The 57,671-nt window shown below is 50.6% G+C and carries 48 protein-coding genes and 3 tRNA genes (1 of these 51 running past the window's edge); 32 read left to right on the top strand and 19 right to left on the bottom strand.

Annotated elements, in window-relative coordinates; translation table 11 throughout:
* From AC2215_RS18835 to AC2215_RS18825, 3 genes are all read right to left on the bottom strand, one after another.
* Positions 1 to 2,497 carry the 5' portion of a CHAT domain-containing protein gene (locus AC2215_RS18835; protein WP_486811541.1) on the bottom strand. Its footprint begins 98 nt before the window's first position, so only the first 2,497 of its 2,595 coding nucleotides appear in the window; its start codon is at positions 2,495 to 2,497; the stop codon falls past the left edge of the window.
* Positions 2,498 to 2,891: 394 nt separating this feature from the next.
* Positions 2,892 to 3,992: a heat-inducible transcriptional repressor HrcA gene (hrcA, locus tag AC2215_RS18830; RefSeq protein WP_486811540.1), complete on the bottom strand. Its 1,101-nt coding sequence runs from the start codon at positions 3,990 to 3,992 to the stop codon at positions 2,892 to 2,894.
* A 381-nt stretch (positions 3,993 to 4,373) separates the two neighbouring features.
* A complete protein-coding gene (locus tag AC2215_RS18825) occupies positions 4,374 to 4,529 on the bottom strand; it encodes a hypothetical protein (protein ID WP_486811539.1) in 156 nt (51 codons plus the stop codon).
* A gap of 42 nt (positions 4,530 to 4,571) precedes the next feature.
* Between AC2215_RS18825 and AC2215_RS18820 the strand changes: the two genes are divergently transcribed.
* The 4 genes from AC2215_RS18820 to AC2215_RS18805 all read left to right on the top strand — a co-directional run bounded on the left by AC2215_RS18820 (position 4,572) and on the right by AC2215_RS18805 (position 9,923).
* The gene (locus AC2215_RS18820; RefSeq protein WP_486811538.1) at positions 4,572 to 5,771 is read left to right on the top strand and encodes a glycosyltransferase; all 1,200 of its coding nucleotides are present in this window, start codon (positions 4,572 to 4,574) and stop codon (positions 5,769 to 5,771) included.
* 78 nt (positions 5,772 to 5,849) lie between these two features.
* Positions 5,850 to 6,584 carry an undecaprenyl-phosphate galactose phosphotransferase family protein gene (locus AC2215_RS18815; protein ID WP_486811537.1) on the top strand — a complete coding sequence of 245 codons (735 nt, stop codon included), beginning with the start codon at positions 5,850 to 5,852 and terminating at the stop codon, positions 6,582 to 6,584.
* A 1,201-nt stretch (positions 6,585 to 7,785) separates the two neighbouring features.
* Entirely contained in the window at positions 7,786 to 8,856 is a 1,071-nt protein-coding gene (gmd, locus tag AC2215_RS18810; protein WP_486811536.1) for a GDP-mannose 4,6-dehydratase, read from the top strand.
* A 125-nt stretch (positions 8,857 to 8,981) separates the two neighbouring features.
* On the top strand, positions 8,982 to 9,923 hold the full coding sequence (locus AC2215_RS18805; RefSeq protein WP_486811535.1) for a GDP-L-fucose synthase family protein: 942 nt from the start codon (positions 8,982 to 8,984) through the stop codon (positions 9,921 to 9,923).
* Positions 9,924 to 10,026: 103 nt separating this feature from the next.
* Here AC2215_RS18805 and AC2215_RS18800 read toward each other — a convergent pair whose 3' ends face one another.
* The 7 genes from AC2215_RS18800 to AC2215_RS18770 form a co-directional block, all read right to left on the bottom strand.
* The gene (locus AC2215_RS18800) at positions 10,027 to 10,659 is read right to left on the bottom strand and encodes a YqiA/YcfP family alpha/beta fold hydrolase (RefSeq protein WP_486811534.1); all 633 of its coding nucleotides are present in this window, start codon (positions 10,657 to 10,659) and stop codon (positions 10,027 to 10,029) included.
* 365 nt (positions 10,660 to 11,024) lie between these two features.
* Positions 11,025 to 12,179 carry a pyridoxal-phosphate-dependent aminotransferase family protein gene (locus tag AC2215_RS18795; RefSeq protein ID WP_486811585.1) on the bottom strand — a complete coding sequence of 385 codons (1,155 nt, stop codon included), beginning with the start codon at positions 12,177 to 12,179 and terminating at the stop codon, positions 11,025 to 11,027.
* Between the two features lie 143 nt (positions 12,180 to 12,322).
* Complete coding sequence (locus AC2215_RS18790) at positions 12,323 to 12,601, bottom strand: DUF5340 domain-containing protein (RefSeq protein ID WP_486811533.1); 279 nt, start codon at positions 12,599 to 12,601, stop codon at positions 12,323 to 12,325.
* 438 nt (positions 12,602 to 13,039) lie between these two features.
* Positions 13,040 to 13,945 carry an indole-3-glycerol phosphate synthase TrpC gene (trpC, locus tag AC2215_RS18785; protein WP_486811532.1) on the bottom strand — a complete coding sequence of 302 codons (906 nt, stop codon included), beginning with the start codon at positions 13,943 to 13,945 and terminating at the stop codon, positions 13,040 to 13,042.
* Positions 13,946 to 14,115: 170 nt separating this feature from the next.
* Positions 14,116 to 14,200, bottom strand: a tRNA-Ser gene (locus AC2215_RS18780).
* A gap of 131 nt (positions 14,201 to 14,331) precedes the next feature.
* Positions 14,332 to 15,237: a TIGR04168 family protein gene (locus AC2215_RS18775; RefSeq protein ID WP_486811531.1), complete on the bottom strand. Its 906-nt coding sequence runs from the start codon at positions 15,235 to 15,237 to the stop codon at positions 14,332 to 14,334.
* Between the two features lie 74 nt (positions 15,238 to 15,311).
* Complete coding sequence (locus AC2215_RS18770) at positions 15,312 to 15,827, bottom strand: hypothetical protein (protein ID WP_486811530.1); 516 nt, start codon at positions 15,825 to 15,827, stop codon at positions 15,312 to 15,314.
* A gap of 206 nt (positions 15,828 to 16,033) precedes the next feature.
* Between AC2215_RS18770 and pirA the strand changes: the two genes are divergently transcribed.
* From pirA to AC2215_RS18755, 3 genes are all read left to right on the top strand, one after another.
* Positions 16,034 to 16,189 carry an arginine synthesis PII-interacting regulator PirA gene (gene pirA, locus AC2215_RS18765; RefSeq protein WP_486811529.1) on the top strand — a complete coding sequence of 52 codons (156 nt, stop codon included), beginning with the start codon at positions 16,034 to 16,036 and terminating at the stop codon, positions 16,187 to 16,189.
* A gap of 293 nt (positions 16,190 to 16,482) precedes the next feature.
* Positions 16,483 to 17,655, top strand: coding sequence for a pyridoxal phosphate-dependent aminotransferase (locus AC2215_RS18760; protein WP_486811528.1), 1,173 nt, complete (start codon positions 16,483 to 16,485; stop codon positions 17,653 to 17,655).
* A 113-nt stretch (positions 17,656 to 17,768) separates the two neighbouring features.
* Positions 17,769 to 18,773 carry a hypothetical protein gene (locus AC2215_RS18755; protein WP_486811527.1) on the top strand — a complete coding sequence of 335 codons (1,005 nt, stop codon included), beginning with the start codon at positions 17,769 to 17,771 and terminating at the stop codon, positions 18,771 to 18,773.
* Positions 18,774 to 19,002: 229 nt separating this feature from the next.
* On the opposite strand, the gene AC2215_RS18750 is transcribed toward AC2215_RS18755, so the two are convergent.
* A complete protein-coding gene (locus tag AC2215_RS18750) occupies positions 19,003 to 20,235 on the bottom strand; it encodes a methionine gamma-lyase family protein (RefSeq protein ID WP_486811526.1) in 1,233 nt (410 codons plus the stop codon).
* 188 nt (positions 20,236 to 20,423) lie between these two features.
* Here AC2215_RS18750 and AC2215_RS18745 point away from each other — a divergent pair, with 188 nt between their 5' ends.
* A complete protein-coding gene (locus tag AC2215_RS18745; protein WP_486811525.1) occupies positions 20,424 to 21,263 on the top strand; it encodes an acyl-CoA desaturase in 840 nt (279 codons plus the stop codon).
* A gap of 261 nt (positions 21,264 to 21,524) precedes the next feature.
* On the opposite strand, the gene AC2215_RS18740 is transcribed toward AC2215_RS18745, so the two are convergent.
* Both AC2215_RS18740 and AC2215_RS18735 read right to left on the bottom strand, forming a co-directional pair.
* Positions 21,525 to 22,790, bottom strand: coding sequence for a glutamate-5-semialdehyde dehydrogenase (locus tag AC2215_RS18740; protein ID WP_486811524.1), 1,266 nt, complete (start codon positions 22,788 to 22,790; stop codon positions 21,525 to 21,527).
* A gap of 4 nt (positions 22,791 to 22,794) precedes the next feature.
* Complete coding sequence (locus tag AC2215_RS18735; RefSeq protein WP_486811523.1) at positions 22,795 to 23,187, bottom strand: hypothetical protein; 393 nt, start codon at positions 23,185 to 23,187, stop codon at positions 22,795 to 22,797.
* A gap of 200 nt (positions 23,188 to 23,387) precedes the next feature.
* Between AC2215_RS18735 and AC2215_RS18730 the strand changes: the two genes are divergently transcribed.
* From AC2215_RS18730 to AC2215_RS18675, 12 genes are all read left to right on the top strand, one after another.
* Positions 23,388 to 24,236, top strand: coding sequence for an SH3 domain-containing protein (locus AC2215_RS18730; protein ID WP_486811522.1), 849 nt, complete (start codon positions 23,388 to 23,390; stop codon positions 24,234 to 24,236).
* Between the two features lie 189 nt (positions 24,237 to 24,425).
* Entirely contained in the window at positions 24,426 to 24,788 is a 363-nt protein-coding gene (gene rplS / locus AC2215_RS18725; RefSeq protein ID WP_486811521.1) for a 50S ribosomal protein L19, read from the top strand.
* A 187-nt stretch (positions 24,789 to 24,975) separates the two neighbouring features.
* Positions 24,976 to 25,048 (top strand) — tRNA-Trp (locus tag AC2215_RS18720).
* Between the two features lie 452 nt (positions 25,049 to 25,500).
* Positions 25,501 to 25,725 carry a preprotein translocase subunit SecE gene (gene secE, locus AC2215_RS18715; RefSeq protein WP_486811520.1) on the top strand — a complete coding sequence of 75 codons (225 nt, stop codon included), beginning with the start codon at positions 25,501 to 25,503 and terminating at the stop codon, positions 25,723 to 25,725.
* A 27-nt stretch (positions 25,726 to 25,752) separates the two neighbouring features.
* Positions 25,753 to 26,379, top strand: a complete 627-nt coding sequence (gene nusG / locus AC2215_RS18710) for a transcription termination/antitermination protein NusG (protein WP_486811519.1) — start codon at positions 25,753 to 25,755, stop codon at positions 26,377 to 26,379.
* Between the two features lie 758 nt (positions 26,380 to 27,137).
* Entirely contained in the window at positions 27,138 to 27,563 is a 426-nt protein-coding gene (gene rplK / locus AC2215_RS18705) for a 50S ribosomal protein L11 (protein WP_486811518.1), read from the top strand.
* A 75-nt stretch (positions 27,564 to 27,638) separates the two neighbouring features.
* Positions 27,639 to 28,355, top strand: a complete 717-nt coding sequence (gene rplA, locus AC2215_RS18700; protein WP_486811517.1) for a 50S ribosomal protein L1 — start codon at positions 27,639 to 27,641, stop codon at positions 28,353 to 28,355.
* 386 nt (positions 28,356 to 28,741) lie between these two features.
* Positions 28,742 to 29,305: a 50S ribosomal protein L10 gene (rplJ, locus tag AC2215_RS18695; RefSeq protein WP_486811516.1), complete on the top strand. Its 564-nt coding sequence runs from the start codon at positions 28,742 to 28,744 to the stop codon at positions 29,303 to 29,305.
* 66 nt (positions 29,306 to 29,371) lie between these two features.
* A complete protein-coding gene (gene rplL, locus AC2215_RS18690) occupies positions 29,372 to 29,779 on the top strand; it encodes a 50S ribosomal protein L7/L12 (protein WP_486811515.1) in 408 nt (135 codons plus the stop codon).
* Between the two features lie 571 nt (positions 29,780 to 30,350).
* Entirely contained in the window at positions 30,351 to 32,252 is a 1,902-nt protein-coding gene (locus AC2215_RS18685; RefSeq protein WP_486811514.1) for a protein kinase domain-containing protein, read from the top strand.
* Positions 32,253 to 32,310: 58 nt separating this feature from the next.
* A complete protein-coding gene (locus AC2215_RS18680; RefSeq protein ID WP_486811513.1) occupies positions 32,311 to 33,186 on the top strand; it encodes an alpha/beta fold hydrolase in 876 nt (291 codons plus the stop codon).
* Positions 33,164 to 33,736, top strand: coding sequence for a hypothetical protein (locus AC2215_RS18675; RefSeq protein ID WP_486811512.1), 573 nt, complete (start codon positions 33,164 to 33,166; stop codon positions 33,734 to 33,736). Before AC2215_RS18680 ends, AC2215_RS18675 begins: the two co-directional genes overlap by 23 nt.
* 200 nt (positions 33,737 to 33,936) lie before the next feature.
* Here AC2215_RS18675 and AC2215_RS18670 read toward each other — a convergent pair whose 3' ends face one another.
* On the bottom strand, positions 33,937 to 34,329 hold the full coding sequence (locus tag AC2215_RS18670) for a hypothetical protein (RefSeq protein ID WP_486811511.1): 393 nt from the start codon (positions 34,327 to 34,329) through the stop codon (positions 33,937 to 33,939).
* Between the two features lie 1,146 nt (positions 34,330 to 35,475).
* Between AC2215_RS18670 and AC2215_RS18665 the strand changes: the two genes are divergently transcribed.
* The 5 genes from AC2215_RS18665 (at position 35,476) to AC2215_RS18645 (ending at position 43,549) form a co-directional block, all read left to right on the top strand.
* Entirely contained in the window at positions 35,476 to 35,964 is a 489-nt protein-coding gene (locus AC2215_RS18665) for a tRNA (cytidine(34)-2'-O)-methyltransferase (RefSeq protein WP_486811510.1), read from the top strand.
* Positions 35,965 to 36,621: 657 nt separating this feature from the next.
* On the top strand, positions 36,622 to 38,814 hold the full coding sequence (locus AC2215_RS18660) for a peptidoglycan DD-metalloendopeptidase family protein (RefSeq protein WP_486811509.1): 2,193 nt from the start codon (positions 36,622 to 36,624) through the stop codon (positions 38,812 to 38,814).
* A 491-nt stretch (positions 38,815 to 39,305) separates the two neighbouring features.
* Positions 39,306 to 40,280, top strand: coding sequence for an ABC transporter ATP-binding protein (locus tag AC2215_RS18655; protein ID WP_486811508.1), 975 nt, complete (start codon positions 39,306 to 39,308; stop codon positions 40,278 to 40,280).
* A 293-nt stretch (positions 40,281 to 40,573) separates the two neighbouring features.
* On the top strand, positions 40,574 to 42,169 hold the full coding sequence (locus tag AC2215_RS18650) for an NAD(P)H-quinone oxidoreductase subunit N (RefSeq protein ID WP_486811507.1): 1,596 nt from the start codon (positions 40,574 to 40,576) through the stop codon (positions 42,167 to 42,169).
* Positions 42,170 to 42,382: 213 nt separating this feature from the next.
* Positions 42,383 to 43,549: a tetratricopeptide repeat protein gene (locus AC2215_RS18645; RefSeq protein WP_486811506.1), complete on the top strand. Its 1,167-nt coding sequence runs from the start codon at positions 42,383 to 42,385 to the stop codon at positions 43,547 to 43,549.
* Positions 43,550 to 43,750: 201 nt separating this feature from the next.
* Here the strand turns inward: AC2215_RS18645 and AC2215_RS18640 are convergent, their stop codons facing one another.
* Positions 43,751 to 44,731, bottom strand: coding sequence for a heme o synthase (locus tag AC2215_RS18640; protein WP_486811505.1), 981 nt, complete (start codon positions 44,729 to 44,731; stop codon positions 43,751 to 43,753).
* Positions 44,732 to 44,952: 221 nt separating this feature from the next.
* Positions 44,953 to 45,891, bottom strand: coding sequence for a COX15/CtaA family protein (locus AC2215_RS18635; RefSeq protein ID WP_486811504.1), 939 nt, complete (start codon positions 45,889 to 45,891; stop codon positions 44,953 to 44,955).
* Between the two features lie 690 nt (positions 45,892 to 46,581).
* Here AC2215_RS18635 and AC2215_RS18630 point away from each other — a divergent pair.
* The 5 genes from AC2215_RS18630 (at position 46,582) to AC2215_RS18610 (ending at position 51,821) form a co-directional block, all read left to right on the top strand.
* Positions 46,582 to 47,568, top strand: a complete 987-nt coding sequence (locus AC2215_RS18630; protein ID WP_486811503.1) for a cytochrome c oxidase subunit II — start codon at positions 46,582 to 46,584, stop codon at positions 47,566 to 47,568.
* Positions 47,569 to 47,602: 34 nt separating this feature from the next.
* The gene (gene ctaD / locus AC2215_RS18625) at positions 47,603 to 49,282 is read left to right on the top strand and encodes a cytochrome c oxidase subunit I (RefSeq protein WP_486811502.1); all 1,680 of its coding nucleotides are present in this window, start codon (positions 47,603 to 47,605) and stop codon (positions 49,280 to 49,282) included.
* A 93-nt stretch (positions 49,283 to 49,375) separates the two neighbouring features.
* Positions 49,376 to 49,999 carry a cytochrome c oxidase subunit 3 gene (locus AC2215_RS18620; protein ID WP_486811501.1) on the top strand — a complete coding sequence of 208 codons (624 nt, stop codon included), beginning with the start codon at positions 49,376 to 49,378 and terminating at the stop codon, positions 49,997 to 49,999.
* Between the two features lie 180 nt (positions 50,000 to 50,179).
* Positions 50,180 to 51,076 (top strand): hypothetical protein, encoded by an 897-nt coding sequence (locus AC2215_RS18615; protein WP_486811500.1) that lies wholly within the window; start codon positions 50,180 to 50,182, stop codon positions 51,074 to 51,076.
* 49 nt (positions 51,077 to 51,125) lie between these two features.
* A complete protein-coding gene (locus tag AC2215_RS18610; RefSeq protein WP_486811499.1) occupies positions 51,126 to 51,821 on the top strand; it encodes a tetratricopeptide repeat protein in 696 nt (231 codons plus the stop codon).
* A gap of 388 nt (positions 51,822 to 52,209) precedes the next feature.
* Here the strand turns inward: AC2215_RS18610 and AC2215_RS18605 are convergent.
* A tRNA-His gene (locus AC2215_RS18605) sits at positions 52,210 to 52,282 on the bottom strand.
* Positions 52,283 to 52,404: 122 nt separating this feature from the next.
* Here AC2215_RS18605 and AC2215_RS18600 point away from each other — a divergent pair.
* Both AC2215_RS18600 and AC2215_RS18595 read left to right on the top strand, forming a co-directional pair.
* Positions 52,405 to 53,850 (top strand): PP2C family protein-serine/threonine phosphatase, encoded by a 1,446-nt coding sequence (locus tag AC2215_RS18600; protein WP_486811498.1) that lies wholly within the window; start codon positions 52,405 to 52,407, stop codon positions 53,848 to 53,850.
* Between the two features lie 228 nt (positions 53,851 to 54,078).
* Complete coding sequence (locus AC2215_RS18595; protein WP_486811497.1) at positions 54,079 to 55,701, top strand: B12-binding domain-containing radical SAM protein; 1,623 nt, start codon at positions 54,079 to 54,081, stop codon at positions 55,699 to 55,701.
* On the opposite strand, the gene AC2215_RS18590 is transcribed toward AC2215_RS18595, so the two are convergent.
* Together AC2215_RS18590 and tnpC are read right to left on the bottom strand one after the other, a co-directional pair.
* Positions 55,698 to 56,030 (bottom strand): hypothetical protein, encoded by a 333-nt coding sequence (locus AC2215_RS18590; protein ID WP_486811496.1) that lies wholly within the window; start codon positions 56,028 to 56,030, stop codon positions 55,698 to 55,700. The genes AC2215_RS18595 and AC2215_RS18590 overlap by 4 nt on opposite strands.
* 12 nt (positions 56,031 to 56,042) lie before the next feature.
* The gene (gene tnpC / locus AC2215_RS18585) at positions 56,043 to 57,497 is read right to left on the bottom strand and encodes an IS66 family transposase (protein WP_486811495.1); all 1,455 of its coding nucleotides are present in this window, start codon (positions 57,495 to 57,497) and stop codon (positions 56,043 to 56,045) included.
* Positions 57,498 to 57,671 lie beyond the last annotated feature (174 nt).

The following is a 57,671-nucleotide window of genomic DNA, read 5'->3' as shown; positions in this document are numbered from 1 at the left end:
CAGCTTTTCCCAGATCGGGATTTTGGACGAGTTGGCGGTAAAACTCCACCATAAACTCTGCGGTGGAGCTATCTTGAACCGACCACAGGGTTGCCAGGGTGCTGCGTGCCCCAGAACGAACGGCAAATCCCGCTAATCCCAAAGCGGCTCGTTTGTCTCCAGTTGCCGTTTGACAGGCGCTCAAAACCAGGAGTTCGATGGGCGATCGAACCGCACGTTCCCCAAGCAGTCGATTTAAAGCTTTGACGTTAATCGGTCCATCCCAAGCAATGAGAAAAGTTTCCTCGGCATTGGAGCTAAACTGACCGTGGGTGGCTAAGTGAACGATGGGAAATAGGTTGGTGCTGATTTGTTCTTGCAAAGCCGCATAGGTAAAATCGCGATCGAGCAAGACTTCAGTTTTCAAGTAGGTGGAAATTTGAGCGACTTCCCGCGCCACTCCCGGCAGAGGATCGTAACCTCCGCGCGCCTCCGTCAATCCAGCGACAATCGCTTTGTTCGAAACCCCATCATTTTCTCCCAGGGTCAAGTTTTCCGTCTCCAGGAGTTGCAATCCAGGGGCGAGAGCCATTTGATATCGTTCCACCAAATACCCTTCGCCATCGTGGAGTGCGGCCATGGATAAATTCCGCAGGGTGCCATCGAGTACGAACACCAAAGTTTCGATTTCGCTGGCGGCTAAAGCCTCCCCGGCCGGTCGAATGAGCCAGTCGTAAAGTTGCTGGGAGTACTGCAAGCGAGTTCGATCGGGCAAAATCGGGTTGAGGTGCAAAATGAGTTTATCGATGGTGGATTCGATTTCTGCTTGGGGAAGAGCGGTTTCGTAGTGAATCAGAGGTCGATCGGGTCTCGATAAGATGACCGCAAGGCGATCGGGGAGAATAATCGGATAGATAACGGCAGCCGTGGGATCGAGCTCGTCGATTTGCACGGGTTGGGTATCCAAACAGACTTCCTGGAAGAAGTTATCGAGTTGAGCCACTTGTAGCGCTTCGATCGCCTTGCGAGCTTGCTTGAGGTTCTTTTGGGGAATCGCATCTCCCGATTGCACGGGCTGTAGTAATAAACTCACGAGTTCCCGGTAAACGGGTTCGACGCTCTCGCGGAAGGAAAACTGAATATCGCGATCGATCGCCACGAGATCCGCTCGCAGGGATTGAAGCGTTTTTACCGCTTCTGCATACACGTCAATCGCCGCTTGGTTTTGCCCTCGGGCTTTTAGAATCCGGCCGAGTTGCCACTGCCACCGGGCGGAAATCTCGCCAGCATCAATGCTTTTGGCAATGAGTAAAGCATCTCGGGTCAGATCTTCGGCTGATTGCCATTGCTCCGTACGCTCGTAGAGATGACCCAAAAGCCCAAGAGCATAAGCCTCCGCGCGAGCATCTCTTAAGCTCCGCGCCAGCTCCACCGCCCCACTTGCCAGCCGCGCGATCTCTGCAAAACTCAAGGGAAAGTCTCTTTGGGCGTACAGCTCGATCGAACTAGCAGCCAAATTGACACGCGCGTAGACGGCCATCCGAGAGGGGGGGAGAAGATGGAGACTTTCTTGAATTCGCCCGACTAATTCTGGAATCCGATCGCCTCCACCCTCCCATTCCTGGGATTTTTGCGCCCACAAGCTCAGTTGGTTGAGTTGAGCCTCAATGCGATCGACGGGATTTCTGGCAGTTTCGCTCCCCTGTCGGTAAAAATCGAGAGCCACTTCCTCATCTCCAGCAATTCTGGCGGTATTGCCCAAACTTGTGAGAATACCACTCAGATCGAGATCGAGGTGTCGGGCAAGTGACAAACTCTCGGTGAGTAGGAGCTGCGATCGCTCCAAGTTCCCGACCCCTTGCAGGGCGATTCCCAAATTATGGAGTCCGACAGCTTTAACGGGGGTGTCGGGTAATGCCGCTAATTGAGTGTTGGAGGCTTCTAAAAGAGCGTTCGAGCGACGATAGAGCCCCAAAGCTTGTAGGGCCTGGGCTTGATTAATTTGAGCCCCTAAGATTCCCTGCTGGTCTCCGATGCGATCGTAAGTGGCCCCGGCCGCTTGCCAGGTTTCGTAGGCAGCTTCGGGTTGCCCTAGAGCCAGTTGCAATTTGCCTCGGGCGTTTAACGTCTTCGCCCGAATAGAGAGCGCTCGCTCGGTGGTGGATGTGGCCGTTAGCTCTAAACTTTGGGAGATCGCCTCTCGGGCAAGTTCCCACTGCCCCAAATCTTGATAGGCCAGAGAAAGATAGCTCTGGGCCAGGGCCCGATCGAGATCTTCTCTCCCAGAGGCGATCGCCTGCTGCCAAAGAGCAATTGCATCGGCAGTGCGTCCCCCTTGGTAAAGCACTCGACCCCGTTCGATCGGTTGTAAGGATTCTAGGGCGACAGATTCCGAGAGCTGCGATCTCGATTCTTCCTCCAGTGAACTGGCTTCGCCGGGAACAAGCTCCAACAACCACAGCAGCCAAAATAACCCACTCAAACTGAGGCAACAGATAATCAAACGAATTACTTTCATGGAATCTTGCTTGAGGAGTCGGCCCAAACTAAAGTATGGACTCGATCGTCTCCAACTTGAAATGTCTTTCGTTGAGAAGTATGACAACTGCCGCACCTGTGAGAGATCCGTTGAGGTGTAGCAGCCAGAGCAAAGAAGGTCGCCTCAAAAAGATGCTAGTTTGTTGCTGGGTGGTCTTAACCACATTCGCGACGACGATGGATGCAATACTCGTTAAACTACGAATAAATCAGCTTTAAGCATACTACTAGTGCTTGAGGTCTGTCATCCGTCAGGCCGACATCTGCGAAGGGTGATTCATCATCCCTCTGGTGTCATTCTCCGAACAGCTTTATATTTTTTCCACGTGACGTTAAGAACGAAGTCCGTTGCTGTGGGCGCAGGGTGACGGGTTTCAGTTATTTTGACTCAACGTATCCGATAAATAATCGGCCGTGGCTTCTACTAAGGCGATCGCATCCTCGTACATCATGCGCGTCGGACCCAAAACCCCAACGCTACCAACGGGAACGGTATCGCGTTGGTAGGTCGTCGAGATCAGGGTACAGGTGCGCATGGGTTCGAGGGGGTTTTCCGCTCCGATGCGCACGTTGACCCGCTTCCCCGATACAGACGCTCCTCCAGGAGGAGCGAACATTAGCGGACCTAGGCGATCTCGTTCTTCTTCGAGTAAAGCCACCAGAGTTTGAACTTGGCTGAGTTCGGCAAATTCCGGTTGTCGCAACACTTCCGCAATTCCGCTCACCATCACCCGATTGGAGGCGGGTTCTTGCAAGCCATCGGTCAAATCGGTCAGCCAGGAGGCGATCGAATCGGCGTAGCGACTAAATTCGCGATCGAGTTCGCTCCAGTCCAATTCCGAAACTTCGGCGATCGAGCGCCCTCGCAAGCGATCGTTTAAGAAGTTCGATAGAATTTGCAATTCCCGATCGATAATTTCTGCCTCGACCGCCGGGTCCGTGGTATCTCCCCCAAGGGGCGATAAATCCATCAAAGTCGAGTGGGTTTCGTAGCCATCGGTAACGACCACCAGCATCACTCGTTTGGGATCGACCTGAACTAATTGCAAGTGCCGCACTCGAGCGGTGTGGGTTTGAGGCAACGTAATCAGGGTAATATATCCACTCAAATTCGAGAGTAACTGAGCCGCACCTCGCAACAAAGCTTCTAGGCTCCAACTTTGCCAATTCAAGCGATCGGAAAGCAAACCGGCGACCTGTTGGGGCAACGTCGCAGAAGGAGTCATCAGCTCGTCAACATACAACCGATACCCGAAATCAGATGGGATGCGTCCGGCAGAGGTATGGGGTTGATAGAGTAGCCCTACTTTTTCGAGAACGCCCATTCCCGAGCGAATCGTGGCCGAGCTCACGCTGAGATTGTATTCATCGACGAGGGCTTTGGAACCCACCGGTTCGGCGGTGGCAACGTAATGTCGAACAGTGGCCCAAAGAATATGTTGTTGCCGATGGGTTAAATCGATTGGCTCAGACATTTTGTCTCAAACAAAGGCTCGGTCAAGTATAAGGATTTCGATCGATGGAGCGCGATGGGCGCCAAAAACAGAAATTAAATAGCTTATCCGATCGAAGTTAGCGAGAACGATCGCTTGAATTTAGAGGGTCGATCGGCGAGGACGTTACACTCTAAAATTGCACCCGAAAAAACGATCCGATTGCCCATCGCTCGATGTCATCGAACGAACGATCTCCTTGCCAGTACGAGAATTTCAGGATACACCAAAGATTTTCAAACATCGGTTCGGAGCGAACTGAAATTGATTTGTGAGTTGATACGATAATTTTTCATTGATTCCCGGTTTTGTTCCGAAAGCGCCTGAAAGAAAACAACACAACCTTAACGACAACAGCCCGATCTAGGCGTAGTGTAGCAGATGTTTCCAGAGCGCGATCGGACTCGAGCGACTTAAATTGGGGTTTTTGGCACGGCGAATCTGGGCGATCGCGGGTTCGTTAAACCGGAGGGTTTTGCTAGTATTTGCCCTAGAGCGCGATCGATGAGGGAATCCCATGACACTCTCTCAACGGTTTGCCGATCTCCTACCCAATGATGAATGAATCACCATAACGGACAATCTATTTTCGAACGACTCCAGTTTGCCCTGGTTCACGAGTGGCTTACACCCCTAGCCACCGGCGGATCGGAATTAGTCGTCAAGGAGATTCTCGGGCATATCGACGCCCAACTCTACGCTCTGATTGACTTTGAATCGAGCAACCCTGACAGCTATCTTTACCAACGCTCGATCGGAACGACTTTTCTGCAACGCTTCCCCCTGGCGCGTCGGGGAGTGCAGAAATATCTTCCCCTACTGCCGCTGGCCATCGAACAGCTCGATTTACGGGATTACGATGTGATTCTGTCTTCTTCCCACGCCGTTGCCAAAGGCGTTCTCGCCAGTCCTCACCAAGTCCATATCTGCTATTGCCATACCCCTATGCGCTATGCGTGGGATCTGACCTTCGATTACCTGCGAGGTTCGAGTGCCGGTCGGGGTTTGCCGGGACTACTCACTCGATACCTACTCCATACTTTGCGCGAGTGGGACGTAGCCTCTGCCAATCGCGTCGATTACTTTATCGCCAACTCCCACCATACTGCCCGCCGGATTTGGCGCTGCTATCGGCGCAAGGCTGAGGTGATTTATCCCCCCGTGCAAATCGATCGATTTCCATTTCAAGAAAAAAAAGAGGATTTTTACCTGGTGGTGTCCCGGCTGGTGAGTTACAAACAAGTAGGGAAGATCGTGGGAGCTTTCAATCGGTTAGGCAAAAACCTCGTCGCGATCGGAACGGGCCCGGAGTTGGAACAAATTCGCGCCCTCGCCCGACCTAATATTCAGGTACTCGGTCCCCAGAGCGATCGCGTCGTCGAAGAGTATATGTCCCGCGCCAAGGCTTTTGTCTATGCGGCTTGCGAGGATTTTGGCATGGCACTGGTGGAGGCGCAGGCTTGCGGAACCCCCGCGATCGCCTACGGGGTAGGAGGCGCGCGAGAAACGGTACGAGATCTTCGAGAGCATCCCGAAACCGGTACGGGGTTGCTGTTTTCGGCTCAGACAGAAGCGGCGATCGTCGAAGCTGTCAAAAACTTTGAGGAGTCTTGCCATCGGTTGAATCCAGAGGCGATCCGATCGCAAGCGGCTCGATTTGCGCCTACAATTTTTGAGAAGCGCTATCTTGCTTTTGTAGAGCGCTGCTGTCAGGAATTTTGGTCTGGAACGCCGGACCGAAACGATCGTCTCAACGTCTGACCTCCGAGCGTTCCGATCCCGAAATCGATGCTCGAAGACTTGACGATCCAGACAGAGTGTGGTGTGAACGGAAGGAATATGATGACTGCCAATAGCCATTTCATCTCCGGCAAGGGTATTTTCGTACTTTTAAAGCGATGCCTTGCCCTACTGCTCTTCAAAATCGGACATTGGGGTTTGATTTTGGGGAGAATGGATACCAAGGTTTCTAAACGAATCTTTGATATTCTATTTTCGCTGTTTGTTTTAGTCTTTTTTTCTCCGGTTTATCTAGGGCTGGCTCTACTCATTTTCTTGAGTTCTCCCGGACCGATTTTTTATATTCAAGAGCGCGTGGGAGAAAACCACCAGACCTTCAACTGTATTAAATTTAGAACCATGGTTCATAATGCGGATGAAGTGCTTGGAGAAATACTAGCAAGTTGTCCTCAAGTTCGCTCTGAATTTGAAGAGAGTTTTAAACTCAAACACGATCCGAGAATTACTTGGATCGGACAGTTTCTGCGCATTACCAGCCTCGATGAGTTTCCTCAATTTTGGAATGTTTTGAAAGGGGATATGAGTGTTGTTGGTCCTCGACCTCTCGTGGTTGAAGAATTACCGAAGTACAGTGATTCGATCGATAAAGTGCTCACCATTCGCCCAGGGATTACAGGTTTATGGCAAGTTTCGGGTCGAAATGATATTCCTTACCCTAAAAGAGTCAAAATAGATGTCTATTATGTGAATTCAAGAAATTTATGGATGGATTTGTGGATTGTCATTAAAACCATTGGAGTGGTCATATTTCCCAAAAACAATGGTGCGTACTAAATGATGACGTAGATAACTTCATTTTTTCAATCGTTTAATGAAAAGCTTGATATTCGCACTCAAGCTTTTCAAATTAATATTCTACTCATTTAATTAAACTTTAGCATCTGTGTCTCAAGTCACTGATCGGCGCTCGTTTGCAATCCTGAAGGTTGGAAAAAAAATACTTGGATAGTTGTGCGATGTATGACTTTTTCCAAGATGTTAAATTTCCGTAGTTCGAGAAATTTGTTAACATCAGTTCGGGATAAAGCAGTTTCCGGTTAACGTGGGGAATAGGGAACGGGGAATGGGGAATGGAGTTTTACCCTCACCCGAAGAAGAAATTGACCCTAGTGTGGTGTGCTAGATTCGAGTCCGTCCCAACACGATCTCGAACCCCCAGACCGCTCGAACTTCTCCGGGGGTCGCTATTTCCTGCTGTGTCTTAACCCGAATTCACGTTAAATTAGATGTTCTAGGGCATGTCATCTATTCAATCTAGAACCCTTTCTACATCGGGATTTGAGAGCAAGCAAGCAAAAATATATAAAACAGCCATAATCTATGCCAGTTCCAGGATGTAAGTAGGTCGGTTCTGAAAAGCTTAGTTGTGTTACAGCAACACAACTCCTGTTTTGACCAAGGAGAGGAGTTGTATTTATTTACATTTAGTTACATTTTTAGTAACACCTATCTACTTACAGCCATTGGTGAAAGGTTAAGGAAATTACTCGTTTGTCAAGCGCCACATTTAGTGTTGTTACTCTAAATGTTATCTAGATCTAGACGCTCTCGGATGATAGACCAACACTTGGGATTCACACCTAAAACCCAAAACTATTCCCTATTCCCCATTCCCCATTCCCCATTCCCCATTCCCCTTGACAAGTGACATACAAGCTTAACCTGTCACCAATGACTTACAGCTAATTGATGAAAAATTTTAGCTATTCGGAAATCCAAAGACAATAAAGTTTTTACAAATTTTATCTGTAAATTCTCGTGAAAATACTGAAAATAGATGTTCCGTTTCAGAACTTCAACCGAGAAATCAGTCTAAATACGATCGAAATACAACTCAGCCTAAGGAGATCGATCGTCTCTACGTATCTACTCGGACGTGTCTACCCGGAAGGCAACTCCAAAAAATCTATGTCAACCTAGACTGAGGGGCAATTGCGATCGCCCCCGCCTGCTCAGTCAGAAAGGAAGACAAAGTATGACCCAACCTAAGCGTGCCCTCATCACTGGTGTCACAGGTCAAGATGGCTCTTACCTCGCCGAGTTGTTACTCGAAAAAGGTTACGAAGTCCATGGAATTATTCGTCGAACTTCTACATTCAATACCGATCGCATCGATCATATTTACATCGATCCCCACAACCCCCAAGCTCGGTTGTTCTTACACTACGGCGATTTGACCGACGGAACGACCCTGCGTCGAATCTTAGAAGAAGTTCAGCCCGTCGAAATCTACAACCTCGGGGCTCAATCCCACGTTCGAGTCAGTTTTGACTCCCCCGAATATACCGTCGATACCGTCGCAATGGGTGCGCTGCGACTGTTAGAAGCGATTCGAGAATATCAGCAACGTACGGGAATTGAAGTTCGCTTCTATCAAGCCGGTTCCTCTGAGATGTACGGTAAAGTCCTAGAAGTGCCTCAGAAGGAAACCACCCCTTTCTACCCCCGCAGTCCCTACTCTTGCGCTAAAGTTTACGCCCACTGGCAAACCATCAATTATCGCGAATCCTACGATCTGTTTGCCTGCAATGGGATTCTCTTCAACCATGAAAGTCCCCGGCGCGGCGAAACCTTTGTCACCCGCAAAATTACTCGGGCCGTGGCGCGAATCGTTGCGGGCAAGCAAAAAGACTTGTACCTGGGTAACCTCGATTCCAAGCGGGACTGGGGTTATGCCAAAGACTACGTCAAAGCGATGTGGCTGATGCTCCAGCAAGACAAGCCAGACGATTACGTCATTGCCACCAACGAAACCCACGAAATCCGGGAGTTTCTCGATATTGCTTTTAGCTACGTCAACTTGAACTGGCAAGATTACGTGAAGTTCGACGAGCGTTACCTGCGTCCGGCTGAAGTAGATTTGCTCATCGGCGATCCCGCGAAAGCCAAGAAACAGCTCGGCTGGGAACCCAGCGTCACCTTCGAGGAGTTGGTGAAGTTGATGGTGGATGCCGACCTGTCTGCTTTGGGAATCGTTCCTTCTAACGGCAAAACCGTCGAAGATCGAGCTTTTATCCGTTTAGAGGCGCTCAGCACGGTTGATTGAGGCATCGACACGAGCTATAACAAGCGAAGACATGGTAGGTGGAAGATCGAAAATCTGACACCTTACCATTCAGGGTTCGATCTATCCCAATCGAAATACGATATTGAGTGTAGGAGCAGAATGTAATGACAGGTTTAGACCTCCAAGACAAGCGGATCTTAGTCACGGGTGGTGCTGGGTTTCTCGGTCGTCAAGTGATTGCCCAGCTCGAACAAGCCGGTGCGAATCCTGATAAAATTACCGTTCCTCGATCGAGCGAGTACGATCTGTGCGTGATGGAAAACTGCCAGCGCGCAGCGGCACATCAAGACATCATCATTCACCTTGCCGCCCATGTGGGAGGTATTGGTTTGAATCGGGAAAAACCCGCCGAACTGTTTTACGACAACCTGATGATGGGCGCTCAACTGATTCACGCGGCCTATCAAGCGGGTGTAGAAAAGTTTGTTTGCGTGGGAACCATTTGCGCCTATCCCAAATTTACCCCCGTCCCCTTTAAAGAGGACGATATTTGGAACGGATACCCCGAAGAAACCAACGCACCGTACGGGGTCGCTAAAAAAGCTCTGTTGGTTCAACTTCAAGCCTACCGCCAGCAGTACGGATTTAACGGGGTTTACTTGTTACCGGTGAATTTGTACGGACCCGAAGATAATTTCAACCCCAACAGTTCTCACGTCATTCCGGCTCTGATTGATAAAGTCCACCACGCCCAAAAACAAGGACAGAAGAAACTTCAAGTTTGGGGCGATGGTTCTCCTACTCGCGAATTCCTCTACTCCACCGATGCCGCTCGTGGAATTGTAATGGCGACCCAGCTTTACGATGAATCGGAACCGGTGAACTTGGGAACCAATTACGAAATCTCCATTCGCGATTTAGTCGAACTCATTTGCGAGTTGATGGAATTTGACGGCGAAATTATCTGGGAAACAGACAAACCCAACGGTCAACCCCGTCGCTGTTTGGATACGGAACGGGCGAAAAAAGCATTTGGCTTTACTGCCGAGATGGAGTTCAAGCAGGGATTGAAAAATACGATCGATTGGTATCGCCAGCAAGGCTAAGTAATCGCTGTCGATCGACTCTCAATAGAATTCAGGGTGTGAACGTGATCAAAACCATTATCGAGTAGGGCATTTTTGCTCTACTCGATTTGTGCGTTTGGGATTAAGCGACCGGACAAAATCTCTGAATTTCTTGCCAAATCCGCGCCATGGCATCTCCCAAACCGTGGTTGCTTTCAAGTTCGATTAATTTCACCCAAGGGCGAGTGCGGGCGTAATCGCGACTGACTTGAATCGGAATCACTTCATCGGCGATGCCGTGGAGAATTAACGTTTCGATCGGGCGCTGGAGTTGAGCTTCCGAATATTGCTGGCAATCGAGAACGAACTCATAGTGCAGGGGTAATACCTTCTGTTCGCCAAAATGATACACCGATAACGTTCCCGAGGATTTCCACCGTTCGAGGACCGAGGCTTCCAAGGTGGGCAACCAACAGTCTATAAATTGAAAGGCAGGCGCGAGTAAAATCAGACGATCGACCTGGGGATTATTCTGACCTACCCATGCAGCAGTCAACCCCCCAAAACTCGACCCGATAATCGTTGTCGATCGATCGGATAAAACGCGCGTCACCTGCTGTAATTGTCGGGTGAGCGTGAGATGGGGAAAATCACCATCGTTGAGATCCAACACCTGTAAATTGAGTTGTCCCTCCCGAAAGCGATCGCCCAAAAACTGAGCTTTGGTCGATTTCGGTCCCGAGGCAAATCCGTGTAAGTAAAAGTAGTCGTGCATGGTTCACAAGTAATCAGCGATCGGTAATCAGTAATAAGTTTGACCTGTGCTGAAAATCAGAGGATTCAACAAATGAATGGGGTCTGAATTTTTTCTTCATTCATGAAGAGGCAGACGTTCCTTTTGATTCGGGCTTAACTTATACAACCGATCGCCGATCGCCGATCGCTGATTACTTCAGTCCGAAGACCTTTGGTGAAGATGCTCGAATAACTCGTGTATGGGGAACTGGGGAGACTAGACGCGAGTAAGATCTTGCGACCTTATACTGATTGCTGTCTCCACCACTCGAACCCCATCACCGGTTGATGCGATTTACGCGAACGTTCTCCAAAGCCGTCGGCGTTGTCGGGCGATATCTTATCCTAGACGCGACCGAACACCTCAGCTGCTGCTGCCACACCCGCACCGGGGGTAAACCCTTCGCATTCCAACTCCTGCAGAGTCGCTTCGAGGGCGGCGATCGCGCACAAAATATCTCGATCGCACACAAAGCCTAAGTGACCGATGCGAAAGATTTTTCCTTTCAAGCTATCTTGTCCCCCTGCTAGGGCAATATCGAATTGCTTGCGCATGACAGATCGCACTTTTTCGGCTTCCACTTGCAAGGGGGCCACGGCCGTCACCGCAGGGCTGGCGCACTCATCAGGTCCCAATAAGGGCAAATCCAACGCTTTAACCGCTGCTCGCGTGGCTTCCATCATCCGTTTGTGTCGGGCGAAGATATTTTCTAGCCCTTCCCCTTTCATCATCTCCAGGGTGGCCCGCAGGGCAAAAAATAGGTTCACCGGAGGGGTAAAGGGATTGCTATTTTTGGCGGCAGTTTTGCTGTACTTACCCAAATCGAGATAGTAGCGGGGCAACGTCGCAGTTTTATAGGCTTCCCAAGCTTTCGGACTCACAGCCACAAATCCCAGACCTGGCGGAATCATATATCCTTTCTGGGAACCCGATGCCACCACATCCAAACCCCACTCGTCAATGGGAACGCTGCAGGCCCCCAAACTGGTAACCGCATCGACAATTATCAACGCTTCCCCGTGGGCTTTAACGTAGCCGTTGATCGTCTCGAGGTCGTTGAGTACCCCGGTCGAAGTTTCGCTGTGGGTGAGGATAACCGCTTTGATTTGTTTTTCGGTATCCGCTTCAAGTTGGGCGCGAAATGCTTCGGGATCGAGGGGATGTCCCCATTCGGCCGTAATGGTTTCAACGTTCAATCCGTACGCGCGAGCCACTTCGACCCAGCGTTCGCCGAACTTCCCATTCGCGCCGGCGAGGACCCGATCGCCCGGACTGAGGAAATTGATAATTCCCGCTTCCATCGCGCCGGTACCGCTGGCGGTCAAAATCAACACGTCATTTTGAGTCTGGTGCAGCCACTTCAGCCCTTCGGTGACCTGGGCCATAATTTTAGTAAACCCATCGCTGCGGTGACCGATGGGATGCTTGGACAGTTCGAGCAGGGCTTGCTCCGGCACCGGAGTCGGTCCGGGAATCATCAGCATTTGTTTGTCTTCCATGGATTCGTCCTCATTCGTCAGAGTATGGGAAAATAACGCACGGGCAATACGTGGATCTACTTTACCCATGCCGATCTTCGAGTTTCCCAATCTTAATAGGCTCTTAATAGGTCATCGCGCCCAGAATCGTCGCTCGGAATCCTTTAACTGGGAGGTTGGGGATCGCGAACCATCACATTTGAGGTCGATTCCGGTTCCAGGGGTCGGTGGGTAGACCAACGGGACTCTACGGGAATATTAGCGTACCGACAGCTTTCTTCCAATCGCTTTTGCTGGGCAAATGCTTTGCGAAGGGTGGCAATGAGCTGATTGGTTTGCTCTCTTTGAGCGGAATGGGGGCCTAGGGCAAACAGGGTCTGACGTTCGAGTAATTGGAGTAAGAGTTCGTAGTGAACGTGAGATGGCAGGGGTATCGGGTTCATCGGTACTGAGTGACCTCCAGCAAATATCAAAGCGTACTATCATCAAGTCGAATCGCAAAACCTCGATCGGATTCGGCGAACCCATTGACTTCCCATCACTTTCCCCGGTTGAGGAAGGCACAATTGGTAGACTCCAAAGGATCGATCCAGTTGAAGCACGGGTTTATTGACACTCCCCCACGTGAAAGATGGGGGATTCTTGGTTCATCAATCCGGACTTACACAGAAATCATCTGGCGAGATCGAGCAGAGCCCTAGATTTTCCCAAGCGTTTCGAGATTGCTCTCTCAGTTTCCAAGTGTCCCTCGGTACTGTATGTATCGTTGAGTTTGAGATAACGATATCTTAATCATTTTAATACTTTGCCCCTAGGCGTGCCCAACACTAGACTGGCAAACCCTTGACTATTTGTCATTTTTAGGGGTGAAACTGAAGGGGTTAGAAACGGTGTTCCCGGGTGCAATTGGCAAATAAAGTGGTAATTGCTGCGGCGGGATCGGGTTGTTTGACAAGGGATTCGCCAATCAACACGGCATTGGCACCGGCAGTTTTGACGCGCTCCAAGTCTTCGGGCACGTGTAATCCGGACTCGCTCACCAGGAGTATGTCCCGCTCTTCTAAAATGGTGCGATGCTCTTGCAAAATATTACAAGTTGTTGCTAAATCGACGGAAAAATCTTCAAGATTGCGGTTGTTGATACCCACAAGCGTCACGCCATCGAGGGACAGGACCCGATCGAACTCCTCTAGGGTATGCACTTCAATCAGAGCCGCCATCCCCAAGGTTTTGGTGATTTTGATGAAATATTGCAAATCTCGATCGCTCAAAATCGAAGCAATCAGCAATACCGCATCGGCACCGCGAGAGCGAGCTAGATAGATCTGATAGGGGTAGATGATAAATTCTTTACACAGAATCGGGAGTTCGACGCGCTCTCGAACGGCTTGGAGATAGTCGAAGCTGCCTTGAAAAAATTTGCGATCGGTCAAAACGGACAAGCAACTCGCCCCACCTTTTTGATAGGATTCGGCGATCGCCACCGGATCGAAATCCTCTCGAATCACCCCTTTGCTCGGAGAGGCTTTTTTGACTTCCGCAATCAATGCCGGTTGGGTGTTTCCAGACCGCAGTGCTGCGATGAAATCCCGCACTGGGGGAGCAGTCGGCAGGCGACGGGACAAATCTTTGAGTGAAAGGCCCTCCCGCATGCGATCGACTTCCACTTCTTTGTGCCAGACAATTTCTTCGAGAATGTGTTGGGGCTTTTCTTGGGGTAGGGGAACCCGATACTGGCAGGTATCGACGGTAATTGCGGAATTGGACAAATGGCGGCGAATTTGCATAGTCGAGCAATAGATCGAGGGGTTAGGCGGGTTCGCTCCGAAACGAATCCAGCATCGGCACTGCGGGATTCTCGCAGGTACACAGTAGCTTACCATCGAAAATTCACCATCGGCGAGTACCGATGGCTTCAAGAGACGATCGCGTTTGTCAGAGAACGAATTGTTCAGAACGGAGAGAGGGAGATTCGAACTCCCGGAAGCTTTCACTTCATCCGATTTCAAGTCGGACGCAATCGACCACTCTGCCATCTCTCCAGGATGCACTTTTTATCTTAACCCAACTTCTCGATCGGGGGAATTTTTTGGGGGAAGCGTTGGGGGCTTCGGGAGAAATTCATCTCCATCACCCATCCCCCCATCACCGCGTCACCGCGTCCTCCACATCCCTAACCCCCATACAGGATTTCTTCTTCGGCAATTCGACCGCGCGCGTCTACCCACGCCAGGGAAATATGGATAACTCTATCTTCGACCAAAGTGACGAGGGAAAAATTTCGCAAACCGCGATCGCGATCCATTCGAGGAACCCTAGCAGCATTTAAGTAGATCGTGCCTTCTGGGGCGAATTCGATCGCCTGACGCCGTTGCGTTTTAGTATGGCGGAGATTGTGATGCATATGGCCGAAAGTGACCAGGGGAATCGTTTTTCCGAGTTGATGTACCCGAGCAATTGCCGCTTCAAAATCGGGGTCGCCATGGTCGCCGCCAATGGGTTCCCAGTCTTTGCCGCAAATATCTTCAGGTAAGTCTCCCAAACCCGTAGGACCGTTATGACCTAAAAAAACGATTCGGTCGTACGCGGCATCTTTGGCCGCCGAAACCATCCGTTCTACCGACTCTTCCTCATCGGAAATCCCGAACCACTCGCGATAGAAGTCTCGATATTTCTTCCAATTGGAACCGCCCCAACTAAAAGGACGACTGCCGACCACCGTTAGTTGCAGTTTTGGAAAGTCGAGGGCGCGATATCCCACCCGCACGTCTTCGAGTAGGTGGAATTGCTCCTTGAGCCAATCTTCTTCGGGTCGCTGGTAGGGACATCGCTTGCGACCCCAAGGTGTGGCGGTGTACCAGGCATCGTGATTGCCGAAAATGGTGGCTTTAGGAAGAGGGAGGTTGGCGATTGCGCGGACGATGGGAACGGACTCGTTACCAAAGTCGCCGACAAATAAGACTAAATCGACACTGAGGTTTTGAAGGGCGCTTGCGTCGGTTTCGTCCCATTGGTCGTGAACGTCGCCAACCACGGCAATTCGGATGGGTTGCTCGCGAGGATTCTCAGAGCTACTCATGGCTCAACGGTTTTGTATTGTTTTGGATGGTTGCTGTGGGTTTCGCGGACCGGTTTCCCACTTCGAGTCTAACCTTACTCCACACTGGGGGCGCAGTAACGGTTGACATCTCCGGCGAGGCGATCGGCATTTTCGGCGGATTGAGTCACGGAAATCCCCACTTGCCGGACGTTAGAGACGGCTTGTTTGACCTGTTGCTGACCGGTTTGGGTGACATCGGCTTCGTTGGCGAGGGTGAGCGCCTCGCCGAGTTTGCGAAAATCTTGAGACAGTTCGCGATAGACCCGCACGAAGTTGCCTCGATAGTGCCGCAGGTTGGGATCGGTTAGTTCGGCTCCTCCCAGCTTGAGGGTAATGCCTTCGAGTTCGCTAGCCAACTGATGGGTGGAAATTTCATCTTTGGCTTGAAATGCCAGCACTTTGGCGTGTCCCTCGTTGAGGATTTCGTTGAGTCGATTGCATTGGGCCACTTGCTTGGCGGCCAAGATATAACGGGAAATAAAGTACGTGACTCCCGCACTAGCGAGCAGGAAGGCGATCGTCACGCTCAGTTGCGCGAGTTTAAATCGGTTGCGGGGTTTACGAGTCATCCATCATGTTTTCAAAGAATCATCCCGATCGTACAGCAAGACCGCTTACAGCCCATCAAGAAATCGTTACGAATCTTGACCAAGTGCGGGTTCTATGACTCAATATCGATCTCAGCTTTCAAAAAATAAACATTTTGTCAAATAAGATACAGTAATAAAAATAATATGTTATGTTTATAGTGTAACGCTACAGCTTAGATCCCCAAATGAACAAGAATCGCAAACAACTCGTTCAGCAGGCCGCAGCTACTCATCGTGCTGCTTTGAGAAAATCACTAGAGCATCGGCTGGAAATTGCCAGAGCGAGTGGTAATCAAAGATTAATTCGCCTATTAGAGCAAGAAGCAGAATATTTAGGCTAGATGCGCGCGTCAAGGGTAAACATAATACGATCGAGAGGGAGATAACGCCCTCTTTTTTTATGTCCACCGCCATATTAACTAGGATTCTCGCAAACGTAGGCAGGGGGGTTCGGAGGTCGGGGAAGCAGGGGGGAAACCTCAGTACGATCGCACAATTCTCCGGTGTTGTCCGCGTCCGCCCTGGCGGTTGCCATAACGATTTCTCTCCTCCTTACTAACACACCCCCATACCGAGATCGCCAGTTGGGAACGATTTGGGAGACAATGAAACCCGAAGCTAGGGGAGTCAGTCGATGAAACCCTTCACATCTCGGATGCAGGCGGTGCAGTCGCCGATTATACCCATCGTTGGGGAACTCATTCGCCGCCATCCCGGTACGATTTCCCTCGGGCAGGGGGTCGTGTACTATCCACCGCCTCCGGAAGCCATGGAAGGTTTATCGGAGTTCCTGGCAGATCCCAGGCATCATTTATATGGGTCGGTGGTGGGGATTCCCCCGTTGCTCGATGCGATCGCCGCGAAACTCGAATCAGATAACGGCATTCCCCTCGACAATCGCCGCAGCGTCGTTGTCACTGCCGGTAGCAATATGGCATTTACGAACGCGGTATTGGCGATTACCCAACCTGGCGACGAGATTATTCTCCCCACTCCCTACTATTTCAATCACGAAATGGCGATCGCGATCGCCAGTTGCCGTCCGGTACTCGTTCCCACCGACGAGGATTACCAACTGCGTCCGGAAGCCATTTTAGAGGCGATTTCCGACAAAACGCGGGCGGTGGTGACGATTTCCCCCAACAATCCCACTGGGGCGGTGTATTCAGAGGAGGCGTTGCGCCAAGTCAATCGCATTTGCGCCGAACGCGGGATTTATCATATCAGCGACGAAGCTTACGAATACTTTATCTACGACGGCGCGCGCCACGTCTCCCCCGCCTCGTTTGCGGATAGTTTCGATCGCACCATCTCCCTGTTCAGCCTTTCCAAAGCTTACGGATTTGCCAGCTGGCGCATTGGCTATATGGTGCTGCCGAATCATCTGGTAGATGCCGTCAAGAAGATTCAGGATACGATTCTGATTTGCCCGCCAGTCGTCTCGCAGTATGCGGCATTGGGGGCGTTGCAAGTGGGGGCGAGTTACTGCCGAGGACATCTCGAAACCATCGCTTCCATTCGAGAAATTGTTCTCGATGCCTTGAAACCTTTGGAGGGTTTGTGTACGATCGCTCCAGCACGGGGGGCGTTTTACGTTTTTGTGAAGGTGAATGCCCAAATTGAGGCCCTCGAACTCGTCGAATGTTTGATTCGCGACTATCAGGTGGCGGTGATTCCCGGTACGACGTTTGGCATGGAGGATGGGTGCTATCTGCGAGTGGCATACGGGGCGCTGAAGCCGGAAACCGTGGCTGAAGGAATCGATCGATTGGTTCGCGGTTTGAAGGCAATTTTGGACAATGGATAATTGACGAACGGATAATTGACAATGGAATTCAAAATTTTCTTCATCCGTCATCCCCCAATTCCGCCCTGGGGTATTTCCGAATTCTTCCGAACAAGCGTGCAGCAGGATCTCCTATGACCGGTATCTTTGAGGTGATCCAATGGTGTTTGGCGATTTTAGCGGGCTTTTTAGCGCTCCTTAACGCCATTGTTGCCATTTCCGACGGGGCGATCGTGCCGGTAATTTTATTCGCCTTAGCCTGTGCGATCGTTTTACCCCCACTTCAACCGTCGATCGATGAAAAGTTACCCTTTTTACGCCCCAAACCGCTGAAAATTTTTCTATGTGTTTTCTTGATGGCGATCGCCCCCTTCACATTTAGAAACTTTCTGGCGAGTTTGGGGAACGTTCGTTTGTGTGCGGTTCCCGAGTCGGGAGTTTGCACCGAAGATATCCGCATGTTTCCTCGCAATACTTCGACCCTCTATATCAGTACAACTCCTAATTGGATTGCCCAGAAAACGCCGATAAATCTCGAACTGACCTATATACCGGAACCCGGTCAAGTCTCGATCGTCAAAACTCAGACTATCCCTCTCAACGTCGACAATGGAACGACACAGATCGAGTTCCCCGTTGAGAACTTACCCATTGGCGCTTACCGGCTAAATTTAATCTCAGAGAATAACAATTTTTCGGCAAAAGAATTAGAATTTACCGTTTGGGACTCTCCAGAAACCATCGAGACTCTTCAATCTCTCGAATCATCACCGGTTACTCTCAAAGCTCTCAAACTTTGCCACCAACTCGAAGAACTCACCAATCCGATGTTTGAGGCTTGGCAATGTACCGCGAACGAATCGGTTTTTCCGTCGCAAATGAAAGCAGCGATCGCGAATATCGATTTAAAAAATGTTAGTGATAATACCAAAATTACATTTATTTGGCGCTATCTTACCGAGGGAGAAAAACCCGTAGAACTCAAGGAAACAAAAACGATCGAAACTAACGTCAGTTCGATCGTTTTTACCTTAGCCAGTGAAGATGGATTTGCCCCTGGAAACTACGAAATATTGGTGTATCCCGAATCTCAGAACGCGCAGCCGATTTTTAGAGTTTTTTCCGTGGAAGCTTCATAAGTAAGAACGCCATGTGCAACTTAATTCTCCAAAATCCTCTCGCACGGGGGGAAGGGGGAAGGGGAAAAGGGGGATAAGTCTACTCGCTCACCATCCTTTCGAGTGCAAAAAGAGCGCACACCGCGTTAATAGTAATACCATCGTTGATGTTTTCTGCTTAATGAGCTGATGGCTGATGGCTAAGAGCTAAATGCTTACGCTGCAACACCGGAGGCAAAGACCCGATCCCCTACTGCGATGCCAGTCCTACCGCCTCGATCGCCGCTTTGAGGGCGATCGCCACTTGCGTCCAGTGGGTTCCTCCCTGACAAAAAGCAATGTAAGGTTCTCGCAACGGGCCATCTGCCGATAATTCCGAAGTACTCCCATCGATAAACGTTCCCCCCGCCATCACCAACTCACTTTCATATCCCGGCATATTCGCCGGAACCGGATCGAGGTAAGAATCCACCGGGGAATGTTTCTGAATCGCCCGACAGAAAGCAATCAGCTTATCTGCCGATCCAAATTCGATCGCCTGAATCGTATCTCGCCGAGGTTCTGCGGGCAGGGGATTGACGCGATATCCCAATCGATCGAACACAGATGCCGTCAAATAGCTACCCTTAATCGCTTCTCCCACCATTTGTGGGGCGAGGTACAATCCCTGGAACAGCAACCGATTTTGGTGGAATGTCGCACCGCCAGAACTGCCGATGCCGGGGGCTGTGAGGCGACAGGCTGCCGCTTCCACCAGGTCGGCTTTTCCGGCAATATACCCCCCGGCAGTAACGATCGTCCCACCGGGATTTTTAATTAACGATCCGGCCATCAAATCCGCCCCCACCGCCGTCGGTTCGCGATCTTCGACGAACTCGCCGTAGCAGTTATCCACAAAGCAAATCGTGTTGGGGTTTTGGGCTTTGACGGACTTGACAATTTTTTCGATATCGTCAATGGAGAGACTCGATCGCCAGGAGTAACCGCACGATCGCTGAATGAAGACCAAGCGCGTTTCCTCCCGAACCGCCGATGCTAGCCCATCCCAGTCAATTTTGCCGTCTGCGAGGGGCAACTGACGGTAGTCGATCCCAAATTCTAATAGAGATCCCTGACCTCGACCCCGCAAACCAATTACTTCTTCTAATGTGTCGTAGGGCGCGCCCGCGACGGCGAGCATTTCGTCTCCCGGTCGCAACACCCCGTACAAGGCACAGGCGATCGCATGGGTTCCCGAAACCAACTGCACTCGAACGATTGCCGCTTCTGCCTCCAGCGCCTGGGCAAAGACGCGATCGAGGGTTTGGCGACCTAAATCGTCGTGACCGTAGCCCGAGACGCTTGAAAAGTGCCCGACTCCGACTCGATGTTGGCGAAAAGCACCCAGCACGCGCTCGAGTCTGCGTTCGATGGTATTATCGATCTCCCAAAATATTGGTCTGAGTGCTTTTTGGGCATCTTGAAGGTAGTTACGAGCATCCATTTATCGTTCGATATCGTTGAATAATGACCAGACCTGCTAACAGGTATTGGAGTGAAAGTCAAGAATTTTTAGGGTCGATCGAAACACCGTACGGTCTCTATCAAATCATACTTGCCGTGCCTAGAAACCCATATTCTGCTAGAATTCAACAGGTTGACACAAAATTAAATACAATTCAAGGTCATTGCATGACGATTGCAACTTCTCAAAAGCTACCACTCAATTGGTATGCGATTATATGGATTGGTGGTCTGCACATACTTGCTTGTCTAGCATTTTTCCCGAGTAACTTTAGTTGGTCCGCAGTTGGTGTAGCCTTGTTGTTGCACTGGATTACGGGCGGAGTGGGAATCACCCTCGGCTGGCATCGTCTTGTCAGTCATCGCAGTTTTCAAGTGCCGAAATGGCTCGAATACTTCTTGGTTTTATGCGGTACTCTAAGCTGTCAAGCTGGGCCCCTCGATTGGATCGGGATGCACCGGATCCATCACCTTCATTCCGATAAAGACTTCGATCCCCATAACTCTAATAAAGGGTTTTGGTGGAGTCACGTTGTTTGGATGTTATACGATATTCCTGCTAATTCTGAAGTTCATAAGTTTACTAAAGATATTGCGGACGATCCGTTCTATCAATTTTGCCAAAAATACTTTATTCCCATTCAGTTTGCATTAGGTTTTCTGCTTTATTTATTAGGTGGATTTCCATTCGTAATTTGGGGTATCTTCGTTCGCATGGTCGTGGTTTTTCACTGCACCTGGTTGGTGAATAGCGCCACTCACAAGTTTGGCTATCGGAGTTACAATTCCGAAGATCAGTCCCGCAACTGCTGGTGGGTCGCACTGATGACCTATGGTGAAGGCTGGCACAACAACCATCATACTTTCCAGTACTCCGCCCGTCACGGATTGCACTGGTGGGAAATCGATATCACTTGGATGACGATTCGATTGTTCCAAATTCTCGGATTGGCGACGAACGTAAAGCTGCCGACGGAAGAGCGCCGTCAGGCTCTATCTACCAATTGAGCGATGCAGCGATTTCGAGCGCGTTCGACTTTGTTAGCTTCTGGGAACCTATGCATCTGCTTTGCGGTTAACTTCCTCAGCTTGCCTGCATTCAAACTCTTCCTGGCGAAAATCCCCAGTTGGGAGTAACTGAGTTAGAACGCGATCGCCTTCCATATCTTCAATCCCTTCAGTCTTCCTTTCTTTGAGTGTTGTCGGTCGGTTGGGGGGAATTTTTCATGCAAGCTCGAATCGCAAAATTTGCGGAGTACTTTGTGGCAATTACAGGCGTTCGTGACCTTGAATGATATGCTTGACGGTCATGAGCGATTCGAGACCGATAAACCCTCGCTGATGCCCTTTTCGCGCGGACATCCCCAGTAAAACGCTATGGCCCTGTTTGGGGTTGCGGATAAATCGGGGAGAAGCATTAACGTAAGTCGAAGCGCTATTCACCCCTAAGGTAAACTGGCAGCTTTCTGGATAAGATTCGGTCACCGCACAATCAGCATGACCGCTACTGTCGCGATCGACGATGGCGATCGCCATCTCTAAGGATTCAACCCGTTTCAAAGCCACGGTTCGGGTTAAATAGGCACTCGTCCATTCCGAAGTCTGCACAAGTTTGAGGTCTCGAAATTCTGCGACCAATGCTTCGTCGCCGCGAACTTCAAACCCTCGTTCTCGCAGCGCGTTCAAAAGCATTGCCACTGAGGACGAGTTGAGTTCGCGATGAATCAACACCTTCTCGATCGCATTCACCGGATCGGGTTGACTTTGGTGGCTGTCGATGACGATATCTCGCACCCGCTCCCAATCTCCAGAGGGCGACCAATACAAGTAACAATTTCCCATTGCAGAGGGCAAAACCGGGACGGTGGCTTGTTGGAGCGTCGATTGAATCAAACTCGAACGACCGTAGGGAATGGCCAAACTCAGATATCGATCTTGGCACACCAACTCTCGAATGGAGTCGCCCCGTTCGGACGGCAAGTGTTGTAGGCAGTCCGGGGGGAAATTCGCCTCCTCTAGAGCCGATTGCAAGACTTGGGCAATGGCGAAATTGGAATGACTGGCCTCGCTACTCCCCTTCAGAATCAGACTGTTCCCTGTTTTCAAACACATCCCGGCCGCGATCGCCCCGAGTTCGGGAAAGGCTTCGTAAATCAGGGCAATGGTTCCCAGGGGAATGAGTTGGCAGTGGGTTTGAGCTGAATCGACTTGATAGGCTGCATTCATCACCCGGCGAATGGGATCGGTCAGCTGAGCCAAGCGCCGGAGAATTTGCACCGTCGTCTGCAATCGTTCGGGGGTAAGTTTAAGCCAATCGAGAACCAAATTCGGTACGGCCATATCCCGGCTGGCTTCCAAGTCCAAAGTATTGGCTTCGAGAATATTTTCCTGCTGGTTTTCGATCTCCGAGGCGATCGCGTCAATTGCCCGATCTCTGCAGCTACTGTCGGTTCGAGCCACCAGCAACGACGATTGGTAGGCGCGCTGCGCCACCTGCGCGGGAGTTGGGGCAGTATCTAGAGAATCGAGCGTCATAGAATTACCGTCTGTAGGCTAACCAGACTAACAATGCCGGAATCGGAACGATCGCGAACACCAGCACGATCCAGAGAATAGCAGGGAAATGTCGGACGAAGAAGAGCAGAACCAGAGGAATCACAACAATCAGCATCGACAGGGGTAAGAAGGTCTCCCTTAAGGTCGTGTCGGTTCGATGCCACTGTCGACCCGTCCAGTGCCAAGTTTTTTTATAAGGGGGGTGGGTTGAGAGTTCTTCCAAAATGCAACCGCTACGATCGACGACAAAGATTTGTTGGCATCGATCGCAACCTAATGCATCAGTCAGCGCAATGGGCTTGAGGCAACCCCGACGACTGCAAACACAGGGATACTCAGCGTTGAGATCGATTTTTTCAGCTTTGTGAGGATACACCAGTGATAAAAACGCAAGACGCAGGAATATTATTACTCATACTAATTGACTCAGCTTCAAACGGAGAGGGGTCGATCGGGTCTGGGTCAATTTTGTAGGAAAGGGGAGATGGGAGACAAGGGAGACCAGGAGGAGGAGGTAATCTTCAACCTTTGACTCTACCAGTTCCCCTAGCTCCCTGAGCGCCCCCCAGCTCCCCGATGGTATACTTACAGCAAAACGCCGATCGCTCCCGTTTGGAGGAGAACATCACCATTGTTGAGGAGAAACGTATATCGATGAAGCCCGTCAGTTCTCAAAACCGATCGATGATTCGATTTCTTCGCCCGATCGCGATCCTATTGGCTTCGACGTTCCCCGCAGTCGTTGCCGCCCATTCCCTCTCCTTTTCAGGAACTTCCCAAACTCGAGAAACCCTTGCCCAAAATGCCAATAGCTTGTGTCGCCAAGTGTTTCGCGAGCGTCTCGATGGTTTGGTTATTTACGATCGACCTAGTTCCTACTCCAATGCCATCGGCGGATTGGCGGTTAACCAACAAGTGACTCTCGCTCCCAATTTTGTCAATATCGTTGGGGATGACGGGCAAAATTGGATCGAAATTGTCGCACCCGTACGCGGATATATTTCCAACGGCTTTTCTGGAGGTCCGAGCAACCTCGTCTATTGCTCCGTTCCGGCTCCGACGGAGGAAACGCCCGTGCAACAAGAATTTACGGGATTGCCGGGTCAACGGCGAGACAGCATCATTATCGAAGAGAATGTCATTCCCGGCGAACAACCCGGTACGGTCGTCGTCGAGCAGGTGCTGGCGGAGGATTTTTGCCGTCAGGTGATTCAGTCAGAAGGTTTGGCCATTCGCCAATCCCCCAGCCCGTTTTCCGATCGGGTCGGAGGTGTGAGTACGAACGAGGAGGTTCAGCTCGAAAGCCTGGTGAAAATTCGCGGTCCTGAAGGTCGGGTGTGGGTTCCAATTTTGTATCCCGCCCCTGGGTTTATCTCCCACGGCTACGGCTCTGACCCGGGGAATTTGGCCTACTGCACGCGCTAACGTTTTTTGGAAATTCAGACCGCTCGAGTTGCACCTGTGGAAGGAAGATCGGGTGGTTTTCTGGGTGGAAAATGAATGTGGATGGATTGCGATCGTTTTCCTGTGAACATCTTAAGGCGATCGCTCGCGGGTAGACCGGCGAGCGATTTCAAGCTAAGATAAGAGGCTGCAAGTTATTCAAAACCGATCGTGAACGCACTCGAAACGATCCGCTCGATCGAAGCGGAATATCTCAAGTCGGACATTCCGACGATCTATGTCGGCGATACCGTTAAAGTGGGAGTCATCATCCAAGAGGGTGGTAAAGAGCGCACCCAGCCTTACGAAGGAACGGTGATTGCCATGCGCAACGGTGGCATCGGTGAAACCATCACCGTCCGCCGAATTTTCCAAGGAGTGGGAGTCGAACGGGTGTTTTTGCTCCATTCTCCCCGAATTGCTTATATTAAAGTGTTGAGACGGGGTAAAGCGCGTCGAGCCAAACTTTACTACCTGCGAGATCGGGTGGGTAAGGCAACCCGCCTGAAACAGCGTTTCGATCGCCCGCTCTAATCGACGGCGGCTATTGTTGCCACTCGGGGAAAGAGAGCGACCGACTCTCCCTCTCTTTCCAAAATCGCACCGATCGAGTTTGGGTCGAGTCACAGGAGAAAGAAAAATTTCGATCGCCTTACGTCCGACCCTTGTGGTAAACTATTTAAGAAGTTGGTTCAACACGAACGCAAAACAGTCCGATCGTGCGCTCTTAGTTCAGTTGGTAGAACGCGGGTCTCCAAAACCCGATGTCGGGGGTTCGAGTCCTCCAGGGCGCGTTGAACCTTTCTCTTAAACAACCGCTAAAACTCTAGGGAAATTGCAACACTCGCTCGATATCTGAGTTGTGCTTCTCATCCAGAAAGAATAGGTAAAGAGAAAGCAATCTTGAAAACTACTAGGACTGCTTAAGTGATTTACCTAGCGCTCGCTCTAACTGTAAAAGTTTGCTGCCGATCGAAGTCGCGTCGAAGCACCTACAGCACTGCGCTCCTCGAAAGGAATTTGGTGAAGAAGATCGCTCGAGTGTACTGACGGGCTTTCGGGTATAATCATCGAGCGAGTGGGTCGCTCGGCGTTGGGAACTCTTTAAGCGCTGCAAGGGCGCTCGAATCTGGTTCGAGTCTCGAAGCCTTCCAGTCGCCTCGTACTCAGCAATACTGGGAATCCCTCGCTCGACATCATTTACAAGCTTATTATCCCATTAATATTTAGGAGAGGTTAGCGAATCGTGGCAAAAAAGAATGAAGCCGAACTCAAAAGTAGTGGTGACGGTTTCGAGCTGGCAAAATTTTTGCAAGGAACCAAAGAAGAACTCGCCAAAGTCGTCTGGCCTTCCCGCCAACAAGTGATTAGCGAATCCGCTGCGGTCTTGCTGATGGTCAGCTTGCTTGCCTTCATGATTTATTTTATCGACAAGCTCTTTAATTGGGCTTCGACCCAGGTATTCGGTTAAGGTTTTTATTAAAATCGATTGCTCCCAATGTCTTCGTTAGAACATTCAGACGAAATCCGAGAAACCGAAGAAGAAGCTGCTCCCGCCCCGGTGAAACCTCATTGGTACGCAGTGCAAGTGGCCTCCGGTTGTGAAAAGCGAGTCAAAGCGAATTTGGAACAGCGCTCTCACACCTTAGATGTGGCCGATCGAATTTTTCGGATCGAGATTCCCCAAACCCCAGCGGTTAAAATTCGTAAAGATGGTAGCCGCCAACATACTGACGAAAAGGTATTTCCCGGCTACGTCCTCATTCGCATGGCCATGGATGACGATGTGTGGCAGGTGGTAAAAAATACCCCCAACGTCATCAACTTCGTCGGCGCGGAACAAAAGCGCCGCTACGGACGCGGACGCGGTCACGTGAAACCCGTCCCCCTAAGTCCGTCTGAAGTCGAGCGCATCTTCAAACAGACCAGCGAACAAGAACCGACGATTAAAATCGATATGGCCGCTGGCGATAAGATTTTGGTCCTCTCGGGTCCGTTTAAAGACTTTGAGGGAGAGGTGATCGAGGTGAGTCCCGAACGCAGCAAACTCAAGGCGTTGCTGTCAATATTCGGGCGAGATACGCCGGTGGAACTTGAATTCAACCAAGTGGAAAAACAAGGCTAACTCCACCAACCTTTGCCACCCACTCGTACCTAGACACCCCAAAATATTGTATTTGCGTCAAAGAGGTGTTACGATCGAAAACTGGCAAGGAAGCCAAGAAACGCGATCTTCAAACTCGTTGTTGCCAGCATTAGAGTCGAAACGCTCTAGCTTGTCGCGAGGGAAAAGTTTTTTCCATTTGAGTGGGCTGGTCGATCGTCCAAACAACGCGATCGTTCTAGCTCTACTCGGGTCGAGTTTTCCCAGAGACCGGATCGAAAAATTGCATAGGGTCTTCGCAGCAAATTCAGCTCGGTTGAAAAACCCAACTTTAATTTGCTAGCCTCTAACAACCCCTAAAGCATCGAACATCCCACACCCAAAAGCTCATATTCTTCAATCGGCTCGACAACGAGTCGGAAATGGGCGCCAATCCCAAAGATTCCAATGCCTGCGAGCTTACCTGAGAGCCACCCCGCTCTCTATTGGGCGGCGACACAAGGAATCTTAGATTGCGCGCCCCATCCAATAAGAGTCGGGATATTGGCTGGTTGGGTATCGTGTTCAAAGCCGGTCCAACCGATCGAGCGCTAACCCCAACCTGTTAACTCAAGCAAATTCAATAAAAGAACCGGTGCGGAGGGGCATCCCGTATCGTTACTAAAGCTTACCGAGTAACCGAAGCATTAGCTGGTGTTGGTAAGAAGTCTGCGCTCTCAAGCGCTTGGGAGCGTCAGGAGTATGTCACAATATTACCGAATCGATGGCAAAGAAAGTAGATGGCCAAAAAAGTAGTTGCCTTAATTAAGTTAGCCATTCCGGCTGGAAAGGCTAACCCCGCGCCACCCATCGGTCCTGCCTTGGGTCAGCATGGCGTGAACATCATGATGTTCTGTAAGGAATATAACGCCAAAACCGCCGACCAAGCAGGAACGATCGTCCCGGTGGAAATCTCGGTCTACGAAGACCGCAGTTTCACCTTTATCCTGAAAACCCCCCCGGCTTCAGTTCTGATCAAGAAAGCCGCCGGGATCGAAAAAGGGTCTGGAGAACCCAACCGGACGACAGTGGGAACCATTACCCGAGAGCAGTTGAAAGAAATTGCTCAAACCAAAATGCCCGACCTCAATGCCAACGACATTGACGCGGCAATGAATATTATCGAAGGAACCGCCCGCAATATGGGTGTCAAGGTTTCCGACTAAGCCTGCGACTCGATCGCACTGACCCATTTGATGGGGGAGAAGTTCTACCTTCGCTAGCGACCCCGAACATACGATATGCCCAAAAAAATCTCGCGCCGCCTACAAGAATTACGCAAAAAAGTCGAGGAGCGTCCCTACGAACCCGAAGCGGCCCTCGCTTTACTCAAAGAAACCGCCACGGCTAAATTTCCCGAAGCGGCCGAAGCTCATATCCGGTTGGGAATCGATCCCAAATATACCGATCAGCAACTGCGCACCACCGTCGCCCTACCTAAAGGAACCGGTCAAACCGTTCGAGTGGCGGTGATCGCTCGAGGGGAAAAAGTCACAGAAGCCTCCGAAGCCGGTGCCGAAGTGGTGGGTTCGGAAGAATTAATTGCCGACATCCAAAAAGGGCAGATGGATTTCGACCTGCTCATCGCCACCCCGGACATGATGCCCCAGGTCGCAAAACTCGGTCGTTTGCTCGGTCCGAAAGGTTTGATGCCCTCACCCAAGGGGGGAACGGTGACCTTCGATCTGGCTCAAGCGATTAATGAATTTAAAGCTGGTAAACTGGAATTCCGCGCCGACCGAACTGGAATCGTTCACGTGATGTTTGGCAAGGCTGAATTCCCCGTAGATGACCTGCTCGCCAACCTCAAAGCGCTACAAGAGTGTATCGATCGCAATCGTCCCTCTGGGGCCAAAGGTCGCTACTGGCGCAGTCTGTACGTTTCGTCTACGATGGGTCCGTCGATCGAGGTTGACATTGCCACCCTGCGGGATCTGAAAGTCAGCGAAGCCGCCTAAACGAAATATTTCGATCGCTCGTTTGAGGAGAGAACACTAAAGACGCTCAATTCCATTCACAACTCAATCCGCAAAACCAAAGACAGCAGGAGCAAATGGCTTAATTGCCTGCCGAGGTAATGCCCCGTATTTCTATTTCCATCGTTGTAGATTCCCAACGAGTTAAGAAATACAGCGCGACCCCGGCTAACCACCGGGTTTTTTGGTGAGATGGGATAAATTTCGGATCGATTTCGCGTCTGGGGGGAGGGTAGGGAAGATGCGGTAACGTTCCCGGAAAATTTGCCGAAAAATCGGGAATTACACAAGAAACGGGTTTCGATTTCGATCGACACTCGTCCCAGAAAAAAGTCCAAATTTGTATTTTTTAAGGAGGTGAAATCCGTTTGGGTAGAACCCTAGAAAATAAAAAGGAAATTGTTGCCTCGCTCAAACAAACCCTGAGCGAATCCCAACTGACTTTTGTCATCGACTACAAAGGGTTGTCCGTTGCCGAGATTAGCGACTTGCGCGGTCAACTGCGTGAAAAGGGAGCCGTTTGTACGGTGACCAAAAATACGTTGATGGGGAAAGCCATTGAAGGCGACACCGACTGGGAACCCATGCAGGAATTTCTCAGTGGTAGCTCGGCTTTTATCTTCGTCCAGGACGACCTGGGTGGAGCGATTAAAGCCTACCAAGCCTTCCAAAAAGCCTCGAAGAAAACCGAACTTCGCGGCGGTGTGATGGAAGGGAAAGCTCTCAGCGTCGATGACCTGAAAGCCATTACCGACCTGCCCACCAAGGAAGAGCTTATTGCCCGGATTGCCGGTGCTATCAATTCTATTCCCACCAAACTGGCTGTGGGAACCAAGGCCGTCCCGACGAAACTGGCCGTGGGTATCAAGGAAGTTCCGGCTTCGCTGGTTCGCGCCGTCAAGGCCGTTTCCGAAAAAGAGGATGCGGCTTAATCGCCCGCTTCCGTCTCAATATTCGTCTCAACATTGTTTGTTTGTTCTCAATTCAGGAGTTAAATTATGTCCGCTAAAACCGACGAAATCTTAGAAAGCTTGAAGTCTCTTTCCTTGCTCGAAGCCTCCGAACTCGTCACGCAGATTGAAGAAGCTTTTGGCGTCGATGCCTCTGCTTCCGCTGGCGGTGGCATGATGATGATGGCCCCCGGTATGGCTGCTGGCGGTGCTGCTGCGGCTGCCGAACCCGAAGAAGAGAAAACGGAATTCGACGTGGTGCTCGAAGAGTTCCCCTCCGACAAGAAAATTGCCGTTCTCAAAGTGGTTCGCGCTCTCACCGGTTTGGGTCTCAAAGAAGCCAAAGAAATGGTGGAAGGTGCGCCTAAAGCAATTCAAGAAGGAATTGCTAAAGATAAAGCCGAAGATGCCAAGAAACAGCTCGAAGAAGCTGGCGCTAAGGTGTCTGTGAAGTAAGGGTTTTGCGAATCTAAAACCGTTAAAAATATCCAAGGGGTATCGATACCCCTTGGATATTTTTTATGTTTTGTATCGCGATCTTGCATCGTGCTGCGTCGCACGACACAAATGCATTAGGAATAGATACTCTTGCTGACTATCCCATTCAAGGAGTAGAAATCGCCAGACACTTCACTCCTTTTTCCAAACTTAAGTATGAAGAAATAATAATGAATTTAAATTTTTGAGCTTTAATTTGATATACTAGTGGTTGGTAGTAAAAGTAGATCTATCACTACCGTTCTGAATTGCGTCTAAATGATATTGATAGATCCACCCTTTTTCACCGACCGATAGAACTATTCTTCCGAAAAAGCTTCTGCACGATCGGATCGTTCACTGGTTACTAAGTTATAGGTTACTACAGGACTTTAACAGCCTCGGTCTTTTTTACCAAAACTTAACTTTATTGCTAAATCTCGAGGGAATTTGTCCGAAAAATCCCCACATATAAGTTTTTTTTGAACCGAGCGTATTCGCTCGAGGTTTAGACACCCAGGTTTAGACGCGATTTCTTATCGCCCCACCTATGACGTTTTGCCTCAATCCCAATTGCCCCAAACCGCAAAATCCGGACGGCGGTCAATTTTGTATCCGTTGTGGGTGGCGGTTGCGCCTCGGAGATCGGTACCGAGCGATACAGCCCTTGGGTACCAGTGTGGTGCATCCCACCTTTACTGGCATTGATGAAGAACGGTCTACCCGGTGCGTTATCAAGCAGTTTCGACCTCACCGAGAGCCACGAAACCCCCAAACCGAACTCGACTCCTGGCATCAAGAAGTTACCCAGCTCGAGCGATTGGGTCGCCATCCCCAACTTCCTCAGTTACTCGGTTATTTCGAGCGCGATCGATACCAGTATCTCATCCACGAGTTCGAGATCGGCGAAAATCTGACCCAACAACTGACGCGCAACGGTCTGTTTTCCGAACTTGAAGTGCGTCAAGTGCTCGTTCAGTTACTGCCGGTTCTGGAGGCGCTACACCAAACCGGACTCATCCACCGCAACATCAAACCCGATAATATCATTCGTCGCACGCTCCCATCGGTGAAATTCGAGGAAAGTACGACATTGGTTCTGGTAGGTTTTGGCGCCGCCAAGTATGCTACCAGAACCTCCATCGCCCGGACGGGGACCATCGTCGGCAGTGCCGAATACACCGCACCGGAACAATTACTGGGTAAAGCCACCTGGCAAAGCGATATTTACAGTTTGGGAGTCACCTGCCTGCATTTACTCACCCAGGTTTCCCCCTTCGATTTGTTTGATAATTTTTACGGCAAATGGATGTGGCGCGACTATTTACGACATTCAGTTAGCGATCGTATTGCTCGGATTCTCGATCGATGCGTGGCGATGGCGCTGAGGGAACGCTATCCATCGGCAGAAGCGGTTTTGCACGATTTATATCCACCGTCAGTTGCCGTTGCGATTTCCCTGGCAACGCAGTCTGTGGGAGAGGTGATGGGAAAGGCGGGGCAAAACGCCAAAAGCCCTTTGGGTGGGTTCAAAACATGGAAATGCGATCGCACCTTACACGCGCAAACTGAGGTCACCTCGAGCGTATTCGGGACGGACGGTCAAATTGTCGCTACCGGTAACTGGGGCGGCGAGATTCAGATTTGGCACCTGGAAACGGGAGAACTGCACCAAACCCTGACCGATGACGATCGCGGGGTGTTATCGATCGCCAGCGATCCCCATACGGGGGCGATAGTCAGTGGTGGTGCAGATTGCGGTATCCGGGTCTGGGAACGGATCTCCCCCAGCGAGTTTGCCCCCACCCCCAGTCGCCGGTTTGCGGGTCACGAACATATTGTTACCGCCCTTGCCGTGACTCCCGATGGCAGTACGTTAGTTAGTGGCAGTCGAGATAAAACCGTCAAACTTTGGAACTTTCACATGGGCGAACCGTTACAAACCCTAACGGGTCATTGCCAACCGGTGACAGATCTCGCCATCGACCCAGGGGGAAACTGCGTCGCCACCGCCAGCCTCGATGGCACCGTGAAAATTTGGCATCTGGGAACCGGGGAACTCTTGCGAACCCTTGTGAGCCCTGGGGGGGCGGTATATGCGATCGCCATTACACCGGACGGTCGGACTGCGATCGGCGGTCGTTGGGACGGCACCGTGACGTTGTGGAGCGTGCAAACCGGAAGCGTACGGCAAATCCTCGGCAGCCACAGCCTGCCCGTTGCGGCGATCGCCCTTCATGGAAACACGATCGCCGCAGCCCGTCGCGATGCCACAGTGCAACTTTGGCATGGGTCTGCCGGCAAAAAATCCCTTCGGGACTTGCCCGAACAGACCCTCATCGGTCATGCTAGAGGAGTAAATGCAGTTGCCTTCGATCGTAGCGGTCAAGTGTTCGTCAGTGCCTCGCAAGATGGCACGATAAAGCTTTGGCGCTGCGAGGGGAACGTCTAACCCGACGGTCATCAGTGCAGTCGAGCCTCGAACTGGGGCCCGAGATACGAAAAACTTTATGCCGACTATCGAGATTCTGGGAGTCCAACATACCTACGAAATCAGCCCTCCCACCTCATCTAAACCTACTCTCGTCTTCTTGCACGGATGGCTGCTGAGTCGTCGTTACTGGCAGCCACTCATCGATCGGATGTCCCCGGACTATCAATGTCTTTGTTACGATTTGAGGGGCTTTGGCGATTCTCAACCCGATCGCGCGCGTCCGCCCCATTCCCATTGTCGCTATACGCCTGCCGCTTATGCCGCCGATTTAGGAGTTCTGCTCGATCGTCTGAATCTCGATCGGGTGTGGTTGGTGGGTCACTCTCTAGGGGGGACGATCGCCTTGTGGGGCGCACATCAACTCAAAGAACGGGTAGAAGGGGTGATTTGCGTCAATGCTGGGGGCGGTATTTATTTAAAAGAAGAATTCGAGAAGTTTCGTGCGGCCGGCACTCAGATCGTGAAGTTGCGTCCGCGCTGGCTGTGTCGCCTACCATTGCTGGAATTGTTATTCGTTCGCGCGAGCGTCGCCCGTCCCATCGATCGTCAGTGGGCGCGCCAGCGTTTGGTGGATTTCGTCACAGCTCACCCTGAAGCAGCGTTGAGAACTCTGCTCGACTCGACTACCGAAACGGAAGTCCATCAACTACCACAAATCGTATCGCGCTTGCAACAGCCCGTCTACTTTTTTGCCGGGGCGAACGATTCGATTATGGATCCCAAATACGTGCGTCATTTGGCTAGTTTTCATCACTTATTTCGCCAAGCTGGGGGGAACGCGATCGAAATCCCTGAATGCGGTCACCTGGCGATGGTGGAACAACCGGATATCCTGGCCGATGGGCTGCGGACGATTTTAGAAGATTGCCATGAATCGAGTAAAGCTGGGTAAGTACCTCACTCTCGAGGACTTTTGCACTTGTACCCAAACTTACCAAAAATACGCCGATCGCATTAATCCGTTTCCAGAAAATACGAGCGAAACGGTTCCGGCGCTTGAAAAACTCAACCAATTTATCGTCGATCCGATTATCGACTATTTTGGAGTCGATCGATTTAAGCTCACCTACGGATTTTGCTCGAAAACCCTGAAAACCTATTTAGAAAAGAAAGATCCGATTACAGGTCTCAAAAACGGTCGGATTGCACCGAAACTTGACGGACATATGGCTTTCGAGCGCAACGCCAAAGGGAATTACTATTGTCAGAGACTGGGGGCGGCTTGTGATTTTTCGATCGTCGATCTCAATTCTCGTCAACTCGTTGATTGGATTCTTGCTCAAAAACTCCCTTTTGGCTCTCTCTATTTTTATGGAGAAGATCGACCCATCCACGTTAGCTACGGTTCTCAAGGCAAACGATCGGTTTGGACGTTTACCCCTGGAGGGCAACCCACTCAAAAAGGGATTAAAGATTGGGTCGAACGTGCGAAGTCTTATTAGGACTGGCAGAAGAAGGGTAGACCGGAGATCGCCCCTGGGTGAGTTGATTACTCAGACTGTCTAAAATTGCCCTGAGGCGATCGCGTCATCCTGCCAAAAGCATTTTATTTCCAGTCTCGTACTGATTTTAAAGATAAGGGCTTGAGCGATGGTCATCGCTCAAGCCCAACTACTCTATTATTTATTTCTCGATCTCCCATCTACAGTTGGGAGGTTTCTGACTTTTGGGGAACCGGAAACACCTGACCGGCCATGAACTTTGAGGGTGGAGCGTTACAATTTCCCCGAGGCTGGGGGTGGGTGGCTTTATCTGCCGGTAAAAAACAGATAGCGGCTTTGCCAATTCCCGGCACGATCTGGGCAATGCGATCGACGACTATCTCGATGTGCTCTTTCAATTCCGTAGCGGTCTGCACGTCCGCAGCAATCAGAAACAGCGTCCGCACGCCGGAGCGATCGGGTACTATCCCATAGGTACATCGATCTAATAACACCTGGATCGATTCGGGGCAAGATCGATAGAAGCGATCGAAAAGTGCTGCGTACAATTCGTCGGTAATGGCTCGATCGCTAAAACTCGATTCGGATAACATGGCTAACTCCCTCAGAGTAACTTCGCGCCGTCGCTTGGATGATGTCCGGACATCCTCTTACACCTTGATACTGATAGTGCGATCCCTGTTTCCGGATATTACCAGGACAAACCCCGTCTATTCTATGGGCTTGCGAGTCCCTTAATGCGAATTTGGCATTAAAATTTCTAGGGGCTGCATCGCGATGTATTCATCTATCTGTCAGAGTGAGGGTGAAAAATTTGTATCGGGTGCAAAATCAGCTGTAGAGTCGAAATTTTTTTTTAAGTTGCTGCTTGTCTTCCCTTTCCCCAAAGCATTTGAGCGGGAATGTCAAACTCTACCCAACTCGGTCTTTCTTCCAGGATAACAGCTACTTGTGGGGTATTTTCTCCAATCATCTATCTTTGCAAGAGCTTTACGATCCCTTGGCCACGACTTAATAAGACGAGTCCCTCGATCGGGTTCGATACCTGCCGTAGAACTACGGATATTACTCGTATGTATCTGATGATGGGCATTATAGCGATCGCTCTCCAGTCAGAATTGCTGCAATTTAAAGTTTTCTCAAAGGGATCGGGTCACATACTCGGTCTTTTTTACAAATCGCACGTATATATACGTATATATATCTGTAGAGGGGAAAAATCGATGGATGCTCTACCAGTACATTGTTTGTCTGTGGAGGGTCTCCGTTCGGTATTTCTACGAACTTCAGGAGTGCCACAGGGCAGAAGAATTGGGTACGAACCTGCTAGATCTCTGAAGAAATCCCCGCTCAGTCCCCGCTCAATCCCTCAGACTTATCTATGGGTTCTACAGCCGACAAGGATTCAAGACGATCGTTGCTGGAGAGCTATCATGTGCTGCGCAATTTTGAGGAGCGAGATCGCACTCACTCGCGGATTTCGATCGAAATGAATATAACCATGACCCTGTAGGCATTTTGGGCTTGAATTCGAGCATCTGCCCGTTGGTCAATCTTATAAATCGATCGAGGTATTTCGATCGGAATATTTAATCAATCTCCCGGAATGGGCAATGATAAAAAAAAACTATACATTCGCTGTTTTTGGACAAACTTGTACTTGAGCGCCCAAAAGCCTCTAATCTAGGGGGGTATATTTTGTCGAGCTGCGATTGCTCCCTCATTCAAGAATTGATCGAATGCCCAAAATTGCGTTGATTCATCCCCAAATTCCCCCGAATACCGGCAATATTGCCCGAACCTGTGCTGCGACTGGAATTGAATTACATTTAGTCGGTCCGTTGGGGTTTGAAATGAGCGATCGTTACCTCAAGCGAGCGGGTTTGGACTATTGGCCCTATGTAAACTGGCGCTATCACGACTCGACGATCGCGTTTCGAGAATTTTCTCGCGAACGAGGCGGACGATGGATCGGGTTTAGCACTCGCGGAAGTTGTAGTTATGTACGGTATCAATTCCACGAAGATGACTGGTTGCTCTTCGGCAGCGAAACGATGGGTTTATCTGAAGAAATTCTCGCTCAGTGCGATGCGACAACTTACATTCCGATGGCTCAACCGCGCGTTCGTAGTTTGAATCTTTCCGTCAGTGCGGCTTTAGGACTATTTGAAGCTTGCCGTCAGCTGGGCCATTTCGATTCTTTTTCAAGAGACGATCGCATTGTTTAATATATAGATAAATAAGTTAATGTTTTTCGATAAATAGCAAGATTTGGGTTCACCTCCGATTGAGAATCGGCTCTAATCCAGACCCTAAACAGATTTCACAACTATCTAGCTATTGAACGGACCCTCCTTAGATTCAAAGATAAGAAATTTCTATAGAGACAGTCTGTGATGTCAAAACCCCGATCGTCCGTATTTTTCCGAGCTGAAATTGCCGTTCTCAAGGACTTAAATCCCTTTGATAGCAAGGGATTCTACCCTTGTTACTCGACCCGGGCACATTTGGGTATCCGCAGATCTCCCCAGGGGACTTCCCCGCAATAATACGGTTGCCTAAGTACCAGAAAACAGCGTACATTCTCGACTAGATAAGACAGTTTTCGGACTGTCTGAGGCAATAGTTTCCAGCATTTCGCCGGACTCACACTGCCAGGGTGCGTCAGTACGTTGAGTTAGAGTTGTCAGACCCTAGGAAAAAGCAAATTAGATTTTTCCCAAAGCCAAATCTTGTCTAAATGGGAAAAGCAGGGTACTCTTTCCTAAGCGTCTTGACCGTCAGCGATCGAGATCGGCATAAAGCGTGATTTTCATCACTGAATAGGTTTATCAGCTACTCAAGCTAAGGGACTGCTAATCACTGGTTACTAGGAGGTCGTTTTTTTGAAACGAGTATTCCCGAATCAAGTCAATCTTGCTCCTGAGTGCGAAGCAGATGCAAACGCAACCGCAGGACTTATCAAGCCATCCAACGTAGAAGGACACCGTCGGGTTTGTTCTTCCGTCGCCAAAATCGGATTGGCCATTTCGGTGGGAGCATCGAGCCTCCTATTGCCCGGACAAAGCAATTCAGCCGTAGCAGCCGATCGAGACGGGGCTAAGTCACCCACGACTTTCGCTTCGGCAAAGGAGAAAGCTGCGTCGAATGAGGCGAAATCCGCTGGCGAGTCCACCAACATCGCTTCGACTGCCAATCTTCCCAACTCGTCTCATACCGTAGTCAGCGGTGAAACGTTGTGGCAGCTCGCTCAGATCTACCAAGTCGATGCCACTGCTATTGCCCAAGCCAATGGAATCTCTGTCGGAGCCACCGTTGAAACCGGGCAGGTGCTCTACATTCCATCCGCACAAGAGGCAGCGTCTGGATTCGATCTCGCAGAACCCACGATCGCCAGTCCGGCATCGGGTGAAGAGCTCGCAGCTCGAACCCCAGCGAACTTCAAGCTCTCGAAGCAACTAACCCAAGCAGCTCCCGAAGTCAATCGAACCGCAACGCCATCCGCTTTACTCTCCGAAATCGAGAAGAAAGCCGCTGTCCCCACAGCCGATTTAGAATCGACTCGACGTCAAGACATTTCGCAGCAAAAGGTTGTACCTTCTATTTCCGAGAACCAACAGACAGCTTCTCTGAATTTAGAAACGGATAAGCCGACAGGCCGATCGGATAAAACCTTCTCTTCAGTGGCGTCTGAAGCCGTTCACCCCAAGGTTAGAAGCCGCCTGAATGCTGCCGTTCACCGAGTGAGGGATGGGGAAACCATCTATGAAATCGCTCAACAATACAACATCTCTGCCAAAGAGTTAGCCAATCTTAACGGTTTGAGCGACCCGAGCTTCATTAGAGTCGGTCAACAAATCGATATTCCCCCAGGAGCCACACTCAAACCCCAAACCTCCCTGACGGTGTTTGGTAACACAGTGACCTCCAAATCTTCCGATTTAGAGGCAGGCGTACCTCGTATCTCGCTGCCAGAGGATCGTGCCAATTCGGCGACTATCGAATTAGCATGGGTCGATCCTTCTCGGGCCACCGATACAGATACAACCTCCTTGCCCAATTTGGTCGTCAGCCAAGCCATCAAATCCGTCGATGAATCTGAAACTGAATCAGATTCTTGGATGGCTGCGGGTCAGAGAACTCCCGAAACGGCCCGCCGTTTGGCTGCCAAACTCAAGCCCGGTTCTGGAAACCAAGCGAGCGCCAACACCGATAACAGCGAATATGTTGAGGAATTAAGAGCTGGAATCGATAAACTCCGCGCTAAGCATCGCGTGAGTCCCGAGCGCAACGCCAACGAGTCGGTCACTGAAACGGTTGCAGCCGTGTCAGCCGAAGAATCTATTTCTTCGGCACGCATCAACCCGGAATTTGCTCCCGAACAGCATACGGCTGCGTTGCAAACTGAAGGTTTGCAGCCTTGGAGTCAGTCTCGCATCGATGTTGGAGCGGCTGAGGAAGCAGAAGAATTCGTCATGGCCGCGACTCTGTCGGAAGAGATCGTAGAAGACAGCAAAGTTGTCCTCGATCGAGTGTCTGACGAGGACAGTTCTGAAGTTGCCGTCGCTCCCATGGGTAGCAACAATTACGCTCCCATCGGCGCACCGCGCATGGTTTCTCCGGAACTACCGAGCTTGTCGGCTCCTCAAGCCTATCTGCCGAAAGTCGCTCCTGGAACCTTTTCTCCTGGCAGCCATGACTTTAACGGCACTTATATCTGGCCCGCTCAAGGGGAACTATCCTCGGGTTACGGTTGGCGTTGGGGTCGGATGCACCAAGGCATCGATATTGCCGGTCCCGTAGGCACTCCGATCGTTGCTGCCGCACCGGGCGTTGTCACCTACTCTCGCTGGAACTCCGGCGGTTACGGTAACTTGGTGGAAATCACCCACCCCGATGGCTCGATCACCTTATACGCCCACAACAGTCGCTTGTTGGTCAACGAAGGTGAAGAAGTCGAGCAGGGTCAGCAAATTGCGGAAATGGGTAGCACTGGCTTCAGTACCGGTCCCCACCTTCACTTCGAGCTTCATTCTGCCGGAGCCGGCGCGATCGATCCGATCGCGTACTTACAGTAAAGTTTCCTACCAGGTTTGGAGTGCGGTGTGAGGAGTGAACAGTCAATATCGGTGGAAAGGGAGTAATTCGGCTCCCTCCTAGATATCGAGCGTACTTTAAACCGCTTAGATGGGAAATAACTTGTTGCAGATCCCTAGACACAGCGTAACTTTTCTGATGCGATCGCCAAGTCCAGCATTTGAGATCGAGACGTTTGACCGGGCAAGACGTTTTGGGAAAAGATACTCGAATCTTGCCAATCGGGTCGCCTTAACCTCGGTTATCTGTGTTTTAGTTCCCCGAGCGGGGCGATCGGACGATCGACTAATTCGTCTGCGAAGCAACCCAAAAAGCCTCAGTCACTTCGATTGCTGCGAGAATCTCGAGCGATCTGTGGGAGAGAGCGTGCAAAATCTTGCTAGAATAGCCAGGAATCAACCTTGGCGCTCGATTCATTGGAAAGCTCCTAAATCGAGCAGTCGAAGTTAAAATCGAACGGTTGACATCGGGTATGGAAGCAGTTCCGACGGCTCGAACGACAGCACCCACTCGACCGATCGCGGTATGGGTTTCAAACCTGTGTAAGGTTTATCGAACGGGCTTTTGGCTAAATCAAAAAGTAGAATCTCTCAAGGGCTGTTCCCTCAGCGTTTGGGAAGGAGAAACCTTTGGGTTGCTCGGTCCTAACGGCGCGGGAAAAACAACTCTGCTCAAGATTCTCTTAGGTATCGTTCGCCCCACGGAAGGGGGTGGACAGTTACTAGGCATTCCCCTGGGGGATCGCTCCTCGAAGCAGCGGGTGGGGTATTTGCCGGAAAATCCCTACTTTTACGATTACCTCACGGCATGGGAGTTTTTGCAGTTTGTCGCCGGATTATTTGAGATTCCTGCATCAGAGCAGCGGCAGCGCATTCCCCAATTGCTAGATTTGGTGGGTTTAGCCCGAACCACCGCCCGAAAAAAGCCCCTGCGACAGTACTCGAAAGGAATGTTGCAACGGGTGGGTATGGCTCAAGCTTTAATCAACGATCCCGAAATCGTCTTTCTCGACGAACCCATGTCCGGACTCGATCCCATGGGACGCTACCAAATGCGGCAAATCATTTTGTGGCTCAAAGAGCAAGGGAAAACAATATTTTTTAACAGTCACGTCTTAGCCGACGTTGAGAAAATTTGCGATCGGGTGGCAATTCTCATCAAAGGAGAACTCGTTTGTCTGGGTTCGCTTAACGAACTGCTCGGAGGTACTCAACGCTATCAAGTCAAGGGTTGGGGAGGACAAATCGAGGTCTTGAAAGAATGGGTTCCCAATCTGACGATCGAATTAGACGGTTGGCAAGGGCATTTGCGAGGCTCCCCTGAAGATTTTCTGGCGAGTTTGCGCCTGATGGATGCTCAGTTGATTTCCCTGAGTTTAACTCGCCCCAGTTTGGAAGAATTTTTTATGGAAAAAATGCGCGTCTATGGCGTGGGTGCAAGTCAGTAGGCATCTGGTGAATCAGGGTGAAGGGGGAACGGGGAAAGGGAGAAGAAATTCATGACTGAATCATAGCTCTCGATTTCATATTTTGTTTCTGGAGAGGTCGAGTCGTTAAAATGTCGTGGATGGACTGCCGAGTCAGAACCCAGTTTGAGGTAAAATTCGTAACAGATTATGAACTGGCAAGCCACCTCAAAGGCGAAGAGTCAGCGCGCGATCGCTGCTGGCTGGTAGGCTAAAAGAGCCTGTCACGATCTGCCGTTCGAGATAATTTTATCGAAAGATTTTATTGAAAGCCTATGGATGTTGCCAATCTTGCCTCCCAGCTCAATGCAGGGACGATTTTGCCAGAGGGAATAGTCATCGTTACTCTGCTGGCCGTTTTAGGGGTAGATTTGATTGTGGGGCGGACCTCCTCGCGCTTGACTCCCTATATTTCGATCGCCGGCTTGCTCGCTGCGGTCGTTGCCCTGGCTTTTCAATGGGATAATACGCAATCTCTCGCGTTTCTGGGGGCATTTAACGGCGATGCCCTGAGCATCATGTTTCGTGGGATTATTGCCCTTTCCACCGCCGTGACGATTTCGATTTCCGTGCGCTACGTGGAAAAAAGCGGCACGTCTCTGGCCGAATTTATTGGTATTCTCCTCACCGCCACCTTGGGCGGAATGTTCCTCGCGGGAGCCAACGAACTCGTCACGATTTTTGTCTCCCTCGAAACCCTGAGTATCTCCTCGTATCTACTCACCGGGTATATGAAACGGGACTCCCGCTCCAACGAAGCCGCTCTCAAGTATTTGTTAATCGGAGCGTCGAGTTCGGCGGTGTTCCTGTATGGGGTATCTCTGCTCTACGGACTGTCTGGCGGCGAAACCCAACTCGATAAAATCGCAGCTGGGATCGTGAGTGGAGAGACCAGTTCCTCCATCGGGTTGGCGATCGCACTGGTGTTCGCCATTACCGGAATCGCCTTCAAAATTTCTGCCGTTCCCTTCCACCAATGGACTCCCGACGTTTACGAAGGTTCGCCCACGCCGGTGGTAGCCTTCCTCTCCGTGGGTTCTAAAGCCGCCGGATTTGCCCTCGCCATTCGCCTGCTGACAACCGCCTTCGATCCCGTGAGCGATCGCTGGCATTTCGTGTTCACCGCTTTGGCCATTCTGAGTATGGTCTTGGGAAATGCCGTAGCCCTAGCGCAAACGAGCATGAAGCGGATGCTAGCCTACTCCTCCATCGGTCAAGCCGGATTTGTGATTATCGGTCTGCTAGCGGGTACGGAAGCCGGGTATTCGAGCATGGTGTTTTACCTGTTCGTTTACTTGTTTATGAACCTCGGTGGTTTTGCCTGCGTGATTCTCTTCTCCCTGCGTACGGGAACCGATAAGATTAGCGAGTATGCCGGACTGTACCAGAAAGATCCCCTGCTGACGCTGGGGCTGAGTCTTTCGCTACTCTCCTTGGGTGGAATTCCTCCCCTTGCCGGCTTCTTCGGGAAAATCTATCTATTTTGGGCCGGTTGGCAGGTTGGGCTTTACGGACTGGTCTTGATTGGATTGGTGACGAGCGTGGTGTCGATTTACTACTACATCCGCGTCGTCAAAATGATGGTGGTCAAAGAGCCGCAGGAAATGTCCGAATCCGTGAAAAACTACCCGGAAATTCGCTGGAATTTGCCGGGGATGCGGCCTTTGCAAGTCGGGTTAGTGCTGTCGTTAATCGGTACGTCTCTGGCTGGAATTCTCTCAAATCCCCTGCTAACGATCGCCAACGATTCCGTCGATCGCTCTACCGTGCTGCAATCGTCTTTAAATCCGAGTCAACCCATCGCCACCTTAGTCGAAGGCGAGACGGATGATGCCGTCTCGAATCCTCAAACCAATATCGGTCTCGAGTAAAAGAGTAAAACGCTCTCAAAACCCCCCTTCATTCTTCTGTCCCAAACGGGTAACCCGGCTTCTGCGAGGAGTCGGGTTTTTCAAGGAAGATTTTTCCGCGTTCGATCCCCGGGGGATAAAAGAACCCAAGAAGGGAACTTCCAGCCTTCCATTTTGTTCGCTAAGATCGACGGAAGAAAAAAGACGATCGCCTCCATCTTTCAGAGTAACCAGATGCAAAAGCTTACCCTATTCGCCAGTTTCCTTTACATGGTTGGACTGACAACCTTTTTAGGTTCTGCTCAGGCTCGGGGCACGATCGACGATCCCGATTTGGCAGAGGCATTCCCAACAGCCGCTGTCCTTCCCATTCCCGAATGGGAACTCACGCAAAATAAACCCCAAGTCAATAACAACAGCGACCCAGATGTGAACGATTTACTCGTTCGAGGTCGGGAATTGGTCGATGCGGGAGAGTACGGGGAAGCTTTGGGAATTTTTGAAGAAGCCGCAACCCTCGATGACAGTAACGCCCGCATTTTTTCCACGATCGGTTATCTCCAAAGCAGCCAGGAAAACTTTTCTGCGGCCGTGGATGCCTACGAAAAAGCGATCGCCCTGGAAGAGAATAATGCCGAGTTTCACTATGCTCTGGCTTACGCCCTCGCGAAGCTGGAACGATACGATGAGGCGGCTCGGGCTTACGAGCAGACGACCCAAATTAATGACGAACGGGTGAATGCCTACTTGGGCTTGGGGGTGGTGAGACTGCGGCAGGAGAAATACGAAGATGCTCTCGGGGCATTTCAGGAGGTTGTTGCCCGCGAACCGGAAAATTGGAAAGTGTTAGAGTCCATCGGTTCGGTTTTAATCCAACTCGAACGCTACCCCGACGCGATCGCCGCCCTCGAGAAAGCAGCGGGACTCGCCCCCAATTCCGGCACCGTACAACTGAATCTCGGGTATGCCCTGTTTAATACCGGCGATCGAGAAGCCGGATTAGCAGCTTTTGAAAGAGCAGCCCGACTTGAACGGGATAATGGAGAGCTATTCCTGCAACTGGGGGATTTTTACAAGTCGGTGGGGAATATCGATCGCGCTTTGGAATACTATCGTCAAGCAGAGCGGGTTCAACCGGATTTAAGCGAGGCTCAGGCAGAGATTGGTGAAATTCTGCTCGATCGCGGCAAGTTTTTAGAGGCGATCGTTGCCCTGCGTCAAGCCACCGAACGCCTGCCGAATCATGCCGATGCCCATTACAACATGGGACGGGCGCTTGTCGGTCGAGAGCGAGAAGATGAGGCGATCGAATTCTTTGAAAAGGCACTGGAACTGTACCGACGACAGGATAATTCTGAAGGGGTCGATCGAGCCCAGACCAGACTCGACGAACTCGATTGAGGGAGAAACGAACGGACAACGGACAATTCCGAATCATACAAGCTAGATACGCGAAAGGATAAGGAATCAATATCAATAATTCCTTATCCTTTTGCCTGTTTGGAAGAGAGGTCTGTTGGGTTGGCAACGATCTCCCCAGGCGAGCGTTGCCCCTCATACTGGCTTGACGGTCAATTATCGGGGGTTCAACGGAATGGGAGCTTACATCAGTCCCGTTAAACCCACAAAAGTCTGCCAGCCATCAGCGGCAATTTCCGTCAGCTGGTGAGCGAACGGGAGACTATCCACCACCATTCCGACACAGAGCAGCATCAGGTAGAGAATCGAATATTTAAACAGCGATCGAGCTGCATCGCGATCGTCTGGAGATTTCCACAATTCCCAGGCTTTGCGGGCAAAAATCCATCCCAATCCCAGGGCAATAGCGAGGTAAACCAAACCGCACGCCCCCAAGGGATAAACCATCAGAACCGTCGTCGGTAACATTAACAGGGTGTAGAGCCAAATTTGCTTGCTCGTTTCTTCATTCCCCTCAATCACCGGCAGCATCGGCACTTCCACTTCGGCATATTCATCGCGAATGTAAATTGCCAAGGCCCAGAAATGGGGAGGCGTCCAGAGAAAGACGATAATAAACAACATCCAAGCGCCCCAGCTCAAATCCCCGGTGACGGCAGCCCAACCCACCAGGGGAGGAATCGCCCCAGCCGCGCCGCCAATGACGATATTTTGAGTGGTGTGGCGCTTGAGCCAGTGGGTGTAGACGAGGACGTAGAAGACGATCCCCGACATTGCCAGGATCGCCGCGAGCAGGTTGGCGGATAGGGTGAGGAGGGTAAACGCACAGACTGCCAGGGCAATAGCAAAGAGAAGGGCATCCCGAGGCTGGACGCGCCCGGAGGGTAGGGGGCGATGGCGGGTGCGTTCCATCACGTAGTCGATATCGCGATCGTACAGGCAGTTGATGACGTTGGCAGAAGCCGCAGAGAGTGCCCCACCGGTCATCGTCGCCAAAAACAGCCAGGGATCGATTTTCCCTTTGGCCGCAACCCACATCCCCGCAGCGGTGGTAATCAGAAGCAGAATAATAATCCGAGGCTTGGTCAGTTGATAGTAACTTTCGAGAACTTGGAAAGCATTCTCGTGATGTCGTTGCGTAGTTGGACTGGCAAGATGTTGCATGAATTTCTCGTCCTCTCGTAAAAGGCAATCGCGCGACGCTACGATGGCGCGATCGATTCGTAAGTTCTTCAAAGGGGTTAGTTGCAAAAGTTGCGGGTCGATAGGTTTACCCCAGAGGGAGTTGGTGCGCGATCGCGGTGCAAAATCAGACTGCGCCCGAACCAATGTAGATTTCAACCAAAAAAAAGACTCACCCATTCAGGCTTCAAATTCAGCCCGAACTAAGCCTTCTCGATGGCAGGGGCTAAGTCATCGCGCATCGCCAAGATGGTAAATGAAACCAAACTCCCCAGTAATAGCGCCCCGACAGTTTGATGGGCGACGGTGAGGGGTTCCACTTGCAGGTGCAGGTAGAATGTGGCAACCCCTAAGGCAATTTGGGCGACTAAGAGGCCCCCAGATAAATAAGCGATTTTGCGCAGCATTGGGTGCAGTCCCGGCGTGCGCCAAGCCCCTACTACCAAAACGAGAATCGCCAGGGTGGGGAGAACGACGCCGGCAATATGCCCGTTCATCACCGTACAAAGCTGCTGGTTGCCAAAGCATTGGTGCAAGGCCCATCGAGACGCCACCAATCCCCCCAACAGGCTTTGGAGGTAGACCAAAATCGCCCCCGTTCCACTCACCCAACCCAATCGACGGGCCGTTCCGGTACCTTGATAGGGAGTTAGGATTAAACCCACCACCAGCACGACGAGAAACAGCAGTAACGCCGTTCCCAGATGAGCGGTGACGATATCGAATCGCAGCAGTTGGGTGACCGTCAGTGCCCCCAAAATGCCTTGAAAAACGATGGTTCCGAGGATGCCGATAGCGGCAAAGGGCAGCCAGCGAGGAATTTCGCGCCGAAACCACCCGCATAGACCGACAAGACCCATTGCCATCAAGCCAATGGCCGCAGCGTCGAGGCGATGGAACCACTCGAGAAAGACTTGCAGGTTCATCTGCTGGGTGGGAACGAGTTCCCCATAGCACAAAGGCCAATCCGGACAGGCTAACCCGGCATTCATCACCCGTGTGGCACTGCCCACAGCCATCAAAATCAGGATGGCGATCGCCATTTTCCAAATCAAGCCCCGGATGAAAGGCAGGGGTTGAAAGCGACCGTCGGAATTGACGTTTTTGGGAGAGTTGGACGAACGGAGAATTGAGTTTGCCATATGCAACAAAAGTTCATAAAAGCAGAGTCGCTACCGATCGATAAATTTGAGGATCGATCGGGGGATTTTTGGGGATGATATGTTTACATTAAAGGGTCACAGCCGGAGAACTGTCTTGCTTTAGCAATGTTTTAAGATTGCCTTAGGGATGCGAAATCAGCACCCGATAGCATTTACAAAAGTTTGCACTTTGAGTGTATCCTTGAAAATTGCCAGATCGAAGAGACGATCCAAAAAAAAAACTAAAGATTTCTCCGGTCAGTTCACCGAACCCACAACCTGCTCTACCTTGGTAAGTGTGGAAAACCACGAGAGCGAGGGGTAAATGCTTCGGATGCGACGAAGGTAACTCATGACTCGAGAGCGAAGCGCCAACTCGATCGAGCTTCTCCCATTCTTTGGGAAGAAATCTAGCCGAATCTGGGTAAATTTACGGTTGATTTCGAGCAAAATCAACCGATATTTATCCTAAAAGCCATCGGCTAAAATATAGCGGGTCGAAATTAAATATCCCGTAATTTTATCTCGTCAATTCTTAACAAGAATTGGCGAAAAAAACGGACGATTCAAACGTCAAATTAATACTTGACGCGCTCGCATCTCAAACCCACCCCCGTTTGGGACGACATCGAAAAAACACCATCACCCTTACTCCCCCAAATCCGAAACCTCCTAGAGGAGAAATGTAACGTGAAAATCCCAACTGCTATTATCACCATGCTATTTGGCGTGGTCATTACCCTAGTTAGCCTGTGGTACGGTCAAAACAACGGTTGGATGCCAATTGCCGCCTCCCAGGAAGCCCCTTTGGTGGATGGATTGTTCGATACAATGATGACCATCGCCACCGGTTTATTTTTACTGGTTGAAGGGGCGATCGTTATTGCCATTTTTCGATTTCGCCAACAGCCCGGAGACAATACCGACGGCCCAGCCATTGAAGGAAACTTGCCCCTCGAAATTCTCTGGACGGGGATTCCGGTGATTATCGTCGTGGGTCTGTCGATCTACAGCTTTGAAGTGTATAACACCATGGGCGGTCTCGATCCCATGGCTGCGGGCGACCACCACGGGGTTAAAGTGGCCGCCGCACCGGATGCCCAAATTTCCGGGCTGCTTCCTGGGGAAACTCAAGCCCAACCCGATCGAGTGGCCGTCGGTGTGGGAGCCTCCCCCGACAGCGAAGGACAACCCGCTGATGTTGAAGTCGACGTGTTAGGCTTGCAGTTTGCTTGGATCTTTACCTATCCCCAAAGCGGTATCGTCTCCGGTGAGCTCCATATTCCTGCCGGTAAAGAAGTCCAGCTCAATATTAAAGCCCAAGATGTCCTCCATGCCTTCTGGGTACCCCAATTCCGCCTCAAGCAGGATGCCATCCCCGGACGCACCGTCGAACTGCGCTTCAAGCCAGAAGTTCCCGGAACCTATCCCATCGTCTGCGCCGAACTGTGCGGGTCCTATCACGGGGCAATGCGGTCTCAGACGATCGTCGAAACGCCAGAAGATTACGACGCATGGTTGCAGTCTCAGATTGCCAGTAAAGATGCTGGCGAGAATACCGTCGCCATGGTTCCCGAGACCCTCTCCCAAACCGATCGCCTTGCCCTACGCACGACAGATTTGGGAGTAGACGATCGCACCCTAGCCCAACTGCACCCTATGGGTCACCACCACTAACCCCAGACATAAAATTCATTACTGAAATTCAGTTATGACAGCAACATCATTACAACCTGACGCGAAGCCTCAAGGTCATTCCCACCCGGAAAAATGGCGTTGGATCGACTATTTCACCTTCAACACCGACCATAAGGTGATCGGAATTCAATATCTGGTTACCAGCTTCATTTTCTACCTGATCGGTGGGGTGATGGCCACGGCAATCCGCACGGAACTAGCCACCCCCAACCCTGACCTTTTGGGATTTGAGAACTATAACGGCGTACTCACCCTCCACGGGACGATTATGATTTTCCTGTGGATCGTGCCGGCGGGAACCGGGGCGTTTGCCAACTATCTCATTCCCCTAATGATCGGGGCGAAGGATATGGCATTTCCCCGATTGAATGCCGTTGCCTTTTGGATGGTTCCCCCTGGCGGGATTCTGCTGCTTTCGAGCTTGCTCATCGAAACCCCCGGCGCGGGTTGGACGTCCTATCCTCCCCTGAGTACCATGAGCGGTCAAGTGGGGCAGATGATTTGGATTCTTAGCGTCCTGGTTCTGGGAACCTCCTCGATTTTGGGGGCGCTCAACTTCCTCACCACCCTGCTGACGATGCGCATCAAGGACATGACGTTCTTCGATATGCCCTTGTTCTGCTGGGCGATGCTAGCCACCTCGGCACTGGTTCTGATTTCAACTCCCGTGCTGGCCGGGGCGCTGATTTTGCTCAGTTTCGACCTGATTGCCGGGACGGCGTTTTTCAATCCCACCGGTGGCGGCGATCCGATCGTCTACCAGCATTTATTCTGGTTCTATTCCCACCCGGCGGTGTACATCATGATTTTGCCGATGTTCGGCATGATTTCCGACATTCTGCCCGTCCACGCCCGCAAGCCGATTTTCGGCTATACGGCGATCGCCTATTCGAGTTTGGCCATTTCTTTTTTGGGATTGATCGTCTGGGCGCACCATATGTTCACCAGCGGGACTCCCGGCTGGCTGCGGATGTTCTTTATGATTGCCACCATGGCGATCGCCGTTCCTACGGGAATTAAGGTCTTTAGCTGGGTGGCGACGATTTGGCGGGGCAAAATACGCCTCAATACGCCCATGCTGTTTGCCATCGGTTTTGTCGCCCTGTTTCTCATCGGTGGACTCAGTGGCGTGATGCTGGCTTCGGTGCCCTTCGATATCCACGTTCACGATACCTATTTCATCGTCGCCCACTTCCACTACGTCCTGTTTGGTGGTAGCGTCACCGGAATCTATGCTGGAATCTACCACTGGTACCCCAAAATGACCGGGCGGATGTTTAACGAAACCTGGGGCAAGGTTCACTTCGTCCTCCATTTCGTCGGGTTTAACCTCTGCTTCTTCCCGATGCATATTTTGGGGCTGCAAGGGATGCCGCGCCGGGTGGTGCAGTACGATCCCGAATTTGCCACTATTAATATGGTGTGTACCGTCGGGTCAATTCTCTTGGCGTTCTCGACGATTCCCTTTATCATTAATGCCGTCTGGAGTTGGTTTTACGGTCCCAAAGCCGCGGCAAACCCTTGGCGCGCTTTAACCCTGGAGTGGCAAACCACCTCTCCTCCGGCGATCGAGAACTTCGACGAGGAACCGGTTCTCTGGTCGGGGCCCTATGAATACGGCATTGATGTCGAAGCTGAGGGAGATGATAAATCGGTAGACGAACTCTTGGCAGAAGTGAAAGCGGAAATGTAATCGATCGTCCTTTGCCATCTCCCGACGAAATCCTACCGGGGATGGGTGAAGGGCGAACCCAACCCAACACAGATCGTAGGAACGAGAATATCTATGCAAGGTTCAGCAATCGATCCATCTAAAACCGAACTCAACTACCACCACGCCGAAGATACGGCCACTGGTCACGAAGAACATCCAGACCATCGACTGACAGGAATTTACCTGTTTCTGGTGGCGGAATCGATGATTTTCCTGGGCTTGTTTGCGGCCTATTTAACTTTTCGGTTGGTAACTCCCGTTTGGCCGCCGGAAGGCACGCCAGAAATGGAATTAATGCTGCCGGGAATTAACACCGTGATTCTGATTTCCAGCAGTTTCGTGATGAACCAAGGCAACCGCGCCATCAAACAAAATAACGTTGCCGGACTGCGATTGTGGTTTGGGTTGACGGCTGTGATGGGGGCAATTTTCTTAGCCGGTCAAGGCTACGAATACGCCCACACGGGATTCGGGTTAACGACCAACTTGTTTACCAGTACGTTTTACGTTCTCACTGGTTTTCACGGTTTGCACGTTTGCTTCGGATTTTCGTTAATTGTTGCGGTTCTACTGCGGTCTCTCAAAGCCGATCGCTATTCTGCCCAAGAGCATTTTGGTGTGGAAGCGGCAGAAATCTACTGGCACTTCGTCGATGTCGTTTGGATCGTGTTATTCGGCATTTTGTATTTGTTGTAGAATTTGTTGGAACGCAACAAAATATAGAACAGTTATTTAATTCGATCGAACTCGATCGATTTTAAGAATTGACTGTTTTTTGAGTGCGATCGGGGTAATTTAAAGAATTGCCCCGATCTTTAAATTTTACTCATATAATCTCAGATAAACTCAAAATTTTAATGAATATTCAAATTAAAGATGGAATCTGATTTTCTCAAAGCTGCAGATCGAGGTCGAAGTCGTTTTAAAGACTATGCCTTAGCGTTACTCTTCATCGTTCTTGGACTACTTGGATTAATTGTTATTTTTAGTTTAGTTGTTGTTATTTATCGTGTCGCCTTTGGACTGCCCCTCGATGAGTTTAGTTTTTCAGAAATTTCCTGTTCGAATAAATTGTTATTTGCGATTGGCGTTTATGTTTGTCTGGCTTTAATTATCTTGTTAATAACCTTTAAAATCCACAAGCGACATCCTCAGACGCTCATCAATACCCGCTCAAAGATTCGCGTTAAGCGAATACTATTTGGATTTACCCTATGGTTGTTAATTCGGGCATTGTCGTCCTTAGTTTTTTCTTTGCTTTATCCCGAGCGTTATTCTTTTGTCGGTTTCTCAACAACTGATTTTCATATTGTTAGTTGGGGATTGGTTTTCTGTTTTTCTGCATCCCTATTGATTTCAGTTTTAGTTGCGTATACTTTGCAAGCTCTGAATCAACTCGTTCGAGATTCACTCTTGTCGATCGTCTACTTCATTTTACCAATCGCCGCAATTGTTATATTTACGAGCGATAACTTCCAAGTCTTATTATTTTTATTGGGAATTTTAAATTTTCTATTTTTTGTGTGGATGATTTTACAAGAAGAAGGAATCGAGTTAAATATCGGTTGGTTGATGGCGAACGCATTTTATGTTAACTTCTGCGTGAGTTCGAAAAGCGAGGGTGGAAATCCTCTTTTAGCTGAATGTCCATCTTTTGTGGTCGCGGGTTCCCTACCAGAAATCATTGGGTTTTTAGTTCCGATCGCTCAAATTGGGATATTTTATTATGTATTTATGCTCGATCGAGGGCGCAATCGAACCGGTGTGAATTAAATCCGAACCTAGCCGAAATTGAAGATGCAAGTTACACCGAGAGAAAACCGTGGTAGAACATTCGCAACCGGACAAAAATCGCGATCCCTCGGAAGAGATGAACTCCCCGAACGGTTCTAGGAAAATTGCTGAATCTTCAGAAGAGAGCGATCGGGCCATTCAGTTTCACCAGCAGTCCGTCGAGATTGCTCGAAATATCGGCGATCGCCACGAAGAAGCGGTTTCTTTGACGAAATTAAGCCAAGTTTACCGAGATAGAAACGAGTATCCTAAAGCCATCGAATGCGATCGAGCGGCGATCGAGATTTGGCAAACCCTCCAAAACCCAGAAGAAGAAGCTAAAACCTGGCAAAATTTAGCCACAGCGTACTACGAAACTCAGCAATCTGCCCAAATCGTGCAGTGCTACGATCGCTTAATTCAAATTTACCGAGCCACCAACCAGAAACAAAAAGAAGCCCAAGCAGCGATCGCCCTCGGGAGATTATGCCAAGAAATGGGCAAATTTAGAGAAGGAATGGCGCTAATTAATGCCGGCAATCAAATCCTCGCCGATATCGGCGCCCCCCTAGATGCCTGGCAGATTCCGCCCTGGGCGAAATCGATGGTGCAATTTGCCCGTCGGGGATGGTTTCAGTTCGGATTGTGCTGCATTGCTGGGGCAGTAGCCTTTCCCTTTGCCTTGGTAGGGTTTCTCGCCCTATTTCTGTGGCGGTTTCTGCGGGCCTCGGTGCGGCGTTTTTAGGAGTTGGGAATTTTAGTGAGTTTGAGTGTTTTCGATCGCCCGCATCGACTCTCAGAGTTTAGGGCGTGTCATCCGTTATAGCAGTCGCCATATCGGTTAGGGCACAAGTGACTGTGGGCTTCGGCGGCTTCGGGAGCATCGCTTGCTTTCGGGGGAAAGACCACGGGTTAATTTCACAATTGTCCGGCGTTGTCCTAACCGCCCTGGCGGTTGCTATCAATCAAGAAGCCTTATGGATAAGGATTCAAGCAGGATTGGCTAACAAATGTAAAATCCTCACGGGGAATACATCTCACCCGACAAATCTCTCACCCTAATTTAATGGAGATTTTAATTTCGGTACCGAGCGGGGTTTCAGACCGGAGGTCTGAAATCTATTCTGTAAAAGGGCGAACGACGGGAGTCGAACCCGCGAATGGTGGAACCACAATCCACTGCCTTAACCACTTGGCTACGCCCGCCATTAGAACGTCACTCTATCATAACATAAGGTGTGAAACTTAACGACTCAATCTCGATCGACTCGATCGCGATCGCCGAGTAGGTGCTAACAATAGAGGTTAGCGAACGCGATAGATGCAACATGGACGAATCGGATCGAGTCGGAGAATCTCCCCAGGCGGAGTTAGAGCGGTTGCGCCAGGAGGTGGCGTGGCTGCGGCAAGAGAAGGCGGCGTTCCTGGCTCAACGAGAATTGCTTGAGGGATTGGTGGCGATGGCGCGTTCCCCGACCCACGACGGGGGGGTTCTCAAAGCGGCGTTGCAGAAAACCCTGGATTTAGCCACCGATTTGACCGAATCGGAACGGGGAAGCCTATTTTTACTCGATGCCATGGGTCGAGTCACCGACGGAATTCTCGATCGCCAGCGGGGTCAAGTGAGCGAGCGAGATCGGCAAAGTCTCGTCGGCAAAGTTCTCAAAAAGGGACTGGCGGGTTGGGTGAGCCAGCATCGAACATTAGGACTGGTGAAGGATACGCAAACCGACGATCGCTGGTTGGATTTACCCGACGGACCCTATCAAGCGAGATCGGTTCTCACGGTTCCCATCCTCCGGGGAGGTGAGTTGTTGGGGATTTTGACGCTGTTGCACTCCCAACCCGATCGATTCAGCCAGGAGGCGGCAACCCTGATGCAAGCCACGGCCGATCGCATGGCCCTGGTACTCGATAATGCCGACCTCTACAACCAACTCGATGCCTATTCTAAAGCCCTCGATCGAGAACTGGAAAAAGGTCGGCAGATTCAAATTGATTTTCTACCCGGAGAAATTCCCCAACCCCCCAATTGGGAAATTGCCGCCTGCTTTCATCCAGCCCAACAAGTTGCGGGAGACTTTTACGATGTGTTTCCCTTAGATGATTCGATCGGGTTTGTGGTTGCTGATGTTTGCGATAAAGGGGTGGGTGCGGCGCTTTTTATGGCATTATTTCGCAGCCTAATTCGGGTTTTTTCCGGACAAACGCAGCTTCAGGGTTTATCGATCGAAGCGGAGGATGAGGATATGGCAAATCATAACTTCAAAACGACCTCTAAACCACCCTCTAAGCATCAATGCAAAGCCTTGCAAGCGGTCAGAATGACGAATAATTATATTGCCCAAAATCACTGGCAACTCAGTATGTTTGCTACTCTATTTTTTGGCATTCTCGATCCGAGAACGGGGTTACTTTGTTACGTCAACGGCGGACACGAACCTCCGACCATAATCCGCGAGACGGGGGAAAAACTCCAACTGGCTCCCACTGGACCAGCGGTCGGTGTGATGCCCGACGCTGCTTTCAAAAGCGATCGCGTCACCCTACAACCGGGAGACTTACTCTTTGGGTATACCGATGGGGTAACGGAGGCGAAAAATATGGAGGGAGAGTTATTTAATCGCCAGCGCTTGTTATCTTTTCTCGATATACCGGTGAATTCAGCTTCGGAGTTGCTCGATTGCATCGAATCTCACTTATTTCAATATATCGATGATGCTCCTCAATTCGACGATATTACTATGTTATCGATTCGGAGGACAAGAGAGTAGCGATAGAGTGAAGTCTCAAAGAACGGCAAATTATCAATTTAATCGGTTGTAATTAGATGGATTGATACTCTAATTTTTAAAATCTCAAAATAAATATTTGATATCTTATGTTTAAAAATAAAGTAGGTCGTTTCGCGTTCTCTCATTAAATACATTAAGCTAAAACTTTTCAAACGGTTCGTCTGACAACGATCGTCAGACTTTCAAAATTCGCTATTTCCCCATTTTATGAGTGCCAATCCCTTCCACGCCGAACGTTTGCTATTCGCACCCGCATCCCCCGATATCGATGCAATTCCTACCATTTTTGCCTTTCCCAACGAGTACGGCATCGGCATCACCAGCCTCGGCTATCAGGTGGTTTGGGCGACTTTGGCGTTGCGATCTGATGTGGACGTACGCCGCTTGTTTACCGATACCCACGAACCTCTACCCTCACAGCCGGAGTTGCTGGGGTTTTCCCTCTCCTGGGAACTGGACTACGGCAATTTGCTGGAATTGCTGGAACGGCTAAACGTGCCGATTCGCAGCGATCGCCGGGATGAAGGACACCCGATCGTCTTTGGTGGCGGGCCGGTGTTGACGGCGAACCCGGAACCCTTTGCAGATTTCTTCGATGTGATTTTGCTGGGGGATGGGGAGAATTTGCTGGGGGATTTCATCGAGGCGTACAAGGAAGTGCGGGGAAAAAGCCGATCGCATCTGCTGCGTGAGTTGGCGCGGGTTCCGGGGGTGTACGTTCCCAGTTTGTACCGCGTCACCTACCACAGTCCCACGGAGGCGATCGCATCGATTACTCCCATTGACGCGGATATTCGAGATCGCGTTGCCAAACAAACCTATCGGGGAAACACCCTCTCCGCCTCTACGGTGGTGACGGAAAAAGCGGCCTGGCCGGATATCTATATGGTGGAGGTGGTGCGTAGCTGTCCGGAAATGTGCCGCTTCTGTCTGGCGAGTTATCTGACGCTGCCGTTTCGGACGGCAAGTTTGGAGGCATCGCTGATTCCGGCGATCGAACGGGGGTTGGAGAAGAGCGATCGCATTGGCTTGTTGGGGGCCTCAATTACTCAGCATCCAGAGTTCGAGGCGTTGCTGGACTATCTGGGACAGGATAAGTACGATGGGGTGCGTCTGAGTATTGCCTCCGTCCGCACGAATACCGTCACTCCCAAGCTGGCGGGGGTTCTCAGCCGACGGGATACGCGATCGATTACGATTGCCGTGGAAAGCGGTTCGGAACGGGTGCGGCGGATCGTGAATAAGAAGCTGGAAACTGACGAAATCGCGCAGGCGGCGATTGCGGCGAAGGCTGGGGGATTGAAGGCCCTCAAACTCTACGGAATGGTAGGAATTCCGGGGGAGGAAGCGGAGGACGTGGGAGATACGATCGCGATGATGAAAACCCTGAAAAAAGCCGCACCGGGGTTGCGTCTGACGCTGGGATGCAGTACCTTCGTCCCCAAATCCCACACGCCGTTTCAATGGTTTGGAGTCAATCCCGATGCGCGCAAGCGATTGAAGCGATTGGAGAAAGAATTGCGATCGAACGGCATCGATTTTCGACCGGAAAGCTATAACTGGTCTGCGATTCAGGCGCTGATTTCGCGAGGCGATCGGCGGTTATCGCGGGTGTTGGAGTTGGTGCGGCATTACGGCGATTCGATCGGTTCTTACAAGCGCGCGTTTAAGGAGTTGAAAGGGGAAGTGCCAACCTTGGATTTCTACGTCCATACCGATTATCCCCCGGAGCAGATTTTACCCTGGCATCACATCGATGGGCCGCTTCGAGTGGAGACGTTGCAAAAGCATCTCGCCGATGCGATGGCGTATTTTCCTTCAGGGGGCTAGAGGCGATCGATCGCCTCTTTCAACAATGCAACGACAGTATCGATGCCCGCAGGTGGCGCAGGACATCGGGCGAGAACTTCTGCATCTCCAAGGACATTGCGTAGTGCTTTCATGGGTGCCCCAGCTTCGACGATGGCTTGTAGTTCGGCAATACCGCGATTGGGTTCTCCCAATGCGACAGTATACAATGCTCGAACCGATCGCTCCCAAACATTATCATTTTGACAGAGTACCAACCCTTTTTGCCATTCTCGATGGGCAGCTTCGAGATTTCCCTGAAGGGCAAACACTAAACCCAGGTGTAAGCATTCAGGTATTGGGGTTGACAAACCCCTCCATGCTCAGTTGAACCTGGGAATCAGGGATAACTGCCCCGAGTGACCCCCCACGGTTTCTGAGAGCGCACGACCGAAAAACTCGATCGCCGAGCGACCGCTCGCGCGACAGGATTCAATAGCACTGAGCAACGTTGCCGTTCGGCGAAATCCTTCCCAAGAACGAGAGCCACCAGCCACTTTGCGCTTGGTCACTGCCAGACGCAAGGATCGTTCGGCACGATTATTATCCGGTGGGACTTGGGGGTGGTCGAGGAAATACCACCATTGATAAGATTTTTGCTTCAAAGACTTCAATAACAAGCCCGCAGCATGACCGGCCTGGTGCCACCAAGCCTCAATCGCCTGTGCGATGCGCTCCTTGAAAGAGGTAGCCCAACTGGTGTAAGTAAGTTCGTCACCGGTCTCGCGCCACTGACGGTGTTGGTTGAAGGCCTCGTCAATCAAATTGAGAAATGCCCTCGCCAAGGGTTTCTGATGGGGTCCTTTCAAAGTTTCTACCTGCTTGAAGTGTCGTCGCAGATGAGCCAGACATTTTTGCTGAGCCGTGACTTGATAGCCGTTGTAGACGCTGAAATCATCTGAGATGAGAACTCCAGCAAAACTAGTACCGAGTAGGTATTCGAGTTCTGCTCGCGACCGGGTGTCTCCGGCATGGAACAGGCTATACCCCACTCCCGAAATCACCCACAGCCATTCTTTGACTCCATTGACTAACCACGGCGACTCGTCAGCATGAACGTGAGACTGATTCTTGACCCACTCTTTCAATTCTTCCACGGGTGAACTCACTGCCACTGCTACCCGGCGAGTCGTCGCTTCGAGAGTTCCCAGACCCACCTCAATTTTCCCGAACTCTCGCAACCACTCTTGTTGTTTGGCGTAGGATAAGTGAGCGTAATGTCCCAACCACGCGAGCATTCCTTGAAGGTTTGCCGATAAATCTAGACCCGGAATGATGTTCTCGGGCAACTTCCCGGCTGTTTGAGTTCCACAGTGCTGACACACTCGTCGTACTTGGCGGTACTCGACAATTTCGATGGGACGTTCCACCAGTTGGGCGACTACGTAGCAACGAGAGGATGCGCCACTCTCTTCAAAGTGGTGGCCCCCACACAGTTCACAAGCTATCGGTTCGACGACCTCGTAGCGGTCTATTCGTCCAAATCCCTTTCGGGTTTTTCCTTTGTGTCCGGGTTGTCCCCCAGGTTGACGTTTTGAAGTGTCCGACAAATTGGACTCACTCGCTGACTTTTTTTCCGAGCGTTTGATGAGGTCGCTCGACGGTGGCTTCGATGAGGTTTGGCTGTCTTTGTCTAACTGCCCTTGAAGCCGTTCAACTTTTGCGATGAGTTCTTCGAGTAATTTTTGTTGCCGCAGCACCAGCTCCACCAGAACCGATTTCGGCATCTGTTCTAGGTCTTCTCGCGTCGGGGGAATGGCTGGTAGCTGCTCAATCATTCTTCTACGCTACCTGGGTTTTCCCAATTGTCAACCCCTCCACCTGAATGCTTACATTTTTATTTATTATATTTGGCTTTACAAACATTATATTGATAAGCTTATTAATATTAATTGTCTATCATTTAGAATCTTACTGGCGCTTAGTATTAATATTATTAATTTTACCTATAT

It is taken from the genome of Zarconia sp. (assembly GCF_057467645.1).
The sequence above is the reverse complement of the archived record's forward strand: the minus strand, read 5'-3'. Positions and strand labels throughout refer to the sequence as shown.

Excerpts from the sequence above, each read along its gene's own strand:
- hrcA (WP_486811540.1), bottom strand. The coding sequence starts at position 3,992 with ATGTCTGAGCCAATCGATTTAACCCATCGGCAACAACATATTCTTTGG.
- AC2215_RS18825 (WP_486811539.1), bottom strand. The coding sequence starts at position 4,529 with ATGGGATTCCCTCATCGATCGCGCTCTAGGGCAAATACTAGCAAAACC.
- AC2215_RS18820 (WP_486811538.1), top strand. The coding sequence starts at position 4,572 with ATGAATCACCATAACGGACAATCTATTTTCGAACGACTCCAGTTTGCC.
- AC2215_RS18815 (WP_486811537.1), top strand. The coding sequence starts at position 5,850 with ATGATGACTGCCAATAGCCATTTCATCTCCGGCAAGGGTATTTTCGTA.
- gmd (WP_486811536.1), top strand. The coding sequence starts at position 7,786 with ATGACCCAACCTAAGCGTGCCCTCATCACTGGTGTCACAGGTCAAGAT.
- AC2215_RS18805 (WP_486811535.1), top strand. The coding sequence starts at position 8,982 with ATGACAGGTTTAGACCTCCAAGACAAGCGGATCTTAGTCACGGGTGGT.
- AC2215_RS18800 (WP_486811534.1), bottom strand. The coding sequence starts at position 10,659 with ATGCACGACTACTTTTACTTACACGGATTTGCCTCGGGACCGAAATCG.
- AC2215_RS18795 (WP_486811585.1), bottom strand. The coding sequence starts at position 12,179 with ATGGAAGACAAACAAATGCTGATGATTCCCGGACCGACTCCGGTGCCG.
- AC2215_RS18790 (WP_486811533.1), bottom strand. The coding sequence starts at position 12,601 with ATGAACCCGATACCCCTGCCATCTCACGTTCACTACGAACTCTTACTC.
- trpC (WP_486811532.1), bottom strand. The coding sequence starts at position 13,945 with ATGCAAATTCGCCGCCATTTGTCCAATTCCGCAATTACCGTCGATACC.
- AC2215_RS18775 (WP_486811531.1), bottom strand. The coding sequence starts at position 15,237 with ATGAGTAGCTCTGAGAATCCTCGCGAGCAACCCATCCGAATTGCCGTG.
- AC2215_RS18770 (WP_486811530.1), bottom strand. The coding sequence starts at position 15,827 with ATGACTCGTAAACCCCGCAACCGATTTAAACTCGCGCAACTGAGCGTG.
- pirA (WP_486811529.1), top strand. The coding sequence starts at position 16,034 with ATGAACAAGAATCGCAAACAACTCGTTCAGCAGGCCGCAGCTACTCAT.
- AC2215_RS18760 (WP_486811528.1), top strand. The coding sequence starts at position 16,483 with ATGAAACCCTTCACATCTCGGATGCAGGCGGTGCAGTCGCCGATTATA.
- AC2215_RS18755 (WP_486811527.1), top strand. The coding sequence starts at position 17,769 with ATGACCGGTATCTTTGAGGTGATCCAATGGTGTTTGGCGATTTTAGCG.
- AC2215_RS18750 (WP_486811526.1), bottom strand. The coding sequence starts at position 20,235 with ATGGATGCTCGTAACTACCTTCAAGATGCCCAAAAAGCACTCAGACCA.
- AC2215_RS18745 (WP_486811525.1), top strand. The coding sequence starts at position 20,424 with ATGACGATTGCAACTTCTCAAAAGCTACCACTCAATTGGTATGCGATT.
- AC2215_RS18740 (WP_486811524.1), bottom strand. The coding sequence starts at position 22,790 with ATGACGCTCGATTCTCTAGATACTGCCCCAACTCCCGCGCAGGTGGCG.
- AC2215_RS18730 (WP_486811522.1), top strand. The coding sequence starts at position 23,388 with ATGGTATACTTACAGCAAAACGCCGATCGCTCCCGTTTGGAGGAGAAC.
- nusG (WP_486811519.1), top strand. The coding sequence starts at position 25,753 with ATGTCTTCGTTAGAACATTCAGACGAAATCCGAGAAACCGAAGAAGAA.
- rplK (WP_486811518.1), top strand. The coding sequence starts at position 27,138 with ATGGCCAAAAAAGTAGTTGCCTTAATTAAGTTAGCCATTCCGGCTGGA.
- rplA (WP_486811517.1), top strand. The coding sequence starts at position 27,639 with ATGCCCAAAAAAATCTCGCGCCGCCTACAAGAATTACGCAAAAAAGTC.
- rplL (WP_486811515.1), top strand. The coding sequence starts at position 29,372 with ATGTCCGCTAAAACCGACGAAATCTTAGAAAGCTTGAAGTCTCTTTCC.
- AC2215_RS18685 (WP_486811514.1), top strand. The coding sequence starts at position 30,351 with ATGACGTTTTGCCTCAATCCCAATTGCCCCAAACCGCAAAATCCGGAC.
- AC2215_RS18680 (WP_486811513.1), top strand. The coding sequence starts at position 32,311 with ATGCCGACTATCGAGATTCTGGGAGTCCAACATACCTACGAAATCAGC.
- AC2215_RS18675 (WP_486811512.1), top strand. The coding sequence starts at position 33,164 with ATGAATCGAGTAAAGCTGGGTAAGTACCTCACTCTCGAGGACTTTTGC.
- AC2215_RS18670 (WP_486811511.1), bottom strand. The coding sequence starts at position 34,329 with ATGTTATCCGAATCGAGTTTTAGCGATCGAGCCATTACCGACGAATTG.
- AC2215_RS18665 (WP_486811510.1), top strand. The coding sequence starts at position 35,476 with ATGCCCAAAATTGCGTTGATTCATCCCCAAATTCCCCCGAATACCGGC.
- AC2215_RS18655 (WP_486811508.1), top strand. The coding sequence starts at position 39,306 with ATGGAAGCAGTTCCGACGGCTCGAACGACAGCACCCACTCGACCGATC.
- AC2215_RS18650 (WP_486811507.1), top strand. The coding sequence starts at position 40,574 with ATGGATGTTGCCAATCTTGCCTCCCAGCTCAATGCAGGGACGATTTTG.
- AC2215_RS18645 (WP_486811506.1), top strand. The coding sequence starts at position 42,383 with ATGCAAAAGCTTACCCTATTCGCCAGTTTCCTTTACATGGTTGGACTG.
- AC2215_RS18640 (WP_486811505.1), bottom strand. The coding sequence starts at position 44,731 with ATGCAACATCTTGCCAGTCCAACTACGCAACGACATCACGAGAATGCT.
- AC2215_RS18635 (WP_486811504.1), bottom strand. The coding sequence starts at position 45,891 with ATGGCAAACTCAATTCTCCGTTCGTCCAACTCTCCCAAAAACGTCAAT.
- ctaD (WP_486811502.1), top strand. The coding sequence starts at position 47,603 with ATGACAGCAACATCATTACAACCTGACGCGAAGCCTCAAGGTCATTCC.
- AC2215_RS18620 (WP_486811501.1), top strand. The coding sequence starts at position 49,376 with ATGCAAGGTTCAGCAATCGATCCATCTAAAACCGAACTCAACTACCAC.
- AC2215_RS18615 (WP_486811500.1), top strand. The coding sequence starts at position 50,180 with ATGGAATCTGATTTTCTCAAAGCTGCAGATCGAGGTCGAAGTCGTTTT.
- AC2215_RS18600 (WP_486811498.1), top strand. The coding sequence starts at position 52,405 with ATGGACGAATCGGATCGAGTCGGAGAATCTCCCCAGGCGGAGTTAGAG.
- AC2215_RS18595 (WP_486811497.1), top strand. The coding sequence starts at position 54,079 with ATGAGTGCCAATCCCTTCCACGCCGAACGTTTGCTATTCGCACCCGCA.
- tnpC (WP_486811495.1), bottom strand. The coding sequence starts at position 57,497 with ATGATTGAGCAGCTACCAGCCATTCCCCCGACGCGAGAAGACCTAGAA.